Raw genomic sequence first — 45,140 nt, 5'->3', positions numbered from 1 at the left:
AGATAGGCATCCGCCGCCTGACGGTTGGCACCTTTCATTTCATACACTTTGCCGAGCAACACATAATTAAGCCAGGACATCTCCAGATCGATGCCGGTATTAATCGCTTCAAACGCTTCGTTAACGTTGCCTTTGCCCAGTTGATCGATGGTTCGTATTTGATAAACGATGGACTCATCTTTCATTCCAGGGATATTTTCAACCCGGTTGATTTCTTCATACAGCGCTTCCAGCTGCATGTCATCAAGCGTATGTTGTGAATGACGTAATACATCCACCAGCACTTTTTCGGCATACGCGTAGGTAAATTCCGGCGATTGCGCGGTGACCTCTTTCAGAATGTCGCTGGCTTTACCTAACGAATCGACATCACCGTTCATTAAAAATTGATGCGCCTGATAGAAGCGCGACAGCGAGGTGCTTTGCAGCGGCTGATACTGCTTGAGCATCTCCTGCATTTTTTCCGGCCACGGCTGTTTCAGTGCTTCGGAGAGGCTGGTGAGCAGATCGTTCTGGATGGTCAGTTGGTTGCCGTTAGTAATGAAGTAACGTTTGTCGAGCATGCTCGATCCGTCGGCGTTATCCACCAGTTGCACCGACATAAAGCACTGCTGCGCACGGTAGTGCCGCTGATTGACGAATTCAATCGACAGCGTTTTCCCGGAGCTGCTGGGCTCATTAATGTTGTAGTTGGTTTTGTCGTGCACCATGAAGGTGGAGTAGGTATTGAGCGAGGTCGTCACCAGGCTGCCCAGCCCGACCGCGTAGGAACGCTGCGACATCCAGTTATTGCAGGAGCGCACGGTAGTGCCGCTGATTGACGAATTCAATCGACAGCGTTTTCCCGGAGCTGCTGGGCTCATTAAAGTTATAGTTGGTTTTGTCGTGCACCATGAAGGTAGTGTAGGTGTTAAGTGAGGTCGTCACCAGGCTGCCCAGCCCGACCACGTAGGAGTGTTGCAGCATCTGGTTATTACAGGAACTGCCATGCTCAAAACGAATGTCAATATCACGGGGATTGAGCAATAGCATTTTGGTGACTGTGGGATGGGATTTAAGTGTGGGCATTACCACCAGCGCGACGCAGGTACCGAGCGCCAGCAGGAACAGACACCACACCCAGAAGGTGGCACGGGTACAGATTCGCCAGGCGTCTGCGCATCGGTGGTGGCTGGCGCCATCGGCGTGAGTTCTTCACCCTCTTCCGTACACCAGATCACCGGCGCCGTCAGCTTATAGCCACGTTTTGGCATTGTCATGATGTATTCCGGGCTGCTCTCATCACCGTCTTTCAGGGATTTACGCAGCTCAAAAATGCCCTGAGTAACCACATGACTGGTGACGACAGGCACGGGTACAGATTCGCCAGGCGTCTGCGCATCGGTGGTGGCTGGCGCCATCGGCGTGAGTTCTTCGCCCTCTTCCGTACACCAGATCACCGGCGCCGTCAGCTTGTAGCCGCGTTTAGGCACGGTGACAATATATTCCGGGCTGCTCTCATCGCCATCTTTCAGGGATTTACGCAGCTCAGAAACGCTCTGAGTGACCACGTGGCTGGTGACGACGTTACGCGTCCAGACGTTATCAATCAGTTCATCGCGACTCAGCACTTCGTCAGGATGGCGGGCGAAAAAAACCAGAAGGTCAATTAAACGCGGTTCTAATGTTAGCTGGCGTCCCTGACGGCTGATTTGATTGACGGAGGGTATAACCAACCACTCTCCGACACGCACAACAGGTTGTTGCATAAAAAAAAGCCCAAAAAGCAAAAAGGGAAACGCGGATTATATCATATTTAGACTGCCCAATTTTGATGAGCCTCACTACCTCAATACGGTTAGCGATCGAGACGGCAAAGAAAAAGCCAGGCATATCGCCTGGCTTGTGAATAAAGATTTAAGCTAAACCTTATGCCGGAAAGTTATTTTTCAGCGCCTGCAGGCCGTCACGATAAATTTCACTAAACAGCGCTTCGGCGTCTTCATTACTCACATTGACCGGCGTAAAACGCCCGGTCCATTCCACACGGGAAACCGTGCTGTCTTCTGTGGCATGCACCGAAATCGTTGATAAATAATCCACAACCGGGAATGGTGCCTGGATAATTGAATAGCTGTAACGACGCTCGCGGTTGTCGAACGCTTCCAGACGTTCAATCACCGTACCGCCATCAGAGGTGGTCAGCGTACGGGTACGTCCGCCTTCTTTGATCACGCTTTTCGGGATGAACGGCAACCAGTCAGGCAGTGAGTCGAAACCGCCCATCAGTTGCCAGACGGCATCAACAGATGCCGGAATTTCAATCGATACTGTGGTGTTAGCCATAATCATGCTCTCTTAATTTTTCAAAAAAAACGGGTTACATGGCGAGGGTGTCAACCACCCCACCGTCAACGCGCAGGGCTGCCCCGGTAGTCGCCGAGGAGAGCGGCGATGCCAGATAAACGGCGAGATTCGCTACTTCATCGACATCCGCTGCGCGCTGGATAATGGAGCTGGGGCGCGAGGTGCGAACAAATTCGTCCGCCTGTTCACGCGGCGTACGCCCGGACTGCGTGGCCGCATCGGCCAGCATTTCTTTCAGCCCTTCGGTCCAGGTCGGGCCTGGCAGAATGGCGTTAACGGTGACGCCCGTACCGGCCAGCCGTTTTGCCAGCCCGTGTGATACCGCCAGGTTGGCGCTTTTGGTAACGCCGTAGTTGATCATGTCGCCAGGGATCGCCACGCCCGATTCCGAGGAGACAAAAATAATGCGTCCCCATCCCTGCGCCATCATCGTCTGCGCGTAATGACGCGACAGACGCACGCCGGACAGCACGTTGACGTTATAAAAGTGCATCCACTCGTCATCGGGAACGGTAAAGAAGTCTTTATCGTTGAAAATCCCGAGGTTGTTGACCAGTACGTCTGCTGTTGGCTCGGCGGCGATCATGGTGTCAACGCCCTCGCGAGTGCTTAAATCAGCCACCACACCGCGCAGTTTTGCCCCCGGCAGTTCAGCGGCGAGCGTAGCAATGGCGCTGTCAACGCCTTCGGCTTTACGGCCAACAATCACCACGGTGGCGCCCGCGGTAGCAAGCCCCTTCGCGATGCCGAGGCCGATACCGGAAGTGGAGCCGCTGACCACAGCGACCCGGCTGGAAAGATCCAGTTTCATCATATTCTCTCGTCTCAGTAAGGGGGCCGGACGGCCCCGCAGGAATTAACGGACCGGCAGCGGCGCGTTTTCAGCCACCAGGTTCTGACGGCGCATTTCGTCCCAGAATTCATTCGGGATCACCGCTTTCAGCGCGGCAAGATCTTCCGCCATGCGACCCGGGCGGCTTGAGCCAGGAATGACCGCGGCAACGGCCGGGTTTGCCAGCGAGAACTGCAGCGCGGCGGCTTTCACATCGACGTTAAACTGTGCGGCAATGGCCTTAATTTTCGCTACCTGCTGATGGATCGCCGGTGAGGCTTTCTGATATTCAAAGTGTTCGCCCCCGGCAAGCACGCCGGAACTGTACGGGCCGCCGACCACGATATCGACATTTTGCTCATGGGCTTCGGACATCAGACGCTGCAGGGCACGTTTATGATCCAGCAGGCTGTAGCGACCCGCCAGCAGGAAGGCATCCGGCTGCGGTTCATCAAGTGCAAGGGTCAGTTCAGGCGGCTCAACGCGGTTAACGCCCAGCCCCCAGGCTTTGATCACCCCCTCGTCACGCAGACGGGTCAGCGCACGGAAGGCACCGGTACGGGCGATGTTGAACTGCTCCAGCCAGCTGTCACCGTAGAAATCCTGCGCCGGATCGTGGATCCACACGATGTCCAGACGGTCTGTTTTCAGACGCTTCAGGCTGTCTTCAATCGAACGCAGCGTGGCGTCGGCTGAGTAATCGTTCAGGATCTTATTTTTCAGACCGTGCTCGAAAATGCCACCTTTCTCACCGAAATCACGGCTGGCGGGATCTTCCATGTCGTCCAGCATAATGCGGCCGACTTTGGTGCTCAGTACGTATTCATCGCGAGGATATTGCGAAAGCGCTTCCCCCATGCGGATTTCAGACAGACCGGATCCGTACAGCGGCGCCGTATCAAAGTAACGCACGCCAAGATCCCACGCCGCAGTGACGGTCGCATGGGCCTCTTCGTCAGGAATGGCGCGGTACATGTTGCCCAGCGGCGCGCCGCCTAAGCCGATGTTACCTGGAAGTAATTTTCTGATGCTCATAACGCTGTCCTCATTAGTTTTCTCCCGTAACGGGAGATGTTCGGTTAGGGCGCATTTTGCTGCCGCCCTGTGACGAGGATCACAATAGCTTGCGAACTTGTGACTTGATAGGACATAATTCGTCTGACTTGAGTCCTTTGAGGTCTGACATGATCGATTTACGCCAGTTGAAATACTTTGTAGTTGTAGCAGAAGAGGAACACGTGGGACGGGCAGCGGAGCGGCTGCACATCTCGCAATCGCCGCTGAGTCGCCAGATTGCACAGCTGGAAGAGCGCCTCGGGTTAACGCTGTTTGAGCGCAACCAACAGCGCATTCGCCTCACGGCCGACGGGCAGACGTTTCTCGCCGAAACGCGTTCCCTGTTGACCCACGCCAACCGCCTCGAATCGCTTGGTCGTCGCCTGGGGCGCGGCGAAGATGGCGGGTTGTGTATTGGCTATATTGAAAACGCCATGCACTCCGGCGTGCTGTCTACCGCGTTGCGTACTCTGCGCACCTCGCGCCCGGATGTGCACATTGCGCTGTACAGCCAGCCGCCTGCCACGCAGATAGAAGGTCTGCGCCAGCGCAGCCTGGATTTTTCACTGGTGGATACGCCGCCGTCGGAGATCGAGCAGGATCTGGAATATCTGCAGGTGCTTGACGACCGTATGCTGCTGGCGCTGCCGCAGAATCACCCGCTGGCGCAGCAGGAAAGCGTGTGCGCGGAAGCGCTGGCGGATCAGGAGTGGATCTCGGTTATCCATAATGACGATGCGCATTCGCGCGATGATTTTGTCGCCGCCTGCGTCAGAGCGGGCTTCAACCCGGACATTCGTCTGGAAGCGGGCGAACCGCTGACGGCATTAGGGCTGGTGGCCGCCGGGCTGGGGCTGGCGCTGATTCAGAACAGCCTGCGCCATAACGCGCCGGAAGGGGTCGTTCTGCGCGAACTGCCGTGGATGCACTACTCCACGCAATTGTGGGCAGTCTGGCATAAAGCCAATCTGCGCCCGCTAGTAACGCATTTTCGGCAGATCCTGCGCGGCGACAGTACGCCTGCCGCATAACCGCTTTTCAGCGTGATTATTAACAAAATGCGCAACAGTCTATTGCCACTATTGGCATTTATCTCACTAATCATCGGGAATATCCTGTGTCCATCGTGTTGTTGACCACAACATGGCGTCATTTTAAATACATAAATTCAGGAAAATATCGATGAAAACCGTCACCACTCTGTTTACCGCTGCTGCTTTTTCTCTGCTGGCTTTTGGCGCTTCTGCGCATAGCATCTCCGCCACCGGCAATACCTTAGATTCTGCTGAAGCAGCGCTGGCGGCGAAAGCCAAAGCAGAAGGCAAAAGCGACTACAAAATCACCAGCGCTCGCATGGGCAACTTCGTGATGATGACCGCTGAGCTGGATAAATAAACCCGGCCGTAATGCCAGCAACAAAATCTTATCCAGTTTAAGTGAGGAAAAAATTCTATGTTATTCGATCAGTATTCACTTAACGCATTGTCGCTGAAAAGCCGCATTGTGATGCCGCCGATGACCCGCTCACGCGCCGGTGCCGGCGATGTCGCGACCGACGACATGGCGGAATACTACGCACAGCGCGCCAGTGCCGGGCTTATCATCAGCGAAGGCACGCAGATCAGCCAGCAGGGCCAGGGCTATGCCTGGACACCGGGCATCTACAATGAACAGCAAATTGCAGGCTGGAAAAAAGTGACGGACGCGGTACACCACGCGGGCGGCAAAATCTTTGCCCAGCTGTGGCACGTCGGGCGCGTTTCGCATACCGTTCTGCAGCCAGGCAACGCCGCACCCGTCTCCTCTTCCGCCATTCAGGCCGAAGGCGTGAAAGTGTTCGTTGACGTTGAAGGCCGCGGCCCGGAAAACGGCGTGGGTGAGATGGTTCAGCACTCTACACCGCGTGCGCTGACGCTGGATGAGATCCCTGGCATTATTAACGACTATGCGCAGGCTGCCCGTAACGCTATTGCCGCCGGATTCGACGGTGTTGAGTTGCACGGTGCCAACGGCTATCTGATTAACCAGTTCATCGACTCGCGTGAAAACCTGCGGGCGCGCTGAAAACCCGCCTGCGTTTTCTGAGAGAAGTTGCCGAAGCGGTTTCCGCCGCCATTGGTAAAGAGAAACTCGGCATTCGCCTGGCGCCGCTGACCACGCTGATGGGCTCGAAAGATGACACGCCAGAAGCGACGTATCTCGCGGCGGCCAGCGTACTGAATGACATCGGCATTGCCTATATTCATATCGCCGAAGCAGACTGGGACGATGCGCCGGTCATGCCCGCCGCCTTTAAAGAAGCGTTGCGGATTATCTTCCACGGCACTCTGATCTACTCCGGGAAATATACGGTGGAACGTGCGGAAGAAGCGCTGGCGAAAGGCTGGGCGGATCTGATTGGCTTCGGTCGTCCGTTCATCGCCAACCCGGATTTACCGTACCGTCTGCAGAACAACCTGCCGCTGAACCAGCCGGTTCGTGAGCAGTTCTTCGGCGGTGGAAAAGCCGGTTACCTTGATTACCCGACGGTAAACGGAAAGTAAGTTTTCGGCTGCGTTAATCCTGAAAAGCCCCGCGTTGACCGCGGGGCTTTTTGTTTTTTACGCCAGATTGCGTGCGTTCATCAGCCGGGCGCGTTCTGTCTGAATATCTTCCGGCAACGTCAGTACGCCCACGCTGTTCTCACCTCGCAACGCGCCGCCACCTGCTCCGCGGGATTTCGCGTTTTCAATCAGTGCCTTCGCCTGATCGAGCGTCGCTTTTGCGGCTTCCGTATCCAGACTCCATTTATTAAACCAGTGCGCCAGTGCGATAGGATCGACTTTGGTGATATCCACCGCGCCATACTGCATGCGGTACACCACCACGTTCTGTAGTTTTTGCTGGAAGCCTTTGGAAACCATGCTGTAGCGCCAGTACCACACGTCGCAACGGCAAAGGAAATTTTTGTCCGGGTAGATGATGTATTGTTTACGCTGATTTTCCGACGCCGACCCCGATCCCAGCAGCAAATCGAGCCCCTGCGTGACCAGCGTTTTAATAAAAGTGCCTACATTTTTGGCGCCATCATCAGTACCCAGCATAAAGGCAGTATCGACAATTTTACCGATCGAATCCCCCACCGATGAGGCATCCGTGGTGGTCATTACGTGCATCTGTTCGTCCTGAAAATCTTTTGTCACACCTGGTGCCAGACTTTCATCATCACCCCGCTGCCACGAATTATTCATCTCGATTTTGAAACCATCGAGCTTTGACTGCCCGAGCTTAACTAAAATACCCAGAGTTTCATTTAACTGTGCTTCAACGTCTTTTGCCGGATCGAGATCGCGAATAAATTTACTGATTGCACCCATGATAACCTCTACGTAAATAATCAATAAAAAGTGAATTAACGGAACTCAGGTGATCCTCAGCGCAATTACGGCAGGGTGCCGGTTAATTGCCAGATGGTTCCTGAGTCGAGACTTTGATTCAAAACGGAAATAGCACCGCGTGCACCGCCGCGCTGATTTGCAGGATCGGTAATGGCGAGTACCGTCGGGGCAATTAACGCAGCCGCGACGGACGCGTTGCCTATTTGTACCTGAATATTCACCACTCCAGCGGCGGTGATGCCTTGCAGGTCAAGGCGCGCCACGCCTGACTGGTGAAGCGTCATCGGTCCGCGGCCTAAATCAGCAAAATCGAGCATGGCGATTACGTCCTGACAGTCACGGCGTTGTGCTGCATTAGGCACGATGACGCCGGCGATCGGATTTAAGGTATCGGTTTTAGCTAAAGGCATAGTGTATCGACTCCCGTCAGATAACAGAGCGTGTTAAGGAATATGTAATAGGATTGATTGAAATTTAAGATTTAATTCTTTGAATATATTTACCCTCTTATGAATTAAGGTAAAAGCGATCCGTTTCTGGATATATTAAATATCCGTTAACATTTTTTAGAGAACATGTTGCAGCCTTTTAATGGATTGAAGTCAGCTACGGAAGGATCAAATCGAAAAATCGATCATTAAGATTAACAAGTCGATAGCATACTGCTTTTATATATTTCAGTATCCTGGATGATATTTCGAACCCCACTAAATGGGTGATGAGAGGAAATTGCATTAAGGAATTCCTGTCATTAGAAAACCGAATTTTCCCCACAGCGGTCAGATACATCACAAAAGCGCGCCGCGCCTGAATTCCAGGAAACCTCGCTTGATCGTAATCAATTAACGATCTGCATAATCCCTTTATCGTTTATCACTGGACACCTTAGGGAAGCAGATAATGAAAAATAAAATAAACGAGGTTTTAAATAAAGAAATCTCACGACGGGATGCGATGACGACAGCCGCTAAAATTGGCTCTGCCGTTGCGCTGAGCAATGCAATAACATTACCGTTTTCAACCGTAGCACACGCCGCCTCACCCAGCGAAATGACAGAAAACAGCGAGACCGTGCGCCACAGCGCCTGTCTGGTAAACTGCGGCAGCCGCTGCCCGCTGAAGGTCATTGTGAAGGACGATCGCATCGTACGCATCGAACCAGAAGACGCGAAAGACGATGCGGTATTTGGCGAACATCAGATTCGCCCCTGCCTGCGAGGACGCTCCAGCCGCTGGCGCGTATACAGCCCGGACCGGATTAAGTATCCGATGAAACGCGTCGGGAAACGTGGCGAGGGAAAATTCAAACGCATCAGTTGGGAAGAGGCGACGAAATTGATTGCCGATGAGCTGACGCGTATTACCGAAAAATATGGTCGTGAAGCGATCTATTACAACTATCAGTCCGGCGCCTATTATCACACCCAGGGGACGCCAGCCTGGAAACGTTTACTAAACATTTCCGGTGGCTATTTGAATTACCATAACACCTATTCCACTGCGCAAATTGCCACTGCGACACCTTATACCCACGGGAAATATGCCGGTAGCCATTTTACCCAAATCGCCCATTCTGATTTGGTGGTTTTCTTTGGTCTGAACTTGTCAGAGACGCGTATGTCCGGCGGCGGTCAGGTGGAAGAAATTCGCCGGGCGCTGGAAACCTCTAACGCCCGAGTGATCATTATCGATCCGCGTTATACCGATTCCGTGGTGGCTGAACATGCGGAATGGCTGCCCATTCGCCCGACCACCGATGCCGCACTGGTCGCCGGGATCGCCTGGACGTTAATCACCGAAAACCTGATCGACGAAGCCGAAATCAATACGTACTGCGTCGGTTACGACAGCACCACTCTGCCTGCGCAGGCGGCGCCAAACGCCAGCTATAAAGATTATATTCTCGGCACCGGCCCGGACGGGATCGCCAAAACGCCGGAATGGGCGGCGGCCATTACCGGGCTTCCGGCGGTGCGCATTAAACAACTGGCACGGGAAATCGCCGGGGCGAATGCCTGTTATATCTGCCAGGGATGGGGGCCGCAGCGCCACGCCAACGGCGAGCAAACCGTTCGCGCCATTCAGATGCTGCCTGCGCTGACCGGCCATTTTGGCCTGCCAGGCACCAACAACGGCAACTGGCCTTACGGTACACCATACGGCGTGCCACTGCTGCCGACGGAAACCAACCCGATCACCACCTCGATCCCCTGCTATCTGTGGACCGACGCCATTCAGCACCCGGAAAAAATGACCGCCACCACCATGGGCGTGAAAGGCGTTGATAAACTGAAAACCGGGATCAAACTTATCGTCAACCAGGCGGGGAACGCGCTGCTGAACCAGCACGGTCACGTCAAACGCACGCGTGAAATCCTGGCGGATGAAACGCTGTGTGAAACGATCATCGTGATCGAAAACCACATGACGCCCAGCGCGAAGTTTGCCGATATTCTGCTGCCAGAAACCAGCTATCTTGAGGCCGACGATCTGGTCGATAGCTCCTATGCGGCGGGCTCGCACAATTACATGATCGCCCTGCAAAAAACTATCACGCCGATGTGGGAAGTGCGCAGCACCTACGATATTTGCGCCGATATCGCCGGTCATCTCGGTTTGCGTGAAAAATTCACCAACGGCAGAACCCAGGCGGAATGGGCCGAATTCCACTATCAGCAGGTCAAAGCAAAACGGCCTTATTTACCCGAGTGGGACGTCGCCCGAACCAAAGGCGTGATTGACCAGAAAATCGCCACTGACAAAGAGAGCCTGGTGTTCGCCGATTTCCGCGCCGATCCGGTCGCTAATCCGCTCACCACGCCATCGGGTAAGATTGAGATCTACTCGCAGGCGCTGGCGGATCTGGCGCAGAAATGGACGCTGCCGGAAGGCGAGCGCATCCCGGCAGTGCCGGAATTCTGTGTGGTGAAAGAATCGCACCTGAACAAGGAGATGACAGCGAAATACCCGCTACAGCTGAGCGGATTCCATACCAAGGGTCATACCCACTCCACCTATACCAATGTGCTGGCGCTGCACGAAGCGGTGCCGGACGAAGTCTGGATCAACCCGATCGATGCCCGCACGCGCCAGCTGGAGAGCGGCGATCTGGTGCATGTGTTTAATGATCGCGGCGTCGTTGAGATCCCCTGCAAGGTGACGAACCGCATTATCCCGGGCGTAGCCGCCATGCCGCAGGGCGCGTGGACTCGCCTTGATAACGCGGGTGTCGATGTCGGTCGCTGCATCAACTCGCTGACCAGCCATCTGCCCTCGCCGCTGGCGAAAGGCAACCCGCAACACACCAACCTGGTTGAGATCAAACGCGCTTAAGGAGTGACCCGAGATGAAACAATATGGCTTTTACGTAGACTCCTCGCGCTGTTCAGGCTGTAAAACCTGCCAGGTCAGTTGCAAGGACAACAAAGACTTAGATGTGGGACCGAAACTGCGCCGCGTGTACGAATATGGCGGCGGCGAATGGGTAAAGGACGGTGACAGCTGGCATAACGACACCTTCGCCTATTATCTCTCCATCGCCTGTAACCACTGCGATGAGCCTACCTGCACCGCGGGCTGCCCGACAGGGGCGATGCACAAGCGTGAAGAGGATGGCCTGGTGGTGGTTGATGAGACGATCTGCGTGGGCTGCCGCTATTGCGAAATGCGCTGCCCGTACGGCGCGCCGCAGTTTGATGCAAAAGCGAAAGTGATGCGCAAATGCGACGGCTGCCTGGATCGCCTTGAGCAAAATCTGCGCCCGATTTGCGTCGATTCCTGCCCGCAGCGCGCGCTGGACTTTGGCCCCATTGACGAGCTGCGCGCGAAATACGGCAGCGAAAATGAGATTGCACCGTTGCCGTCAGCCTCTTTCACTCGTCCCAACCTGATCGTGAAGCCACATCCGAAGGCGAAAGCCAGCGGTGATAAGGCAGGCGCTATTCAGAATCTGCAGGAGACTCGCCATGCATGAGTTACCTCTGGTGTTTTTCACCGTCTTTACCCAGTGTGCCGTCGGCGCGTTTATTCTACTGCTCATTGCCGGTGCGCTTAAGCAGATCGCATCACGGCAGATGGCGGTCGGCCTGTTCGCCGCGATGTGTCTGTTTGGTCTTGGCGTGGTCGTCGGCATTTTTCACGTTGGGCAACCCCTGCGGGCGATGAATATGCTGTTCCGTGTTGGAGCGTCGCCAATGAGCAATGAAATCGCGCTCTCGGCGGTGTTTGGTGTGCTCGGCGGTCTCGGGGCGCTTGGGCTGCTGCTTAACCGCGGCGCGTCGACACTGTATATCACCCTCACCTGGCTGGCGGCAGTGGTGGGCGTGCTCTTTGTGCTCGCCATTCCGCGCATTTATCAGTTGCCGACAGTGGCGACCTGGAGCTCGCACTACACCACTGCGATCATGGTATTGACGCCATTTATCGGTGGTGGCGCGCTGGCGGCCTTCTTTGGCGCACGGCGCACAGGATTGTGGGTTTGCTCTCTCGCCATCCTCGCCAGTTTCTGTTTGTTGCCTGGATATTTGTCGACAATCACAAATGCGGACAGCGCGTTGGCATCGGCGCAAACAACGTGGTTCACTGCACAGGGAGTCCTGTTGGCGCGTCGCCTTCTATAACTTATGGACATTACCAATGTAATCAACGGGCAGCCAGCGGATGACTGGCTGCCGTCTCCGTTCTGGCCGGGTCACAACAGGAGTGAATGACATGTCAGCCCAAGCAGTAATGACGCGGATCCTCGGTGCACTGTTTTACTATTCCCCCGAGCGTAGCGAAACCCGGGAGCTGTTGCAGTGCCTCCCGACATTACCTTCCCTTTATCCGTGGCGTGAATCAGAGCAAATCGCAAAACTTTGTCAGGAGTGGCCACAGCCTGACGAAGACGCGTTGATCTGGCAGTTTTCAACATTGTTTGAGGGTCAGGGCGAAATGGTCGCCCCACCCTGGGGTTCCGTTTATCTGGAAAGAGATAATCTGTTGATGGGGGAATCCACCGCCCGGTATCGCGAGTTTTTGCAACGTCACGGCATCGCCTTTGATGGCAAACAGAATGAACCGGAAGATCAGTTCGGCCTGATGCTGCTCGCATGGACGGCCCTGATTGAGCGCGGAAACCCGAACGCCGCCGCCACGCTGCTGGAAGTGCATTTGCTGCCGTGGGCGCATCGCTATCTTGAGCTGCTCAAACGCAATGAGATTAGCCCGTTCTATGCCCGCCTCGCCAGGGTAGCGATGCTGTTTCTCAATGATGTGCAGCAGCGAAAAGCGCTGCGGCCGGAGGCCAGACGGCTGTTTTTCTGATGAGCAAATCCGAACGCTATTATCAGGAATACCTTTCTCATCGTCACGTCAGTCGGCGCGGGCTGTTCCGCGCCTTCGCCAGCGCCGCTCGCCAGGTGGCGCCGGAAACGCTATCCGCGTACCCTTCTTTCCCGTTACCACCGGGTGCGCTGCCCGTCGCACAGTTCGTCGCGCTGTGCACCCAGTGCTATCTCTGCATTGACGCCTGCCCGATGGGCATTCTCGACAAACATGAAAGTGGGCTTCCGCAGCTCAATATTCAGTATGCCAGTTGCGACGGCTGCGGCCTGTGCATTGACGCCTGCGATGTCGGCGCGCTGCTGCCGCAAACATCGTTTGATACCGGACTGCGTCCTGTATTTAATGCGAACTGCGTCAACCCGGTTCGCCGCTGCAATCAGTGTGTGGACAGCTGTTCGTCACAGGCGTGCTCTGTGGGCGAAACCTGGCTGCCGGAACTCGACAATGATCGCTGCACAGGCTGTGGCGAATGTCTGGTTCAGTGCAATTACGACGCCGTTACGCTAGTGCCTTCTGCCAATTGAAAAACAACAGGATAATCCCCTGGACTTTCCTCAAATTGTCACTTGCCTTGCAGAAAACTTCAGTTACAATACCCAACATGTAGTACCATTTGTGACGTAATGACGCTACATCTAGCATTTCCTTGATAAACATGTGCTTATAGCGTGCCAGTGGCTATTTTCACATTGAGGAGGTACTGCCATGCGTACAGATGTCATTTCACACGGCAAAAACGATCAAATGATGCGGCTCGCTCTTGAGCTCGTCAGCACTGAGTTGAAACGGAAAGTGACCATCCCGGCACTGACGGGCTCAGAGCTGAAACAGCTAATGATGTGGCTTAAAGCGCTGAAGTAAAACCGGCGCTTCCGGAGCCCTCCGTTTTTGGGGTCGCCTGACTCCTGTGCCCTCGTCACCCGCTAAATTTGTGGTTCCATATCGGCCCGGCTCACCCTCAGAATTTCTTTCATTAATAAATCGCCCGCTAATTTATGGAACGCAAAAATAAAAAGAGAGCCATAAGGCTCTCTTTGTTTTTAGCGCTGGGGTATTTTCCCCATTCCCTGTCTTTGTCTTATTTTGCTGCTTTCAGTTGGGCAGTGACCTGCTCCATAGCATCCAGCGCAGGTTTACAGGCCTGCTCCTGAGATTCAGTCGGAAGTGCGGTAATTTGTGTTTTACTTTGCTCAAACTGCGTTTTCAGCGTTTCAATTTGCGCTTTTGCTTCCGGGTGTGCTTTCGCCATTTCAATAAAGTTTTCAACGGAGTCAAAGTACTTCTGGCAAGTCGGACTCACATCAGCAGCATAAGAGGCTGACACAGCAGAAACTAACAACACTGCTAACAATGCTTTTTTCATAATTCCCTCAGAGATAAAAATAGTGAGTCAGAACACGTCATCCTGACAAATAAAATTCTATTTATATGGATGCGCTATTTCCATGTTTCGTGTCACATTACCTCTTATATAAGTAATACGGGCGTATTCGACCGAATTTAGGAATTTTGATCGCTGATGTTCTGTTTTATAAATAATAAAAACGCAGAAAGAATTAAAAGCGATAAATAATCTTATTCTGACCCCCGTTCTGCTCGCCGGTTTTNNATCCCACGACTGCCGCTTCGTCTTTCAACGCTTATGCCGTCACATGACGCCCCGCGATGATGCGGCTGTAGGTGTAAACGCTCAGCCCGCCCAGGATAGCCACCACGCCCAGCACCGTGAAACCAGGCACATACGAGCCGCTCCAGGATTGCAGATACTGCACAACAAACCCGGCGGTTGTTCCGCCGAGACCTGCACCTACGCCGTTAATCACCCCGGCAGCGGGTCCGACCGCCGATGGCTTGACGCTTGAAGTAATAATCGACCAGATGTTGGTGGTGAAGCAACTGGTGAACCAGGCAATCGCCAGGGTGATCAGCGCCAGCTTGCCGAAAGGACTTTCGATAAACGGCAGCGCAATTAAAAACACCCCGGCCGAGCCCAGCCCGCAGGCGGCAATCAGCCCGCGTTTTTGCGTTTTATCGCTGTACCATGAAACCGGAATCGCCAGCAGAATGGCTAAGAAGTACGGCAGTGCGCTCGCAACCCCTTGCGAAAAACCGCTGAACCCCAGCGACAGCACGGCCATCGGAATAAACAGTGTGATCCCCCAGAACAGCATTCCATTCGCAAAATAGCTGAACACCAGCAGCAGGAATGGTGCGCCACCAAGATCCTGGAAGCTGACTTTGCCCCCGGCCACTTCCGGCTCCGCCACCGGTTCATCAGGCGCTGAGGCGTCGTCCGGTTTGTTTTTCAGGAACGCGAGGAACATCGGCACCACAATAAAGACGCCCATCCCGCCGGTGATATAGAACACCCATTTCCAGCCGAGGTGATCGAAAATCGGCGTCAGGATGATAAAGCCCAGGCTCAGCGCAAGGAACTGCCCATAAAACTGGATCAGGTTAGTGCCGCGCGTAATTTCGTCTTTATTAAACCAGGCTCTGGCAAAACGGAACTGTTGCGGCCAGTAAATCCCCTCCGCAATGCCAAGAATAATACGGAAGGCAATCAGCAGCGCCGCCGAGGAGATCCATGCGGTCATGATCTGGACGACTGACCACAGGAACACCATAGTGACAATGGTGATTTTGGGATTCAGACGGTTCGCCAGGAAGCCGCCGAAGAAATTCGCCAGCGCATAGCCAATCAAAAACCCGGTCAGCGCCAGGCTTTTCGTTGCCGCACCATCAATGCCGAGCTCTTTCTCCATGCCGGGCAGCGCGATAGAGAGATTGGAACGATCAAGGTAGGCGACAAACAGCCCCACCATCAGCGTGACGCCAATTCTGAACCATTTCGATGTAAACATTTTTCTCTACCTTATTTCAGCGCGTAATGGTCAAGCATGTCAGGATCGACCTCGATGCCCAGTCCGGGTTGATGGGGCACCGTCATTACCGGGCCAATTTTCAGATCGGTTAACGTGTCGCGGAAGATATTCGGCGCGCGATCAAGCTCCAGCCGGGCCGGCTCTTTCGCCATCCGCGGTACCGCCGCCGGGAGCGCTGCCATCACGTGCAGCGTGGCGGCGAGCGAAATGCCCGAGCCCCACTGGTGTGGATAACACTCGACGCTATAAGTAGTGGAAAGCGCGGCAATGTTGAGAATTTCGCTGATGCCGCCGCAGGCAGCGACATCCGGCTGGACGATATCCACGCAGTCGGCCTCGAGGAAACGGCGGAAACCAAAGCGGGTGAATTCTGACTCCCCGGCGGCGAGCTTCATCGGGAATTGCTGTTTGAGCTGGTGATAAGCTGCCGTGTCGTCAGGCAAAACCGGCTCTTCAAACCAACTGATGTCGTATTGCGCAATGGCCTGAGCAAATTTCAGCGCTTCGTGGGTGGTATAGGCGCGATTCGCATCCACGGCGAGCGTGGCGTTCGGGCCAATTAATTCGCGAACCCTCGCGACGCGTTTAATATCTTCCGCCAGCGTTAAGGCACCCACTTTCATTTTGAAATGCTGATAGCCTTCATCCAGCCCGTTTCTGGCATCGATCGCTATTTGCCGGAAGTCATCCGTCGGCGAATAATAAAAACTGGAGGCATAGGCCGTGACAGGCGTTTCAAGGTCGGCGCCCAGCAGTTCGGCAATCGGCTTGCCGGTGGCTTTGCCAAAAATATCCCACAATGCGATATCAATTCCCGACAGCGCGGTAATGGCGATACCTTTTCGGCCAAATTCCCGCGTCCGGTTGTACATCTCTTCCCAAATCACCCGGCGCTGCAGCGGATTTTTGCCTGTCAGTAACGGCGCAAACAGTTCGTTAATCAACGCGGCATTAGCCTGCGCGGGACCAAAACATTCACCCCAGCCAGTGATGCCTTCATCGGTTTGCACTTCGACGATACAAATCGCCCGTTTATTCCAGAACCATTGCGACATACCAAATTTCTCTGGCAGTTCGTCTGTTATTACCCTGGTGTTAATGGATTTAATTTTCATCATATCCTCTTGTCTGTCAGGCGGTTTCCCTGACAATCAGTGAAAATGGTAAGAGCGTGATTCGTGCTTCATGGCTCTCATTTTCTTTGCGCAGTGTTGTTATTATTTTTTTCGCCGCCGTGCAGCCAATGTCATATGTCGGTTGCGCCACCACGGTAAGCGGATTTTTGAGGATCTCTGACCATTCGGTTTCATCAAAACCGATTAACGAGAAATCCTCCGGGATCCGCTTGTTGAGCGCTTTCGCGCCCTGCACCACATGCAGCGACAGCAGCCCGTTCCCCGTTATAAGGGTGTGATTTTTCGTGGAACTGGCGGTCAGCGTTTCCAGCGCAGTGATGACATGCTCGCGGTCGATAACATCAAATGTGATGCATTCAAAAGCGATATGCGAATACGCGCTTAACGCCGCAAAATGTTCGAAGCTTTCTACTCTCTCGATTCGCGGCGATACGTTCCCCGGTGTTGGCGTCAAATAGGTGACACGGCGGCAGTCGGTATTCAGCAAATGCTCAAGCGCCAGCGTGACTCCCTGGGCGTTATCTGCCGCCACGCTGTTGATATTGCTGTTTTTAATTTTCCTGCCGATTAATACGACAGGGTGTTCCAGGGAAATCCCTTTAATAAACAAATCGTTCTCCCCGGTGGTGTTGAGAATAAACCCATCAACACCGCGGTTAACCATCTCTTCAATATAATTACGTTCTCTGGCTCCGGAGTTTTTCGCGTCGCAGATAAAAATCTTGTACCCTTCCTGCGAGCAATACTCCTCGATACCCCGCAATACGTCCATGGAGTACGGGTTAAAAATATCCGCCATAATAACAGCAATGGTTTTACTCTCCTGACTGCGTAATGACCGTGCAATGTTATTCGGTTGATAGCCAAGGCTCGCAATCGTACTGGCAATTTTCTCGCGGGTACTTTCACTCATCGACTGATATTTGCCGTTAAGAAAGCGGGAAATCGTTGCCGTCGATACACCAGCCATATTCGCAACATCTTTTATTAGCAGTTTCTTTTTCATGTTTTTCATTTTAGGTAATCGATTACCTAAAATATACAACGAGGCAGAAAGGTGTCTGTGATTTTGATCGCAGATCGGGGAATGATGATGAACGGGCGGACTGACAACCGGCATGAACAGCGGTGCGAAGCGGATTATTATTTCTCTCAGCTTCTTCAGGGTTATTTACAAAAAATGAGTTTTATCTTATGGTTACCTTCCGTTTTACTTTATTGCATTTGATGACGCCATTTCCCGGTGGGAAACGTGGTGCGTCTTATAAGGGATAGCGTTTTGCTCCATTTAGTACTTAAAGGAAATTAAAGCATCATGGTCAAAAAAATAATCTTAAGTTCCCTCTGTGTTAGCGCCTTATTTCTCAGCGGATGCGCGAAAGAGTCCTCGCGCTCTGTCGAAGTCGCAAAAGTCACTTCTTATCAAACAGCATGGCAGGGTCCGCGCAGTCCGATCTCTGTCGGGAAATTTGATAACCGTTCCAACTATATGAACGGTATATTTTCTGATGGTGTCGATCGGTTAGGAAATCAATCAAAAACGATTTTGCTCACCCACTTACAGCAAACTGGCCGTTTTAATGTGCTGGATCGCATGAACATGGAAGAGATCAAAACCGAAGCGGACATCAGCGGCAAAACTCAGCAACTGAAAGGTGCGACTTATGTTATTACCGGTGACGTAACGGAATTTGGCCGTAAAGAGACCGGTGACAGAGCGCTGTTTGGCATTCTGGGCCGTGGCAAATCGCAGGTGGCTTACGCGAAAGTCGCCCTGAATGTGGTCAACGTAAAAACGTCCGAAGTTGTTTTCTCTTCGCAAGGGGCCGGTGAATACGAGCTGTCTAATCGTGAAATTCTTGGCTTTGGCGGTACCGCCAGCTATGACTCCACGCTGAACGGCAAAGTGTTAGATCTCGCCATTCGTGAAGCCGTTAATAATCTGGTTGCCGGTATTGAGAACGGTAGCTGGAATCCGACAAATACAAATTAAAAAGGAATTGATAATGGCACATTTAAACAGGATCGCTTTTGGTGCGGCCATATTGTTGCTCGCAGGGTGTGCATCTAACGCGCCGCAGAAGATGTATACGTGGGAGGGTTATCAGGATTCGGTTTATCACTACTATACGAATAAAACCAGCCAACAGGAGCAAATTTCCGAATTGCAAAAACTGGTTGAAATATCCCGGGCAAGCAATAAGCCGGTTCCACCAGGCGTGCATGCGCAACTGGGCATGCTCTACAGCAATACCGGAAATAGCGGACTGGCGATGGCCGAATTTAATGCCGAGAAAACGCTGTATCCGGAATCGGCTTCCTATATTAATTTCCTGACAGCTAAAAAATAAAAGGGATAAACGATGAAAGGATTATTTGCACTCTTCACCCTGGCGTTTACTCTGCTGTTAACGGGGTGCTCCACCAATAATAAACAACTTACTGATTACTCTGCCTTCCGGGAAAGCAAACCACGCAGCATTCTGGTACTCCCGCCGAGGAACCAGTCACCTGACGTCAATGCCAGCCACAGCTTCCTGAGCGGCGTGACCATGCCGCTGGCCGAGTCCGGCTATTACGTGTTCCCGGTAGCCGTCGTGGAAGAGACGTTTAAACAAAACGGGGCGACCAACCCGGACGACATCAGTACTATCCCACTGAAAAAACTGCACGATATCTTTGGCGCCGATGCGGTGATGTACATCACCATCACGGATTACGGCACCTCATACCAGGTCATTAATAGCGATACGCGTGTAACGGCAACGGCACGCCTTGTCGATTTACGCACCGGTAAAGAGTTGTGGAAAGGTGGCGCCACGGCGTCTACCAATGAAGGCCAGGATAATAGCAGTGGTGGGTTGCTGGGAATGTTGTTAACGGCCGCGGTGTCGCAGATTGCCGATTCGGCAACCGAGAAAGCGCATGACATCGCTCAGGTGACCAGCGCCCGCATGCTTAGCGCAGGGACTAACGGCGGTCTGTTATATGGCCCTCGTTCGCCAAAATACGGTCAGACCGCGCTGTAATCGTTTTCTTCACAGGCCGTCTGTCTCTGACGGCCTTATTTACGCCCGATCTCCGTCACCCCGCCGTTTTTCTTATACTTTTCCGGTAACGACACGTACCGGTTCGCCAAGCTCTTTAGCAAAGACGGCGAGAAAATGGTCGCTGAAGCGGGCATTAATATTCCAGAACTGAAAACTCAGATTGCTGAAACCCCAGACAGGCTCCGATTTGAACGCCGGCAGTGGGGAAGATTGCTGGCACTGCGGGCAGATAACATCATCGTTCCCTTCAGCATTCCACCAGGTTTCAATGAGATCGTAGTATTGTTCACCAATCTCCTGACCGCAGACCGGGCAGGTTGCTGAGACAATGCCTCCCTGCCCGCTGTGATGAACCACCTTTAATTCATCAGCAACATCAATTGCCAGATAGCCATACACCTGCTGATCGCAGTGGTCGGCAACCCAGGTAAAAAGCGGCAAATCTTCAGGCAAAATAATCTCTGCCGTCTTTTTAGTGAGCCGGTATCCCAGCTCACGGGTCAGAATACAGCCCGGAAGCGGGCTTCCAACCCACGCTTTTTCCCGCAGCCAGGAAAGCATCCGTTTGCCCAACGCCCGCGCCTCTTCTTCAGGGATCATCACGCGTTCAGGGACAATGATGGTGAAACTATCGCTCATAGTCACTCCGTTCTGCCTGCTTTAAATTCAGGATCGTGGCCTGTCGAAAGAAATATTCTTATTTTTACGCATTATGCCATTGCCGCTTTGGCACAAGTGCCTAAATATCCCTATAAAAAGCAATGTTACCCCGTCCGGCACAGATCAGTCACACATATTTACATTTTGAAAAACCTATTTTATAGTTCAAATGCCGCTCTGTGTTGGCATACCTCTTTTTTCTAAGGATAAGAAAATGAAACAAATTCTGGGTTTTGATTACCTGTTGACGCCGAAACTGATGGTATTTTTGTACTGGCTGTCTATGGTTCTGATCGTGTTGGGCGGCGTTTTCGCTATGATTGGCGGTGAAGTGCTTCGGGGCATCGGTGCCATTATTTTTGGCATGATCGGCTGCCGGGTAATGTTCGAACTGATTATGATCGCATTTAAAAATAATGAATATCTGCGTCGTATCGCGGAAAATTCTGATAAAGCGGCACAGTAAGCATATCGATCACTGCAGAGCGTTAACTGCGGAATAAATAAAAATAAACGATGAGTAAGTGGCCATAAAATAGTGCCGGGCTGGCAAGGCCCGGCATTTTATTATGCGGCGTCGGCCAGGACAAACATGCCGTACGGGTGAATTTCAAGATAATACTGTTCGCCAACGTCAGGCTGCAGTCGCGTGGCGTTAACCTGCAGCAAAATATCCTGATCGTGCCATTTCACCCTGACCTCATACTGCGGTCCCATGTAGGCTACGTGCTGTATCACACAGCGCTGACTCTCCTCGCCGCGATCACTTAAGGTGATCGCCTCAGGGCGGACCCCCACGGTGCCTGCGCCCTCAGCGTCAAAGTGCGCCGGACGCGGCAGGCGGTAACCGTAGACGTCAACGTAATCCTGACTGAAGGTTGCCGGGAAAAGGTTCGCGTCGCCCATGAAACTCGCCATAAAGCGTGACGCGGGCTGGCGGTAGAGATCCTGTGGCGAGCCGATTTGCATAATATGCCCCTTGTTCATCACCAGCACGGTGTCAGAAACCGCAAAGGCTTCGCTCTGGTCGTGAGTGACATACAGCGAGGTAATATCAAACTGCTTTTGCAGCTCGCGGATCTTGTCGCGCATGCTTCGTCTGAGGTTGGCATCAAGATTACTTAACGGCTCATCAAACAACAGCACTTTCGGTTTGAGGATTAGCGCCCGTGCCAGCGCCACGCGCTGCTGCTGGCCGCCGGAGATCTGATCAACATAACGGTCTTCGAACCCCTCCAGATCCACCATCGCCAGCGCCTCTTTCACCCGCGCTTTCACATCGCTACGCGACACGCCGAGCATTTTCAGGCCATACCCCACGTTTTCACCGAGCGACATATGCGGGAACAGGGCATACGACTGGAACACCATGCAGATATCACGCTGTTGAATAGAACGGTGAGTGACATCTTCACCATCAATAAAAATCTGCCCTTCGCTCGGTTTTTCCAGCCCCGCGACCAGACGCAGAATCGTGGTTTTTCCGCAGCCGGACGGGCCAAGCAGCGTCACCATCTGCCCCTGCGGAATGGTGAGATTGATATTGTCGATAACCGTGTTGCTACCGAATCGTTTGGTGACGTTGCGCAGTTCAACAAAATTTTTCTGACTCATAGTGCGCTCCATTACGCCTGGTTTTTGGCTTTTGAACGGGAGATACGTGCTTCCCCGATCAGCCAGTCAAAGATGAAAATAATCGCCAGCATCACCACGATCAGAATTGAACCGTAGGCGATCGCCACGCCGTATTCGCCGTCTTCCACGCGGTTCAGAATGTAGGCCGTGGCCACGCGGGTATCTGGTGTGACGAGGAACACAATGGCGCTGACGGTGGTAATGGCGCGCACAAAGCTGTAGATCAGCGCGGACAAAATTGCCGGGCGCAGCAGCGGCAGTAAAATGTGCGTGATGGTACGCAGCGAACCGGCACGCAGGCTGAGCGACGCTTCATCGAGGGATTTGTCGATCTGCCCTAAGCCGGCGATCCCGGCACGAATACCCACCGGCACGTTACGCATCACCATGGAGATAATCACGATGGCAGCAGTCCCGGTGAGGTACACCGGCGCGCTGTTGAACGCGAGAATATAAGAGACGCCCGCCACGGTGCCCGGTACGGCAAAGCACAGCATGGTGGTGAACTCGATGGTCTTTTTGCCCCTGAACTGCTGGCGAACCACAACCCAGGCGATCAGCAGGCCGAAAGCAGCGGTGATCGGTGCGGCAATGCCCGCATAGAGTAAGGTATCGAGCAGCGAAGGCCATGCGCCGTCGCTCATTCCCTGGCCAAACAGCTTGATGAAATTATCCAGCGTCAGGGTGTAGTCCACACCCCAGTTGACGGTAAAGCTGCCGTAGAAGATGCTGCCGTACAGCAAGGCGTTGAAGGCGATCCACACCGCCAGTATGACGATCACGCTCCACACCAGCGTCACCGGCAACGGCTGGACGTCACCACGATACGATTTACCGGACACCGTGACGTAAGAGCGTTTGCCAATCCACATATACTGAACGCAGAACACCAGCAGCGAGAACAGCAGCAGGAACACGCCGAGGGTACTGGCAGCCTGATAATCGAGCTGTGAACCGGTAATGTAGAAGTAAATTTGCGTCGCCAGGACGTCGAAGTTACCGCCGAGCACCAGCGGGTTACTGAAGTCGGCCAGCGACTGCACCACCACAATCAGGAAAGCGTTCGCCAGGGCGGGTTTCAGCAGCGGGACAAACACGCCGTTAAAGGTCTGCCAGCGGCTGGCACGAAGAGTATACGAGGCCTCTTCCAGCGAGGGATGAATGGTTTTGATCGCGCCGTCAAGGATCATAAACGCCATGGGGGTAAACGCCAGTACCTGCGCCAGCCAGATGCCGGTAAAGCCGTACAGCCAGTTAGTGTTGGTCAGGCCGAACCACTCCACCATCAACTCGGTGACGTAGCCGGAGCGCCCCATCATCAGCGTAACACCTAAGCCCACCACAAACGGCGGGGTAACAATGGGCAGAATTGAGAAAATGCGACCGATAATAGCGCTACGTCTGGCGATGCGGGTGGTGTAAATCGCCAGCACCAGGCCAAAGAAGGTACATCCTACGCCCACCGCAACAGACAACGCGATGGAGTTCAGGATGACCTGAATGATATGCGCCTGCGACAACACGGCCGTAAATGCCAGCGGGGCGAACTCCCCTGCGCTGTTGGTGAACATCGGAATGAAAATCGCGATGCTCGGCCAGACGATAAAGATGCCGATTAACGCCACAATCGTGACCAGCGAACCGATCACAAAACGGTCACCGCCCAGCCATTCGAGGCGAGTCAGCGCCAGCGTCATGATGGCGCCCAACTCGACAAACAGCACGATGGTCGCGTAGCCTAACCCGCGCCCTTCAACAGTCGCGCTGATGGCAATAAACGCCATGCAGACAAACGCCCACCCCGCATCAAAATAATGACGGCGACGCTGTTCACGCCGGGCTTCATGCATCGGACGAATCAATAACAGCCCCGGCAGCAGATACCATAACCAACTGATATTGACCTGAGACCAGCCATACGCCTCGAAAATTTCGTCGCGCGTCGATTCCAGCAGGCCGTAATCCAGGCTCCAGCTCGGCAACAATGCGAAGGCCAGCCAGCCCAGTAAAACCCACAGGAATATCGCATCCCACTTTTTGGTGGGATGGAGTGCAAGTGTGTGTGACATACGTTTTCCGGTGTGTAAGGGAGGCCCGGTAAGCACAAGCGCCACCGGGCATTAACCGCCAGTGTGAGCTTATTTACCCATCTTCACGTCGCTAACCCATTTATTGATCAGCGACTTACGGACATCGGTCGAGCCGTATTTGTCCATGTCGTAGTTGATGAGCTTCAGGCCGTCGAGCTTCAGCGAGTTCGGCGACGTTTCTGCAGTGGTGTTGGTCAGGATCTGATAAGACTTGCCTTTCTTCCACGCCAGTTCCTGCGCCTCTTTTGACAGCACCCAGTCGACGAACAGTTTGGCATTGTCGAGGTTACGCGCGCCTTTCAGAATGCTGACGCCGCCAATTTCATACCCGGTGCCTTCGCAAGGAGAGATCAGCTCCAGCGGGGCGCCCTGCTCTTTTTCCAGCGAATAATCATGCAGGAAACCGATGCCGATGGCCGTTTCGCCACGCGCCGCGTTACGCGCCGGGGCGATGCCGGACTTGGTATACTGTGAGACGTTTGCGTTCAGTTTTTTCAGGTAATCAAAAGCCTGATCTTCCCCCCACAGCTGGGCGAAGGTTGCCAGCGCGGTGTACGCGGTGCCGGAACTTTGCGGATCGGCAATCTGAATTTCACCTTTGTATTCCGGTTTGATCAGATCCTTCCAGCATTTTGGAACCGGCAGATTTTTCTCTTTCAGACGTTGAGTGTTGATACCAAAACCGAGAATGCCGACATAGACCGCTGACGAGTAGTTGCCTTTTACCTTCGCCGGATCGCGGAACTGCGCCATCACCTGCTCAAGGTTGGGGGATTTGTACGGTTGTAGCAGCCCCATTTCACCGGCCTGAGACTGCGGATCGAGCGTACCGCCATACCAGACGTCCGCCTGCGGGTTTTTCTTCTCGGCATCGACCTTCGCCAGCGTGCTGCCGGAGCCGTTACGGATAAACGACGTTTTCACGTCATATTTATCACCAAAGGCTTTCGTTTCGGCTTCACACATTTCGTTGGTGGCACTGCAATAAACCACCAGACGGCCTTTCGCCTGCGCGGCACCGCTCAGGGTGGCCAGCGCAATGCCGGAAGCAATCAGGGTAGTGACCAGCGTTTTTTTCATTGTTTTATCCTTTGACCGGGAGAGGTTGTAATGCCCGCCATCAGTAGCGGCATCAGCAATAAACCCATTAGTACCGCAGCGACCGAGAGTAAACTGAACATCCCCGACCAGCCGCAGCGTTCAATGACCAGCGACAGAGGCCAGCCCGCCAGCGCTGCTCCCAGATAGGCGAACAGGCCGAGAAAACCGGTGATGGAACCCGCCGCCGCTTTGTGTCCACACTCCACCGCCGCGAGACCAATCAACATTTGCGGGCCAAAGACAAAGAAGCCCACCGTAAAAAAACAGACCGTCAATAACGGATAGTGATGAACCGGCGCCAGCCACAGCGCGGCGACAGACACCATCAGCCCCAGCGTGAACAACAAAATCATCGGTGCCCGCTGACCGCTGAACAGCAGATCCGAGCCCCATCCGGCAAACAGCGCGCCGAGCAAACCGCCTATCTCAAACAGCATCACTGTGGAGTTGGCACCGATCAGGTTGACGCCATGGCTTTCCGTCAGCCAGATATTGCCCCAGTCGTTGAGCGCAATACGGATCAGATACACCAGCACATACGACACACCCAGCAGCCAGATCATCGGGTTCTTCAGTATCGTGGCGCGTAACATCTGCCACGACCCCATGAGCGGGCTCTGCTGCTCCTGCCGGAGCTCCAGCGGATCGTTACGCCAGGTGCCGACGGTCGGTAATCCTTCTTCCGTTGGCGTGCCTTTCAGTTGCAGCGTTAACCAGACGCCTAACGCCATACTGATGATCCCCGGCGTCAGCATCGCCGCCTGCCAGCCCCACCAGTGCGCGGCAAAGGCGCTAATCAAGGGGATAATCGCCCCGCCGATGTTGATCGACATATTCCAGCATCCCCACCAGAAGCCGCGCTCGTTGCGCGAGTACCAGTGCGTCAGCAGTCGGGCGCAAGGAGGCCATCCCCAGCCCTGAAAAAATCCGTTCAGTGCCCAGACCGTCAGCAGCAGCGTCAGCGATTCACCAAAAGCGAAAACGATGTTCAGCACACCGGTGGCGAACAGACCCGCGCCCATAAACCAGCGCTGACCGTGGCTGTCATGCCACAACCCGGCGGCAAATTTCGACAGGCCGTAGGTCAGATAAAACAGCGATCCCATCAGACCGATATCGCCTTTATCCAGCCCTAAATCCGTTTGCAGCGCCGGGAGTATGTAATTGACACTTTTACGCGTCAGGTAAAACGCGGCATAGCCAATTACCATGCACATCAGCAGGCGCGGACGTAACGCCCGGTAGCGTTGATTTACTTCAGTTGCCGAGGGTGCGCGCATAGCCGTCTCCGTTTTGCTGACTATAAGAAAGTGAAACCGAAAGGAGATGAGAGAAAGTCCAGAGCGACTAAGACTTTTTCCTGGTTAGCCGCTGATTTGTTGCAAATTTGTGGGCAGGTTAACAATTACCCGCGTGCCGCTCTGCGATTCCAGCGTCAGTTCACCGCCGAGGGCGCTGATCCGCTCGCGCATGCCCTGGATACCAAAGCCGGTCATTTTGCCGGGGACAATCCCCACGCCGTTATCCTTCACTTCAAGGTGAATTAATGCCCCCTGCTGGCGCAGGACAATGGCGACATCACTGGCGTCGGCATGTTTGCAGACGTTGTTGAGCAACTCCTGTAATAATCGGTATAGCGTGAAGCGGAGCGTTTCGCTTTCAGGCGTGATGGTCAGCTGATAGTCAAACTGGCAACGAATGCCGCGTTCGTCAAAAGCAAACTCGTTTAGCAGGTGATGCAGCGCCTCTTCAAACGACAGCTCATCCAGCGCGGGCGGGCGTAACTGGCGCAATAGCTGGCGAGTGGAGTGGTGAATGCGGCGGGCAATATCATTGATCTGCCCGGCGGCGGCCTGAATTTGCGCCGGATCGTGCGCCCGTTTTACTAACTGCGACTGGATCTGAATGGCGGTGATGTTCTGACCGATTTCGTCGTGTAACTCGCGCGCCAGGTTTTTGCGGGAGTCCTCTTCGGTGTGGATCAGCTTTTCGGTGAGCGCCCGCCGGGCCACCAGCTCCGCCTCCAGCCGCTGCCGATAGTGGTGAAGATTTTGCGCCAGGTGTTGCTGACGGCTGATGGCGATCCCCAGCCCGATGCCAAGCAACGCCTGAACGGCCAGGAAGATCTCCAGCTCGATCAGGTTACTGAACCCCACGCCGACCTGACGGGCGATGGTGATCATCATGCTACCCAACAGGCCAGAGAGCACGCCGCCCTGCCAGCCAAATTTCCACGCCATCACCACGTTGGGCAGGAACACCACGATCAACAGCAGACGCTCAATTTCCGGCGACAGCACCATCTGGGTGCCGATGCCGATAACAAAGAACAGGCTGCACCAGATAATTAACGACGTGCGCAGCGGCGGGTTATTGGTATCCAGCCCCAGCAGATGGTAGCGATGCTGCTGGCGCAGGAACTCAAAGATCAGGTAGACGAACGGAGTCAGCAGTACGCCACCGGTAAACGAGGCCAGCCCGAGCAGCATCGCCGGGCTTTTCACAAACGGGGAAAGCAGCGCCGTGTTCAGTAACGAGGTGATGGTGACGATCGCCAGCAACAGCGTCAGCCGCTGCCAGTAAAGGGGAAAACGGTGCCAGAAGCTCTGCGCGAGGCTGGCGGGGATCAGACTAATCAATGGCGCGGCCAGCACCGCGACGCCAGGGAGTAATTGTTCGCTATGCAGCCAGAGCAGCATAAGTATGGGCGGCAGGACCAGCGCGGGCCAGTAACGCCGGGAAAGCAGGATCAGCAACGCCAGATAGACACCATGCGGAAGAAACAGCGCCGCCTGCTGGCCATTACGGGTCAGATAAAAGCCAAGCGTCCACAGCATCAGCCACCCTGCGCCCCAGGCCAGCACGATAAACAATGAAATCACCCCGTGGCGAAGGCTTCGCGACATCAGTGCCCCGCCAGCAACTGATGGTTGAGCGCGAAATGGACCAAGTCGATCGTGCTCTGGCACTGCAGTTTGCCCAGCACGTTGGCACGATGCACATGGACCGTTTTATGGCTGAGATCAAGTTTGTAGGCGATCTCTTTGACGCTGTCCCCTTTGACCAGTAAATCAAACACTTCACGCTCACGCGGGGTGAGGACTTCCAGCACCTGCGCGGGTTGTTTTCCGCCGCGCAGGGCCCGCAGCGCGTCAGCACACAGATAATGTCCGCCCATGCCAACGGAGCGGACCGCCTGCACCAGCTCTTCCGGCCCGCAGCGTTTGGTCAGATAACCACTGGCGCCAGCATCCAGCGCGCTCTGAACAAAGGTGGGCGTATCGTAGATGCTAAGGATAATGGCGCGGAACTGCGGTTTTTGCGTACGCAGACGCTTCAACAGGCTCAGGCCGTTTTCGTCCGGCATCGCGATGTCCAGCACCGCGACGTTAACGTCATTGCGCAGTAATGCCGGCCAGGCCTCCGCCGCACTGCTGTACTGACCTGCGACATCAATATCGTCTTCAAGACTGAGCAATTGCGCAAAGCCGGAGCGCACCACTACATGGTCATCGACCAGCACCACACGAATCATGTTGATACTCTCTTACCGATTAATGCTTCTATGATGCCTGTCAACGCTGCGCTGGCAACCCATCAAATGCATTTATGGAATGAATGTAACAAAACGGTAATAGAGGGAAAATGGCGAGGTTTTTGAAGAAAAAAGTCGCTGCAACCTCCGTCGCAGCGACTTTCCCTTTTACCGGTTCAGTGAATTCAGGAAATCCACAACCGCTTGTTTCTTCTCTGGTGCGATAGCCAGCAGATCATTAACGACTGCATTGGGCGGAATTAACCCCAGACCGACAGCGACAAACATCCAGTTAACGACATGGAACATGCCGCGGCGGCCATAGAGCAGGTAGCTTTCAACGTCGAGCAAGCGCGGAGCGCGAACCTGTATGCACTCTTTAAATGCGCGATAGTTCTCGGTCAGTGGCGTTTTGGCGACGTCCTGCCAGAATTCGGTATCCCGGCGCGGGCAGTCATAGTGCATGCGCAGGAAATCCAGGATCTCCATCCACGACACAAAGTTTGATTCGTTAAATTCTCGAATTGCGTTATCGGAAACCACGCCCTGACTGGCAACCAGCACGCGGGTAAAGTTACGCACCACCTCAATCATCTGGCCGATCGAGGTCGCTTCCAGCGGCTCAACGAAACCGGACGCCAGACCGACGGTCAACACGTTACCCACCCAAACCTGACGATAGCAGCCTGGCTCAAACTTAATCACGTTCTGTTGCGGCGTGATCTCATAGCCGAGATAGTCTTTAATCTCCTGCAACGCATCGTCGTCGGAAATATGTTTGCTGCTATAGACATAGCCCGCCCCTACCCTGTCGACCAACGGGATCTGCCACATCCAGCCAGACTTCATCGCGATCGCGCGACTTACCAGATACGGGTTCTTCAGTGGATGCGGCATGTAGAACGGCAACGCGCGATCCAGCAACAGATAATCCTTAAAGGAATACCACTCGCTGGGCACCACTTTGCCAATGACCTTACGCGCCAGTCCGGTTGCATCGACCAGGAAATCCAGCTCGATCTTCTCTTTTTCTTCGGTGACTAATGCCGTGACATGCCCCTTTTCATCCGTCTCAACATGTTCAACAATCACATCCTGATGAATGATGTTGCGCGACAGCGCAATCTTTTTAAGGTATTTGGCGATCTTGTAGCTGTCGAAATGGAAGGAGTTAATGATGTCGACGGCCTGGTTATTCAGCGCGTTTCTGGCCTCTTCCTGACTGGCATTATTAACAATCAGATCGAATCCTTTGAGGTACGAGGTCAGCGGAATACTGTTATTAATCATGGCGGAGAATAACGGGTAATGCCCCATTTCCTCCCATTTTGACGCGGATCCCGTGGCGGACGCGAAAGGATGGTAGTATTTATCGTCCCTTTCACCGGTACGCCAGCCCTCGTAGCAGAAACCCCATTTGAAGGTCGCGTTGGTTTCCCGGACAAATTCATTAAAATCGATATCAACAGAATGCAATGCGGCCTGGAAATTCAACAGGCCGCCTTCCCCGACGCCAACAATCCCTATTTCTGTGGATTCCACAACACGAATTTCCACATTGGCGCTGAATAATTTTCGCAATGATAACGCCGTATACCAACCCGCCGTCCCGCCGCCCAGAACAACAACCCGCTTGATACCTTTCAAACTCAGCATAACGCCTCCATGACAAACACCGTCGGAAAAACTTTCGTCGTCGTTTTTTTATCTGAGCACGCGATATTTCCACTCAGTATGGCGTCGACTATAACGTAACGTCCGGAGAATCGTTAAAATGCGCATCACTGTATTCAGCGCGCACATGACTATAAGATCTAAGTAATTACTATGTTCTTATGACACGCATCATCATGATTTTACTGTTTTTTATGAGCGCTCTGGAGAAATCAAATCAACGTATTTGAGGGAAAAAGAGAAACCGCAAAAATCATTAAGGGAAAATAAGGATTAAATAAGTAAAACTAAAGAAACCCGACTTAATATTTCCGCACACCAACACTGGGGCGGAAATATTAAGTGCGTTGTTACATTATCAGAACACGTACTTCATGCTGACTGCCGCGACGTTGTCCGTCATAATATTGGCGTTTTTGGTGAAAGTGCTGTCATCAAGCAGGTTGATTTTGTAGTCAAGATACGCCTGCATATTTTTGTTGAAGTTATAGGTAAATCCTAAATCAACAAACTTCACCAGATCCTGGCTGTCGTAGGTGTTGCCCTGACGGTCAGTGCCTAAATCTTTACCACGCGTCTGGTTGTAAGCAATGAACGGCACCAGGCCGGATTCAAAAGCGTAACCGGCATACAGTTCAACCGCCTCGGAGGTATTAGCAAACCCGTACGCGGTAGCGCTCGGCGAACCGAATTTTGCTGCGTTATACGCCTGGGTATACATCGCCGCCAGATAAAGCTTGCTGTTATCGTATTTGATCGCAGCAGTGTAGCCTTCCGCATTACTACCGTCACCCATGATGCCTGGAGCACCATTTTGTTCATCCGTACGGTTGGAATTAAAGAAGGCGCCAGCGATACTGATCCCGGCATCAAACTCGTAATTCAGGGAGGCACCAAAACCGTCGCCATTCTGGGTTAATACATTACGGGTTCCCGCTTCAGCCGCGCCGCTGTCGTTTTTCCCCTGGTACTGTAAGGCGAATTTCAGGCCATCGACCAGACCAAAGAAATCGGTATTACGATAGGTGGCAATGCCGTTCCCCCGCTTGAACATAAACTGGTCAGAACCATAAGTTGAGGCATCGAATTCCGGCTGCATATCAGTATATGCCGCAGCATCGTACAGAATGCCCGTATTACGACCGTAATCAATAGAGTTATATTGCGCAAAGCGAAGACCGGCAAACGCGTAACGCGTAAAAGCGGTGTTGGTATTCTCAGCCTGATTACCCTGAACCTGATATTCCCAGCGACCAAAGCCGACCAGATCATCGGAGACCTGCGTCTGGCCTTTGAAGCCAAAGCGCATAAATGTCTTGTCGCCGTTAGAACCTTTATCATCAGAAAAATAATGCAGCCCGTTAATAAAGCCGTATAAATCTAATTTGTTGCCATCTTTATTATATATTTCCGCTGCATGAGAGGCGGCAGAGAACAGAAGCACCGGAATTAAAAGTGTAAGAGCACGGGTTTTCATTTAAATATCCTTTACCTAAAGTTCATATTAATGATTATTAAAGACGCACACTGCCAGACATATTTCAGCGGTATAAGGCATGCAAAATGACAGGCACAAGGCGATGACCTTACGCACCAGGCATTTATTCTTATACCAGCCGGAATATGGTTTTCTTACTACAACGACCTGTTACATTACGAGGTAATCTGTTGAGTCTGCACCGGTTGGGCAGGCTCCGTTATTGGGCGTTGATCCTCTTCGACGGGAATATCTTCAAATCCCAGCATCAGCGTTAAGATGAAAGAGAGCACGATGGAAAGCGCCATCACCCCCACCACCCAGACAATGGACATCGGGTTCGCAGGATCGAAGAACTGCACGCTGGTGAAGAGCCCTGGCGCCGCCATTGAATGGCTGGCAAGCCCGGCAATACCGGCGACTGCGCCACAGATGAAGCCGCTGATCAGGCTTGCGATAAGCGGGCGCTTCAGGCGTAACGCCNCCCCCCCGCCAGCGACGAGCCGCCAAGCGACAGGTTTGCGCCAATTTCCGACGGCATCACCATGCCTTCTTTACCCGTTTCAGCGATGGTCTGAATAATGGTCGGTGTAAAGACGCGGTGCATCCCTGTCATGACCAGCAGCGGCCAGAGTGCGCCCATAATGGCGACGGCCAGCCAGCCCAGATAATTGTGGATGGTATAAACCAGTGCGGAAATAGAACTACCAATCCAGATACCAATTGGCCCAATTAACAGGATGGCCAGCGGAGCCGCAATCAGCACAATCAGCATCGGCTTAAGAAAGTTTTTGGTCACTGCAGGGGTAATATTGTCTACCCAGCGCTCAATGTATGACAGGCACCATGTCATCACCAGCGCCGGAATGACGGTATAGGTATATTTCACGGCGGTGAGCGGAATAAAAGCGAATGCCATATGCTCGCCCTGAGCGGCTTTTGCCATCAGGTCGATAAATGCCGGGTGAACCAGAACACCTGCGATGGCAATCGCCAAAGACATATTGGTTTTAAATTTCAGCGCAGCGGAAGCCGCCACCATCAATGGCAGGAAGAAAAACGCGCCGTCGCCGATAACAGTCAGGATAATTAACGTCGGTGCGTTTTTCGGTAATACGCCGCTCATTTCCAGCACCATGGCCAACAGCTTAACCATCGAGCCACCGATAATGGCCGGAATAAGCGGCGACATGGTGCCAATCAACGCGTCCAGAATACCGGAGCCAATACGTCTGAACGTTATTTTTCTTTGTGCCGTTTCCGGCGCAGCGTCTGCCATTTCCGGTAACAGTTTCACCACTTCGGCATAGGCCTGCGAAACGGTATTACCGATAATCACCTGATACTGGTTCTCATTTTTTACCACGCCCATGACGGCGCTGATGGCTTTCAGTGCAGTGGTATCCACTACGTTTTCATCGCGAACCACAAAACGCAAACGCGTCATACAGTGGGTAATCGCCGCAATGTTGTCGCGGCCTCCGAGGGCACCGAGGATCTTATGTGCTGCTTCGGTGTAATTTTTTGCCATTCGTTATTGCTCTCTGGATATGGCGTGCGTGTTTTTTTGGATGTAGCTGTTTCCACTACCTTTTTTAAAGGCAATGTCAGGGTAAACGCACGTTCATGTCGTCGCTAAAAACTGATCCCGCTCCAGTTGTGACAAAAATAATGTCGCTATCACACATAAGAAACGATGATAGGTAACCGGTTCCACACGAAACTCTCAGTAATTTATATTCACGTCAATAAAATTATTTTTTAGCAAAAAGATTTGTGATCGGCGTAACTATAAATGAAGCGATTTAGCTTAGGTCGAGCGATATGATGTGAGGGAAAAGGGAGAATTCTGGGCTTTCAAATGAAAGCAAAAGCCCCTGACGGAAGCCGTCTGGAGAGCGAGTCAACCCTAAACCTGGGTCAGAAAATACAGAAAGCGGTTCAGCGCGGCGGAGGGCGTTTCGTTATTCCGCCAGAAAACACCCACGCTCCCCTTCTGTTCTATTTTCGGCAGGTTAAGGATCACCAGTTGTCCCTGGCTGGCATAACGCTGCGCCAGCCGTAAAGAGAGAATAGAGATCATATCGCTGCTTTGCAGCAGGTTGGTGCTGACGTTCATCGACGCTGATTCGATGGTGTTTTCTGGCAACATGACGCCATTATCGACCAGCGCGTTATCAATGCTGATGCGGATTGGCGTGCCGGTCGGCCAGACAATCCAGCGCCAGTCGGCAAGATCATTCCATGAAAGCGTGGCATGGCCAGCCAGGGGATGGTGAGGACGGGCAACAAAGCAGACGGGTTCCGTGTACAGCACCTGATAGTTCAGCGGCAGTTGCAGCGCCCGTCCACCGACGCGGCCAACCACGACATCGACCGATCCGGCCAGCAGATCGTGCAACAGCGGGGTCATCACTTTTTCTTCGATGTTCAGATGCAGCATCGGCATCTCGTTGAGTAGGTTGAGGATCGCCTGAGAAACGCAGTCGGTCGCCACCGGCGAACAGCCAATTTTCAGACTCCCCACCAGCCCACCCGCCTTAAAGCGCGCCATTTCATACTGCGAGCGTTCCATATCGTTGATTAACCGCTGAGCATGTTGCAGCAATAATTTGCCCCCTTCTGAGGGGCGAAGGCCTTTGCTGTGCCGTTCGAAAAGTGTGATTCCTATCTCATCTTCGAGCTGTGACAACCATTTCGACAGGGCGGGCTGGGTGATATTCATCATTCTGGCGACGTGGGTCAGATTGCCCTGTTCCCCCAGCGCGACCAGCATTTGCAGGTGATGGAGTTTCAGTTTCTGCGTCCAGTTCGCCATTTGCTATAACCTCCAGGTTATGTCTCTGCATGAAATGCCATTGTACATTTTATCGCCCAATCCACAAACTCGTAACATACCAAAAACAAAAGTACCTCTTACCTTACCTGCACCGAGGCATTCATTATGACTCAACGACGTGAACTACAAGCTCTGATCGATGCCGCGCCCGTCGGCAAGGTTCAGTGGCGAGTGATCATCTGCTGCTTTCTGGTGGTCATGCTTGATGGCTTTGATACGGCGGCAATTGGCTTCATCGCACCCGATATCCGCACCCACTGGCAATTAACCGCAGGCGATCTGGCTCCGCTGTTCGGCGCGGGATTATTAGGACTGACCGCCGGCGCGCTGCTTTGCGGGCCACTCTCCGACCGTTTCGGTCGCAAACGCGTGATTGAGCTTTGCGTCGCGCTGTTTGGCGCGCTGAGTCTGCTGTCCGCGTTTTCACCTGACTTACAAACGCTGGTGATTCTGCGCTTTCTGACCGGGCTCGGGCTGGGCGGCGCGATGCCGAACACCATCACCATGACCTCGGAATACCTGCCTGCCCGTCGTCGTGGCGCGCTGGTCACGCTGATGTTCTGCGGTTTTACCCTCGGTTCGGCGATGGGCGGGATTGTCAGCGCCCAACTGGTGCCCGTGATGGGCTGGCATGGGATCCTGGTGCTCGGCGGCGTGTTACCCCTGATGCTGTTTTTTGTGCTGCTGGTAGCGTTGCCGGAATCGCCGCGCTGGCAGGTGCGCCGCCAGTTACCGCAAGTGACCATCGCCCGTACCGTCAGCGCCATGACTGGCGAGCGTTACGACAATACGCATTTCTATCTTACTGAAGCGGCCGCTATCGCCAAAGGCAGTATTCGCCAGCTTTTCGTCGGTCGTCAGTTGTCCATTACCCTGATGTTATGGGTCGTATTCTTCATGAGTCTGCTGATTATTTACCTGCTCTCAAGCTGGATGCCGACACTGCTCAACCATCGCGGGATCGACCTGCAGCAGGCCTCCTGGGTTACCGCAGCCTTTCAGGTTGGCGGGACGCTGGGCGCGCTGGCACTGGGCGTACTGATGGACAAACACAATCCGTTCCGCGTGCTGGCCGTGAGCTATGCGCTGGGCGCGGTGTGCATCGTCATGATTGGCCTGAGTGAAAACGGCCTGTGGCTGATGGCGCTGGCGATTTTCGGTACCGGGGTGGGTATCAGCGGATCGCAGGTTGGCCTGAATGCTCTGACGGCCACGCTCTATCCCACGCAAAGCCGCGCAACGGGCGTCAGCTGGTCTAACGCCATCGGTCGCTGCGGGGCGATTGTCGGCTCGCTTTCCGGCGGCGTGATGATGGCGATGAATTTCTCTTTCGGCACTCTGTTTTTCATTATCGCTGTTCCGGCGGCCATCTGCGCGGTGATGTTAACCCTGCTAACGGTCGTTGTCCGCCCGTCAGCCTCTGTCCCTGATGCCTTGCCTCGCGCAGGCGTCGTGAACGAATAAGGAGAATCCCTATGTCTGAATATAATCAGGATGTTAAAAACAACCGCCAGCAATTTTACCAGCGCATTTCGAGGCAGAACCTCACCCCGCTGTGGGAATCGCTGCATCACCTGGTGCCGCAGACGCCGAACGCTAACTGTGCCCCGGCGTACTGGAACTATCAGGAAATTCGTCCGCATTTGATGGAAAGCGGCAACCTGATTGGCGCAAAAGAGGCCGTGCGTCGCGTGCTGGTACTGGAAAACCCCCTGCTGCGCGGACAATCCTCCATTACCCCAACGCTCTATGCGGGACTGCAGTTGATCATGCCGGGCGAAGTCGCGCCAAGCCATCGACATAACCAGTCGGCATTGCGCTTTATCGTCGAAGGGAAAGGGGCGTTTACTGCCGTTAATGGCGAACGCACACAAATGCACGAAGGGGATTTTATCCTGACGCCGCAGTGGCAATGGCACGATCATGGTAACCCGGGCGATGAGCCGGTGATCTGGCTGGACGGTCTGGATCTGCCGCTGGTGAATATTCTCGGCTGCGGCTTTGCGGAGGATTATCCGGAAGATCAGCAGCCGGTCTCGCGCAAAGAAGGCGACTACCTGCCGCGCTATGCCGCCAACATGCTGCCGCTGCGCCACCAGAAAGGGAATTCATCACCCATTTTTAACTATCGCTACGATCGTAGCCGCGAAGCGCTGCATGACCTGACGCGCCTCGGCGATGCCGACGAGTGGGATGGCTACAAGATGCGCTACGTTAACCCGGTGACGGGTGGCTACCCGATGCCGTCGATGGGCACCTTCCTGCAACTGCTGCCAAAAGGATTTACCTCACGCATGGCGCGCACCACCGACAGCACCATCTATCACGTGGTGGAAGGCAGCGGCCAGGTGACCGTCGGCAACGAGACCTTCACCTTTACCGCAAAAGATATTTTCGTGGTACCGACGTGGCACGGCGTGTCGTTCAGGGCCATGGATGACACCGTGTTATTCAGTTTTTCGGACAGACCGGTACAGGAAGCCCTCGGGTTGTTCCGTGAAGCACGTTATTAATTAGGGAGAGAGCAATGACTAAGTACGTTTTTGAACCACACGCCCCTGTCACCGTACCGGTTGTCGGCAGTGATGAACAGTTTCCCGTCCATCGCGTTTACTGCGTCGGGCGCAACTACGCCGCGCATGCCCGCGAAATGGGCTTCGATCCGGATCNNGAAACCCCGCCGATGCGGTGGTGCCGGTCGCGGCAGGTGAAACGCTCGAACTGCCCTATCCGGCACAAACCGACAATTACCATTATGAAATTGAGCTGGTGGTCGCCATCGGCAAAAAAGGCAGCGATATTCCCTTAGAAAACGCCCACGACTATGTCTGGGGATACGCCACCGGGCTGGATATGACCCGCCGCGACCGTCAGATGGAGATGCGCCAGATGGGACGTCCGTGGGAGATCGGGAAAGCGTTCGATCTCTCTGCGCCGATTGCGCCACTGCATAAAGTCAGCGAAGCCGTGGATGTCAGCAACGCGCCTGTCTGGTTGCAGGTAAATGGCGTTGACCAGCAGCGCAGCGACATCCGTCATCTGATCTGGTCGGTTAACGAAACCATCAGCTACCTTTCCCGGTTCTTTGAGCTGCAGCCGGGGGATCTGATCTTCACCGGCACGCCGGAAGGCGTGGGTGCGGTGGTGAAAGGGGATGTGATCACCGGCAACGTGGACGGGTTAACCCCCATCGCCGTGAAAATTGTCTGAGGTGATACATGAAGCTGTACAGTTTTTTTAATAGCTCAGCGTCATACCGCGTACGCATCGCGCTGGCGTTAAAGGGCATCGACTACCAGACCGTGGGGGTCAACATTCGCATCGGTCAGCAAAATGCGCTGGCCTACCGGCGAATGAACCCAATTGGGCTGGTGCCGACGCTGGTAACCGATGACGGCGACGCGCTCGGCCAGTCGCTGGCGATTATCGACTGGCTGGACCGGCATTTTCCGCAGTCGCGCCTGCTGCCAGCCAGCGATCCGGCGCGTAGCAGAGTGCTGGAAATCGTTTACGCCATTGCCTGCGATATTCACCCAGTGAATAACATGCGGGTACTGCGCTATCTGAGCGAAGAATTAAACGTCAGTGAAGAAGAGAAAAAACGCTGGTACGCCCACTGGATCCAGCAGGGACTAAGCGCTGTCGAACAGCTGTTGCGGCAGAGTCAGTCACAGTCTTATTGCGTCGGGAATACCCCAACGCTTGCCGACTGTTGTCTGATCCCTCAATGGGCGAACGCGCAACGCATGGAATGTGACCTGAGTGCCTTTCCACGTTGTAAAGCGGTGTATGACGCCTGCATGCAGCTTCCGGCATTTATCGCCGCGGCACCCGAAAATCAACAAGACAAACTCTCAGCCTGAGAAGGAGAACGACAATGGCTAACGTGACGAATGCAATTATCGTCGGCGGCGGAATCGGCGGGGCAGCGACCGCGCTTTCGCTGGCGCGTCAGGGCATCAAAGTGATGCTGCTGGAAAAAGCACATGAGATCGGTGAGATTGGCGCGGGCATCCAGCTTGGTCCTAACGCCTTCTCGGCGCTGGACAGCCTTGGCGTCGGCGAAGTGGCGCGCCAGCGGGCGGTATTTACCGATCATATCACCATGATGGATGCGGTGAACGCCGAAGAAGTAGTGCGTATTGAAACCGGGCAGGCTTTTCGCGACCATTTTGGCGGGCCGTATGCGGTCATTCACCGGGTGGATATTCACGCCTCCGTCTGGGAAACGGTGCTGACGCATCCCAATGTCGAATACCGGACATCCATCAACGTCGTGGATATTCGTCAGACGGCGAATGACGTGACGGTGTTTGATGATAAAGGTAACAGCTGGACGGCGGATATTCTGGTCGGCTGCGATGGTGTGAAATCCGTGGTGCGCCAGAGTCTGCTCGGCGATGCTCCGCGCGTCACTGGTCATGTGGTTTACCGCGCGGTCATCGACTGTGAAAATATGCCGGAAGATCTCCGCATCAACGCGCCGGTGTTATGGGCCGGGCCGCACTGCCATCTTGTGCACTACCCGCTGCGCGGCGGTAAGCAGTACAACCTGGTGGTGACCTTCCACAGCCGCCAGCAGGAAGAGTGGGGTGTTAAGGATGGCAGTAAAGAAGAGGTGCTCTCGTATTTCGAGGGGATCCATCCGCGTCCGCGTCAGATGCTGGACAAGCCGACCTCATGGCGTCGGTGGTCAACCGCTGACCGCGAACCGGTCGAAAAGTGGGGCACCGATCGCATTACACTGGTGGGCGACGCCGCGCACCCGGTGGCGCAGTATATGGCGCAGGGTGCCTGCATGGCGCTGGAAGATGCGGTAACGCTGGGCAAAGCGCTGGAGAAATGCGACGGCGATGCGGCGAAAGCCTTTGCGCTGTATGAATCCGTGCGCATTCCACGCACCGCGCGTATTGTCTGGTCCACCCGGGAAATGGGGCGCGTTTATCACGCTGCAGGTGTTGAGCGCCAGGTCAGGAACCTGCTGTGGAAAGGCAAGTCGCAGGCAGAGTTTTATCGCGGTATGGAATGGCTGTACGGCTGGAAAGAAGATAACTGTCTGCTGCCCCGCTGACGGAGCGAGTTTACAGGCCGGACGGGCGTTAACGCGTCTTGTCTGGCCTGTGATCAGCAAGCCTTTGATACGTTGTGAGACTCTGCCAACGAAGGAGATCGTTATACGTAAAGCCCGTTTTACTGAGCAACCGATCACCGCCGTGATTAAGTCGGTTGAAGCCGGACGAACCGTTAAAGATGTCTGCCAGGAGGCCGGTATCGTTGAATAATAGGAAGTCCAGATATGGTGGCATGGAAGCTTCTGATACTAAAAAGATCAAGGAGCTTGAGAACGAGAACCGACGTATCAAACAGACGGTAGAGATGCACGCGGTAAATCTGGAATTTATCAAGCCGGGTCTATTTACATCACCATTTCCAAAACACAACACCGCCTTAAAATCGGCTATGTCGGCATCTCCCACACCAACCGTAAAATCAAAGTTCCCACCGGTTATTCGTGCAGCCCCAGCCTGCACCTTAAGGGCGACGGGTCAAAGGAGGCGGGATTGGAGACCGGGCGCGGCGTAACGGTGAAGATTTCGGAGGGGTATATTGTACTGATGGTGGATAATAGCGAGGTGCAGGAGCTGCGCGAACAGCTTTAACAGACTAAACGGGTGGTTCAAGGGATTAAGGACACGCTGGTTTAGTGGATTAAACTAAGGTTAAATAATAAAAAACCGGGAATAATTACATACGTTCCCGGCGAATATTAATAGTTGAAAAACTTATTTATCTATGTTCTTATTTATCTCATCCTTGCTGTAATTATAATTTTTCTTATGCGGATGAAAATCAACATTTTTAAGTGTCGAAGAATTAAGCAAATAACTTAAATCACCATCTTTTAAGTTCCAAAATTTAATATTTTCAATACTTTTCATTCCCGGGATAAAAGAGAGCGAATCAACATCTGATAAAAAAAGATTACATATAGATTCATTATCCTTTAGAAAAGAAAAGTCAGTTAATTTTCTACACTTCTCAACATATAGATAAGATAAAGTCTTTATTTTATTTATTGTTGATATATCAACAATATTAGGAGAGTACGTGATTCTTAATGATTTTAAGTTACTGAGAAATTCTATCCCCGATAGGTTTTCTATACTAGTGCTACTTATTCTAAGTGTATTCAAATTCCTAATCGAAGATATAAACTCACAGTTAGAATTTTTTATCGAAACTAGTAAGAGGTTTGTTAATGTATTGATATTTAACGCATCTATTTCAGCATCAGCTTTTGTTATATAAAGAGTTTCCAACGCTCGGAATTTAGAAAAATCAATACTTCCTTTTAAATACTGCATTGTTATTTTTTTTATGTTTGCCATCCCATATAATGGTGACATGTCAATTTTTTTCAGATTGATATCATCAGCAATATAAAGCGAATAAATACTATCATTTCCAGCCAATGGAGATAAATCAAGTTTGTTATTAGTTTTCTCTATTGGACTAACTATTTTTATGTTGTGTAAATTCTTTTTTACGGCATACAAAATCCCCTTGGAAAGAATATCGAACGGTATTTCAAGATCGCCTGTATTCTCGTTATAACAAATTGAACTCATGATACTTTCCTTAGCAACCTTTGGATGCTTTATATTTTTTATCTAGTTTGTTAGCTAATCGATCAACTTTTCTTTGTGTCTTCACATCAGCAGCATCATATAATTTCTTACCAGGTGAGCTTATACGTTCACTATTAGCAAAATCAGGGGAATATCTGGCATTATATTTTTCTATCAAACGATGCTCTACCATAAAACCTAATTTATCATCGCCAAAATCCATATGCGCAAATTGCGTTGCATTAGTCTTTCCATCTATACGATAGTTCATCGAATTATACATTCTGGATTCAGGCCCTTTACCAATATAAGATGTAGTGCCATCAGTGAAAATATATGTTCCTGTCAATCCCCAAGGATCGATCCAGCTTAACGGATTCGGCGCATACTGATAAAGATTCAGTCCCCCCGCCAGCCCTATCGGGTCCTGGGTCGTGAACCGCCCGCATTCCGGATCATAATACCGGTAAGTATTGTAGTGCAGCCCGGTTTCCCTGTCACAGTATTGTCCCGGGTAACGCAGCGGCTGATGCACTTCCCGGTATGCGCTTTCCCGGAGATCGCGCACATTCTGCCGGCTCACGTTCCCCCACGCGCTGTATTTCCCTGACCAGCACAGTTCCCCGTGCTCATCGGTCATATCCAGTGGCATACCGTTCACATCTGTATGGATACTTACAGCCCCTCTGGAACACACGACCTTCAAAGTGACTGGCTGGCAGAGGCGGGATTTGAGACCGGGCGCGGCGTGACGATGAGGATCCCGAGAACTGCCTGACCATCATCGCTGATAGCGACGAGACACACGATCTGAGGAAGAAGCTTTATTAGGTTAAACAGGTGGTTAAGAGCGTGAAGGACGTACTGGTTTAGTGAACCTAACGGGGATTAAATAATAGAACAGCTGGAAACAATAGTATATTTCCAGCTTAAAAATCACAAAGGAGATAACTTTTCCTCACTTTCTATTAAATCAGATATATTACCTGAAAAAAATTCTACTTTAGAAATTATATTATTCAATATTTTTACCTCGTGAGAAAAAACATTGTGCTCATCATATGATTTATTCACGCTGTAAGAAAGAACATCTACATTTTCCAACACCATATCTAAGGACTGCTGCAATAAATCATTTTCCTTCGTTATATAATAATCAAACAAATAATATATTGACAATAAAGCATTCTGAACGTAAGTACACTCTATTTCAGAATAATCATCTGCATCAGGTATTGCTGCATAAATTTCATTTATATCAATAGATACTGATCCCTTTGCCACTATTGCATCAACACCATTCCTTATATATCTGCAAAAAACATCATGCAAATTAGTACTGTATATATTATCAAAAAAAATAAACAGTTCACTTTGCCGGTTAACATATATTAAGCCAAGAGTAAACTTCTTATCCTGAGGCAAAGCAATTAGTCTTTCTAAAAAATCTTTCCCATATTCATTTAATATACTAGACACTAACAACCTCCTGTACTCATACGGTTTCTACTTTTCTTTCCAGACATTGGAGTATCTGTTGTCACTCCTTTATTCTTCATTATATTTTCACAATCAATCCAAACAGGTCTGGATGCATCTATATGCTCAACATCAGGTATATTATTCATTATGGTTTCTTCAGCATGACCAACACCATTCACAACATTAACACCATTTTTTTCTGCCCAAACACGCTGAGATCTTGGAACGGTATCATTGTTTGATGCTATGTAGTAATTCCCATTCGAATCGACACCAATTGCTGTTGTTTTTCTTGATTGAGATCCTGCATCTAATTGGCCATGGGCATCATTGACCATATCTTGCGTTTTACTTAAGCCCAGCGGATCGATCCATGTGAGAGGATTCGGCGCATACTGGTAAAGGTTTAATCCCCCCGCCAGCCCTATCGGGTCCTGGGTCGTGAACCGCCCGCATTCCGGATCATAATACCGGTAAGTATTGTAGTGCAGCCCGGTTTCCCTGTCACAGTATTGCCCCGGGTAACGCAGCGGCTGATGCACTTCACGATATGCACTTTCCCGGAGATCGCGCACATTCTGCCGGCTCACGTTCCCCCACGCGCTGTATTTCCCTGACCAGCACAGCTCTCCATGCTCATCCGTCATATCCAGTGGCGTTCCGTTCACATCCGTGTGGAACCAGTGGAGCGTTTCCTCAGCTGTGTCTTTATGTCGTGTCAGCCGTGCCAGTGGTGTCCAGGCTGAGTCCGAATGATGCTCGCAAAATGGACGGTGGCAGCAATGAATGATTGCATCCTCTTTCGTCTGGAGGAGCATAAATAACGAGAATAATGCAGTTGTTTAACGATGAATATTATCAAGGATAAAACCATGAAAAAATATTGCACTTTAATTATTTTCATGCACATTTGGGCATATTTTTCTTTGGTAACTCATCTTTTTTTTAAATGCACACTTGCAAAGTTGAGCTGGCCCCTCAAGGTGAAATAATTATTTTATTATCTATGACAACCGATAGCGACATTGACAAACCCATGATATTGCAATCACCATCAATCCAATATAAACGTCTTAATGTAGTCATTTTAGAGTTTAATCAATGCTTCTTAATTTCATGCACCAAGAGTCAATGCATAAAGCGCCCCCCTAACGAAAAAATATTTTTAAAACTTTCCTGCATTACCTCCCAATCTCTTTCATTAATTTTTATTAATACCTCAGAACTATTATTCCAATGAAAAAAAACTTCTGAACCAGGCAAGAAATACAATCTTAATATAGAGTCAGAAATTGAGTACCGTAAATTGGTCGTTTTCTTTCCATAGATTTGATCCTGTGCCTCTATGTATATAACATCAGGTTCTTCATAGGCATCACGAGAAACCGAGATATATCGAGGAGGAGTCAAATCGACCCATAAGGTTACAATGTAAAGACCATCATCCTCAATGTCTTTATCAACCTGAACTTTCAAAGTTGTCATATCAAACTTCATGGTCAGCACCCTCCTCCATTATTCCGGAAACCCTTACCACCATCTCGAACTTTTTTAAAATCATTTCCTTCAAATCTATATGTGTTTCCGGTAATTTTCTCATGGATAGTAAGTTCATCAAGGCCTAAATGTTGAGCCATATTCTTTAGACTTCGTTTGCAGAAGGCGCAAATCTCTTTGCCATCAACAGTTAAAGTAGCACTACCACCACGCAATCCATCATCATACGCTTGTAGCATCGCATCAATTTCAGCATGCATATCATAACGACTATTGTTTGGATCAGACATTCCTGAAAGTGTAGGGCCATCAACTCGCGGAATGCGTTCGGTTGGGTTTACTCCTGTAAACATTCGCCCCGCCATTTCAAAAATAGCATCAACAGTTGCCAACCCCAGCGGATCAATCCACCCAATCGGATTCGGCGCATACTGATAAAGATTCAGTCCCCCCGCCAGCCCTATCGGGTCCTGGGTCGTGAACCGCCCGCATTCCGGATCATAATACCGGTAAG

Annotated in this window: 41 protein-coding genes and 7 pseudogenes; 20 read left to right on the top strand and 28 right to left on the bottom strand. The window is 52.3% G+C overall.

Annotated features, from left to right (window positions below):
* The 5 genes and pseudogenes from GM30_RS05830 to GM30_RS05805 all read right to left on the bottom strand — a co-directional run.
* Window positions 1-788, bottom strand: a pseudogene (locus GM30_RS05830) (lysine decarboxylation/transport transcriptional activator CadC); the annotation flags it as partial.
* A 22-nt stretch (window positions 789-810) separates the two neighbouring features.
* Window positions 811-1,748 (bottom strand): annotated as a pseudogene (locus tag GM30_RS27065) (winged helix-turn-helix domain-containing protein); the annotation flags it as partial.
* Window positions 1,749-1,908: 160 nt separating this feature from the next.
* Complete coding sequence (locus tag GM30_RS05815) at window positions 1,909-2,325, bottom strand: SRPBCC family protein (RefSeq protein WP_049847857.1); 417 nt, start codon at window positions 2,323-2,325, stop codon at window positions 1,909-1,911.
* Between the two features lie 34 nt (window positions 2,326-2,359).
* Window positions 2,360-3,157 carry an SDR family NAD(P)-dependent oxidoreductase gene (locus GM30_RS05810; protein ID WP_049847861.1) on the bottom strand — a complete coding sequence of 266 codons (798 nt, stop codon included), beginning with the start codon at window positions 3,155-3,157 and terminating at the stop codon, window positions 2,360-2,362.
* A gap of 45 nt (window positions 3,158-3,202) precedes the next feature.
* Window positions 3,203-4,213 carry an aldo/keto reductase gene (locus GM30_RS05805; protein ID WP_049847856.1) on the bottom strand — a complete coding sequence of 337 codons (1,011 nt, stop codon included), beginning with the start codon at window positions 4,211-4,213 and terminating at the stop codon, window positions 3,203-3,205.
* Between the two features lie 149 nt (window positions 4,214-4,362).
* Here GM30_RS05805 and GM30_RS05800 point away from each other — a divergent pair, with 149 nt between their 5' ends.
* The 3 genes and pseudogenes from GM30_RS05800 (at window position 4,363) to GM30_RS05790 (ending at window position 6,777) form a co-directional block, all read left to right on the top strand.
* Window positions 4,363-5,265 (top strand): LysR substrate-binding domain-containing protein, encoded by a 903-nt coding sequence (locus GM30_RS05800; RefSeq protein ID WP_049847855.1) that lies wholly within the window; start codon window positions 4,363-4,365, stop codon window positions 5,263-5,265.
* A 151-nt stretch (window positions 5,266-5,416) separates the two neighbouring features.
* Complete coding sequence (locus tag GM30_RS05795; RefSeq protein WP_049847854.1) at window positions 5,417-5,629, top strand: YdgH/BhsA/McbA-like domain containing protein; 213 nt, start codon at window positions 5,417-5,419, stop codon at window positions 5,627-5,629.
* A gap of 57 nt (window positions 5,630-5,686) precedes the next feature.
* Window positions 5,687-6,777: pseudogene (locus GM30_RS05790) on the top strand (alkene reductase).
* A 57-nt stretch (window positions 6,778-6,834) separates the two neighbouring features.
* Here the strand turns inward: GM30_RS05790 and GM30_RS05785 are convergent.
* Both GM30_RS05785 and GM30_RS05780 read right to left on the bottom strand, forming a co-directional pair.
* Window positions 6,835-7,590: a hypothetical protein gene (locus GM30_RS05785; protein WP_124966090.1), complete on the bottom strand. Its 756-nt coding sequence runs from the start codon at window positions 7,588-7,590 to the stop codon at window positions 6,835-6,837.
* 65 nt (window positions 7,591-7,655) lie between these two features.
* Window positions 7,656-8,021 carry a hypothetical protein gene (locus GM30_RS05780; protein ID WP_049847852.1) on the bottom strand — a complete coding sequence of 122 codons (366 nt, stop codon included), beginning with the start codon at window positions 8,019-8,021 and terminating at the stop codon, window positions 7,656-7,658.
* A 490-nt stretch (window positions 8,022-8,511) separates the two neighbouring features.
* Here GM30_RS05780 and GM30_RS05775 point away from each other — a divergent pair, with 490 nt between their 5' ends.
* The 6 genes and pseudogenes from GM30_RS05775 to GM30_RS26025 all read left to right on the top strand — a co-directional run bounded on the left by GM30_RS05775 (window position 8,512) and on the right by GM30_RS26025 (window position 13,797).
* Window positions 8,512-10,944, top strand: coding sequence for a DMSO/selenate family reductase complex A subunit (locus GM30_RS05775; RefSeq protein ID WP_049847851.1), 2,433 nt, complete (start codon window positions 8,512-8,514; stop codon window positions 10,942-10,944).
* Window positions 10,945-10,957: 13 nt separating this feature from the next.
* The gene (locus GM30_RS05770; protein ID WP_049847850.1) at window positions 10,958-11,584 is read left to right on the top strand and encodes a DMSO/selenate family reductase complex B subunit; all 627 of its coding nucleotides are present in this window, start codon (window positions 10,958-10,960) and stop codon (window positions 11,582-11,584) included.
* Window positions 11,577-12,215 (top strand): annotated as a pseudogene (locus GM30_RS05765) (dimethyl sulfoxide reductase anchor subunit family protein); the annotation flags it as partial. The gene GM30_RS05770 and the pseudogene GM30_RS05765, both read left to right, overlap by 8 nt.
* A 106-nt stretch (window positions 12,216-12,321) precedes the next feature.
* Window positions 12,322-12,915, top strand: coding sequence for a molecular chaperone TorD family protein (locus GM30_RS05760; RefSeq protein ID WP_049847849.1), 594 nt, complete (start codon window positions 12,322-12,324; stop codon window positions 12,913-12,915).
* Window positions 12,915-13,460 (top strand): 4Fe-4S dicluster domain-containing protein, encoded by a 546-nt coding sequence (locus GM30_RS23855; RefSeq protein WP_072094043.1) that lies wholly within the window; start codon window positions 12,915-12,917, stop codon window positions 13,458-13,460. Before GM30_RS05760 ends, GM30_RS23855 begins: the two co-directional genes overlap by 1 nt.
* A 181-nt stretch (window positions 13,461-13,641) precedes the next feature.
* Entirely contained in the window at window positions 13,642-13,797 is a 156-nt protein-coding gene (locus tag GM30_RS26025) for a hypothetical protein (RefSeq protein WP_155483930.1), read from the top strand.
* Window positions 13,798-14,014: 217 nt separating this feature from the next.
* Here GM30_RS26025 and GM30_RS23850 read toward each other — a convergent pair whose 3' ends face one another.
* The 4 genes from GM30_RS23850 to GM30_RS05740 form a co-directional block, all read right to left on the bottom strand.
* A complete protein-coding gene (locus GM30_RS23850) occupies window positions 14,015-14,299 on the bottom strand; it encodes a DUF5339 domain-containing protein (protein WP_072092136.1) in 285 nt (94 codons plus the stop codon).
* 277 nt (window positions 14,300-14,576) lie between these two features.
* Window positions 14,577-15,800 (bottom strand): MFS transporter, encoded by a 1,224-nt coding sequence (locus tag GM30_RS05750; protein WP_049847848.1) that lies wholly within the window; start codon window positions 15,798-15,800, stop codon window positions 14,577-14,579.
* An 11-nt stretch (window positions 15,801-15,811) separates the two neighbouring features.
* Window positions 15,812-16,939 (bottom strand): mandelate racemase/muconate lactonizing enzyme family protein, encoded by a 1,128-nt coding sequence (locus GM30_RS05745; protein ID WP_049847847.1) that lies wholly within the window; start codon window positions 16,937-16,939, stop codon window positions 15,812-15,814.
* A 13-nt stretch (window positions 16,940-16,952) separates the two neighbouring features.
* Window positions 16,953-17,963, bottom strand: a complete 1,011-nt coding sequence (locus tag GM30_RS05740; protein ID WP_049847846.1) for a LacI family DNA-binding transcriptional regulator — start codon at window positions 17,961-17,963, stop codon at window positions 16,953-16,955.
* A gap of 309 nt (window positions 17,964-18,272) precedes the next feature.
* Here GM30_RS05740 and GM30_RS05735 point away from each other — a divergent pair, with 309 nt between their 5' ends.
* Genes GM30_RS05735 through GM30_RS05725 form a run of 3 tightly spaced genes read left to right on the top strand, consistent with a single transcriptional unit; the run spans window position 18,273 to window position 19,986 of the window.
* Entirely contained in the window at window positions 18,273-18,950 is a 678-nt protein-coding gene (locus GM30_RS05735; protein WP_049847845.1) for a CsgG/HfaB family protein, read from the top strand.
* Between the two features lie 13 nt (window positions 18,951-18,963).
* Entirely contained in the window at window positions 18,964-19,308 is a 345-nt protein-coding gene (locus GM30_RS05730; protein ID WP_049847844.1) for a DUF4810 domain-containing protein, read from the top strand.
* Window positions 19,309-19,320: 12 nt separating this feature from the next.
* Window positions 19,321-19,986, top strand: coding sequence for a DUF799 domain-containing protein (locus GM30_RS05725; protein ID WP_049847843.1), 666 nt, complete (start codon window positions 19,321-19,323; stop codon window positions 19,984-19,986).
* 72 nt (window positions 19,987-20,058) lie between these two features.
* Here the strand turns inward: GM30_RS05725 and GM30_RS05720 are convergent, their stop codons facing one another.
* On the bottom strand, window positions 20,059-20,646 hold the full coding sequence (locus GM30_RS05720; RefSeq protein WP_049847842.1) for a hypothetical protein: 588 nt from the start codon (window positions 20,644-20,646) through the stop codon (window positions 20,059-20,061).
* A gap of 235 nt (window positions 20,647-20,881) precedes the next feature.
* Between GM30_RS05720 and GM30_RS05715 the strand changes: the two genes are divergently transcribed.
* The gene (locus GM30_RS05715) at window positions 20,882-21,133 is read left to right on the top strand and encodes a DUF4282 domain-containing protein (RefSeq protein WP_049847841.1); all 252 of its coding nucleotides are present in this window, start codon (window positions 20,882-20,884) and stop codon (window positions 21,131-21,133) included.
* A 101-nt stretch (window positions 21,134-21,234) separates the two neighbouring features.
* On the opposite strand, the gene fbpC is transcribed toward GM30_RS05715, so the two are convergent.
* From fbpC to GM30_RS05665, 10 genes and pseudogenes are all read right to left on the bottom strand, one after another.
* A complete protein-coding gene (fbpC, locus tag GM30_RS05710) occupies window positions 21,235-22,281 on the bottom strand; it encodes a ferric ABC transporter ATP-binding protein (RefSeq protein WP_049847840.1) in 1,047 nt (348 codons plus the stop codon).
* A gap of 11 nt (window positions 22,282-22,292) precedes the next feature.
* Window positions 22,293-24,371, bottom strand: coding sequence for an ABC transporter permease (locus GM30_RS05705; protein ID WP_049847839.1), 2,079 nt, complete (start codon window positions 24,369-24,371; stop codon window positions 22,293-22,295).
* A 69-nt stretch (window positions 24,372-24,440) separates the two neighbouring features.
* On the bottom strand, window positions 24,441-25,472 hold the full coding sequence (locus GM30_RS05700; protein ID WP_049847838.1) for an ABC transporter substrate-binding protein: 1,032 nt from the start codon (window positions 25,470-25,472) through the stop codon (window positions 24,441-24,443).
* Window positions 25,469-26,797, bottom strand: coding sequence for an MFS transporter family glucose-6-phosphate receptor UhpC (gene uhpC, locus GM30_RS05695; RefSeq protein WP_272948268.1), 1,329 nt, complete (start codon window positions 26,795-26,797; stop codon window positions 25,469-25,471). Before uhpC ends, GM30_RS05700 begins: the two co-directional genes overlap by 4 nt.
* Window positions 26,798-26,857: 60 nt before the next feature.
* A complete protein-coding gene (locus GM30_RS05690; RefSeq protein WP_049847836.1) occupies window positions 26,858-28,399 on the bottom strand; it encodes an MASE1 domain-containing sensor histidine kinase in 1,542 nt (513 codons plus the stop codon).
* Complete coding sequence (locus tag GM30_RS05685) at window positions 28,399-29,028, bottom strand: response regulator transcription factor (RefSeq protein WP_049847835.1); 630 nt, start codon at window positions 29,026-29,028, stop codon at window positions 28,399-28,401. The genes GM30_RS05690 and GM30_RS05685 overlap by 1 nt, the downstream gene beginning before the upstream one ends.
* A 168-nt stretch (window positions 29,029-29,196) precedes the next feature.
* Window positions 29,197-30,684 (bottom strand): tryptophan halogenase family protein, encoded by a 1,488-nt coding sequence (locus GM30_RS05680; RefSeq protein WP_049847834.1) that lies wholly within the window; start codon window positions 30,682-30,684, stop codon window positions 29,197-29,199.
* Between the two features lie 376 nt (window positions 30,685-31,060).
* Entirely contained in the window at window positions 31,061-32,179 is a 1,119-nt protein-coding gene (gene ompC, locus GM30_RS05675; protein ID WP_049847833.1) for a porin OmpC, read from the bottom strand.
* Window positions 32,180-32,355: 176 nt separating this feature from the next.
* Window positions 32,356-33,710 (bottom strand): annotated as a pseudogene (locus tag GM30_RS05670) (PTS cellobiose/arbutin/salicin transporter subunit IIBC).
* Between the two features lie 378 nt (window positions 33,711-34,088).
* Window positions 34,089-34,997, bottom strand: coding sequence for a LysR substrate-binding domain-containing protein (locus tag GM30_RS05665; RefSeq protein WP_049847832.1), 909 nt, complete (start codon window positions 34,995-34,997; stop codon window positions 34,089-34,091).
* Between the two features lie 126 nt (window positions 34,998-35,123).
* Between GM30_RS05665 and mhbT the strand changes: the two genes are divergently transcribed.
* The 7 genes and pseudogenes from mhbT to GM30_RS05630 all read left to right on the top strand — a co-directional run bounded on the left by mhbT (window position 35,124) and on the right by GM30_RS05630 (window position 40,678).
* The gene (gene mhbT / locus GM30_RS05660) at window positions 35,124-36,482 is read left to right on the top strand and encodes a 3-hydroxybenzoate transporter MhbT (protein WP_049847831.1); all 1,359 of its coding nucleotides are present in this window, start codon (window positions 35,124-35,126) and stop codon (window positions 36,480-36,482) included.
* Between the two features lie 11 nt (window positions 36,483-36,493).
* On the top strand, window positions 36,494-37,531 hold the full coding sequence (gtdA, locus tag GM30_RS05655) for a gentisate 1,2-dioxygenase (RefSeq protein WP_049847830.1): 1,038 nt from the start codon (window positions 36,494-36,496) through the stop codon (window positions 37,529-37,531).
* Between the two features lie 14 nt (window positions 37,532-37,545).
* Window positions 37,546-38,228, top strand: a pseudogene (locus tag GM30_RS05650) (fumarylacetoacetate hydrolase family protein).
* An 8-nt stretch (window positions 38,229-38,236) separates the two neighbouring features.
* Complete coding sequence (gene maiA, locus GM30_RS05645; RefSeq protein WP_049847829.1) at window positions 38,237-38,881, top strand: maleylacetoacetate isomerase; 645 nt, start codon at window positions 38,237-38,239, stop codon at window positions 38,879-38,881.
* Window positions 38,882-38,895: 14 nt separating this feature from the next.
* A complete protein-coding gene (locus tag GM30_RS05640) occupies window positions 38,896-40,089 on the top strand; it encodes a 3-hydroxybenzoate 6-monooxygenase (RefSeq protein ID WP_049847828.1) in 1,194 nt (397 codons plus the stop codon).
* A gap of 103 nt (window positions 40,090-40,192) precedes the next feature.
* Window positions 40,193-40,385 (top strand): annotated as a pseudogene (locus GM30_RS23845) (transposase); the annotation flags it as partial.
* 29 nt (window positions 40,386-40,414) lie between these two features.
* Entirely contained in the window at window positions 40,415-40,678 is a 264-nt protein-coding gene (locus GM30_RS05630) for a SymE family type I addiction module toxin (protein ID WP_072094042.1), read from the top strand.
* Window positions 40,679-40,801: 123 nt separating this feature from the next.
* On the opposite strand, the gene GM30_RS05625 is transcribed toward GM30_RS05630, so the two are convergent.
* The 6 genes from GM30_RS05625 to GM30_RS27050 all read right to left on the bottom strand — a co-directional run.
* Complete coding sequence (locus tag GM30_RS05625; protein WP_049847825.1) at window positions 40,802-41,647, bottom strand: hypothetical protein; 846 nt, start codon at window positions 41,645-41,647, stop codon at window positions 40,802-40,804.
* Between the two features lie 10 nt (window positions 41,648-41,657).
* Window positions 41,658-42,308 (bottom strand): RHS repeat-associated core domain-containing protein, encoded by a 651-nt coding sequence (locus GM30_RS05620; protein WP_420802251.1) that lies wholly within the window; start codon window positions 42,306-42,308, stop codon window positions 41,658-41,660.
* A gap of 275 nt (window positions 42,309-42,583) precedes the next feature.
* A complete protein-coding gene (locus tag GM30_RS05615; RefSeq protein ID WP_049847823.1) occupies window positions 42,584-43,126 on the bottom strand; it encodes a hypothetical protein in 543 nt (180 codons plus the stop codon).
* Window positions 43,126-43,917: an RHS repeat-associated core domain-containing protein gene (locus tag GM30_RS27675; protein WP_338011767.1), complete on the bottom strand. Its 792-nt coding sequence runs from the start codon at window positions 43,915-43,917 to the stop codon at window positions 43,126-43,128. Before GM30_RS27675 ends, GM30_RS05615 begins: the two co-directional genes overlap by 1 nt.
* Before the next feature lie 340 nt (window positions 43,918-44,257).
* Complete coding sequence (locus GM30_RS05610) at window positions 44,258-44,626, bottom strand: hypothetical protein (RefSeq protein ID WP_049847822.1); 369 nt, start codon at window positions 44,624-44,626, stop codon at window positions 44,258-44,260.
* A 2-nt stretch (window positions 44,627-44,628) separates the two neighbouring features.
* A partial coding sequence (locus tag GM30_RS27050; RefSeq protein WP_238582607.1) for an RHS repeat-associated core domain-containing protein occupies window positions 44,629-45,140 on the bottom strand: 512 nt, incomplete at its 5' end.

The organism is Trabulsiella odontotermitis (assembly GCF_001188485.1).
Taxonomy (GTDB): Bacteria; Pseudomonadota; Gammaproteobacteria; order Enterobacterales; family Enterobacteriaceae; genus Trabulsiella; species Trabulsiella odontotermitis_A.
Note: the sequence above shows the minus strand (reverse complement) of the source record. Positions and strands in the feature narration are given on the sequence as shown.

Excerpts from the sequence above, each read along its gene's own strand:
- GM30_RS05815 (WP_049847857.1), bottom strand. The coding sequence starts at position 2,325 with ATGGCTAACACCACAGTATCGATTGAAATTCCGGCATCTGTTGATGCC.
- GM30_RS05810 (WP_049847861.1), bottom strand. The coding sequence starts at position 3,157 with ATGAAACTGGATCTTTCCAGCCGGGTCGCTGTGGTCAGCGGCTCCACT.
- GM30_RS05805 (WP_049847856.1), bottom strand. The coding sequence starts at position 4,213 with ATGAGCATCAGAAAATTACTTCCAGGTAACATCGGCTTAGGCGGCGCG.
- GM30_RS05800 (WP_049847855.1), top strand. The coding sequence starts at position 4,363 with ATGATCGATTTACGCCAGTTGAAATACTTTGTAGTTGTAGCAGAAGAG.
- GM30_RS05795 (WP_049847854.1), top strand. The coding sequence starts at position 5,417 with ATGAAAACCGTCACCACTCTGTTTACCGCTGCTGCTTTTTCTCTGCTG.
- GM30_RS05785 (WP_124966090.1), bottom strand. The coding sequence starts at position 7,590 with ATGGGTGCAATCAGTAAATTTATTCGCGATCTCGATCCGGCAAAAGAC.
- GM30_RS05780 (WP_049847852.1), bottom strand. The coding sequence starts at position 8,021 with ATGCCTTTAGCTAAAACCGATACCTTAAATCCGATCGCCGGCGTCATC.
- GM30_RS05775 (WP_049847851.1), top strand. The coding sequence starts at position 8,512 with ATGAAAAATAAAATAAACGAGGTTTTAAATAAAGAAATCTCACGACGG.
- GM30_RS05770 (WP_049847850.1), top strand. The coding sequence starts at position 10,958 with ATGAAACAATATGGCTTTTACGTAGACTCCTCGCGCTGTTCAGGCTGT.
- GM30_RS05760 (WP_049847849.1), top strand. The coding sequence starts at position 12,322 with ATGTCAGCCCAAGCAGTAATGACGCGGATCCTCGGTGCACTGTTTTAC.
- GM30_RS23855 (WP_072094043.1), top strand. The coding sequence starts at position 12,915 with ATGAGCAAATCCGAACGCTATTATCAGGAATACCTTTCTCATCGTCAC.
- GM30_RS26025 (WP_155483930.1), top strand. The coding sequence starts at position 13,642 with ATGCGTACAGATGTCATTTCACACGGCAAAAACGATCAAATGATGCGG.
- GM30_RS23850 (WP_072092136.1), bottom strand. The coding sequence starts at position 14,299 with ATGAAAAAAGCATTGTTAGCAGTGTTGTTAGTTTCTGCTGTGTCAGCC.
- GM30_RS05750 (WP_049847848.1), bottom strand. The coding sequence starts at position 15,800 with ATGTTTACATCGAAATGGTTCAGAATTGGCGTCACGCTGATGGTGGGG.
- GM30_RS05745 (WP_049847847.1), bottom strand. The coding sequence starts at position 16,939 with ATGATGAAAATTAAATCCATTAACACCAGGGTAATAACAGACGAACTG.
- GM30_RS05740 (WP_049847846.1), bottom strand. The coding sequence starts at position 17,963 with ATGAAAAAGAAACTGCTAATAAAAGATGTTGCGAATATGGCTGGTGTA.
- GM30_RS05735 (WP_049847845.1), top strand. The coding sequence starts at position 18,273 with ATGGTCAAAAAAATAATCTTAAGTTCCCTCTGTGTTAGCGCCTTATTT.
- GM30_RS05730 (WP_049847844.1), top strand. The coding sequence starts at position 18,964 with ATGGCACATTTAAACAGGATCGCTTTTGGTGCGGCCATATTGTTGCTC.
- GM30_RS05725 (WP_049847843.1), top strand. The coding sequence starts at position 19,321 with ATGAAAGGATTATTTGCACTCTTCACCCTGGCGTTTACTCTGCTGTTA.
- GM30_RS05720 (WP_049847842.1), bottom strand. The coding sequence starts at position 20,646 with ATGAGCGATAGTTTCACCATCATTGTCCCTGAACGCGTGATGATCCCT.
- GM30_RS05715 (WP_049847841.1), top strand. The coding sequence starts at position 20,882 with ATGAAACAAATTCTGGGTTTTGATTACCTGTTGACGCCGAAACTGATG.
- fbpC (WP_049847840.1), bottom strand. The coding sequence starts at position 22,281 with ATGAGTCAGAAAAATTTTGTTGAACTGCGCAACGTCACCAAACGATTC.
- GM30_RS05705 (WP_049847839.1), bottom strand. The coding sequence starts at position 24,371 with ATGTCACACACACTTGCACTCCATCCCACCAAAAAGTGGGATGCGATA.
- GM30_RS05700 (WP_049847838.1), bottom strand. The coding sequence starts at position 25,472 with ATGAAAAAAACGCTGGTCACTACCCTGATTGCTTCCGGCATTGCGCTG.
- GM30_RS05690 (WP_049847836.1), bottom strand. The coding sequence starts at position 28,399 with ATGTCGCGAAGCCTTCGCCACGGGGTGATTTCATTGTTTATCGTGCTG.
- GM30_RS05685 (WP_049847835.1), bottom strand. The coding sequence starts at position 29,028 with ATGATTCGTGTGGTGCTGGTCGATGACCATGTAGTGGTGCGCTCCGGC.
- GM30_RS05680 (WP_049847834.1), bottom strand. The coding sequence starts at position 30,684 with ATGCTGAGTTTGAAAGGTATCAAGCGGGTTGTTGTTCTGGGCGGCGGG.
- ompC (WP_049847833.1), bottom strand. The coding sequence starts at position 32,179 with ATGAAAACCCGTGCTCTTACACTTTTAATTCCGGTGCTTCTGTTCTCT.
- GM30_RS05665 (WP_049847832.1), bottom strand. The coding sequence starts at position 34,997 with ATGGCGAACTGGACGCAGAAACTGAAACTCCATCACCTGCAAATGCTG.
- mhbT (WP_049847831.1), top strand. The coding sequence starts at position 35,124 with ATGACTCAACGACGTGAACTACAAGCTCTGATCGATGCCGCGCCCGTC.
- gtdA (WP_049847830.1), top strand. The coding sequence starts at position 36,494 with ATGTCTGAATATAATCAGGATGTTAAAAACAACCGCCAGCAATTTTAC.
- maiA (WP_049847829.1), top strand. The coding sequence starts at position 38,237 with ATGAAGCTGTACAGTTTTTTTAATAGCTCAGCGTCATACCGCGTACGC.
- GM30_RS05640 (WP_049847828.1), top strand. The coding sequence starts at position 38,896 with ATGGCTAACGTGACGAATGCAATTATCGTCGGCGGCGGAATCGGCGGG.
- GM30_RS05625 (WP_049847825.1), bottom strand. The coding sequence starts at position 41,647 with ATGAGTTCAATTTGTTATAACGAGAATACAGGCGATCTTGAAATACCG.
- GM30_RS05610 (WP_049847822.1), bottom strand. The coding sequence starts at position 44,626 with ATGAAGTTTGATATGACAACTTTGAAAGTTCAGGTTGATAAAGACATT.